Here is a 57,671-nt window from a genome sequence, read left to right as displayed (position 1 = left end):
ATTGGGAACAATTATTTTTCGGACGGTTTTTCTCGCTTGGCAAGGATTTTTAGTTCAAAAAGTTGGTCAAGAAATAACCGCTTTTATCCGTCAAGATTTATTTAACCATGTCACCTCCCTATCTTCTAATTTTTTCCACAAAACTCCTGTAGGTAAATTAGTTACAAGATTAATCAATGATGTAGAAGCCCTCGGAGATGTATTTGCCACGGGCGCTATCGGCATTTTGAGTGATGTAATTTATATTTTAGCCATTATTATTACCATGTTTTCCCTTCAGTGGCAGTTAGCCCTACTGTTGGTATTGATGTTGATTCCTGTCTCTGCCCTAATTATTTATTTTCAAAAGCAGTATCGCAAGGCTAACTATGTGGCGAGGGAAGAATTATCTGTGTTAAATGCCATGTTGCAAGAAAATGTGGTGGGTCTTAACATTGTGCAATTATTCCGCCGTGAAAGACATAATAGCGAACTATTTCGCACCGTCAATGAGCGTTATCGCACTGCCGTAGATAAAACTATTTTTCATGATTCGGCGGTATCGGCTACCCTTGAATGGATTTCCCTAGTGGCGATCGCCGTTGTGCTATGGATCGGAGGAGTGCTAATCTTAGGAGATAACCTCAACTATGGTACATTGTCCGCCTTTATTCTCTATTCCCAGAGATTATTTGATCCTCTCAGACAATTTGCCGATAAGTTTACCATGTTCCAAGCAGGATTTACGGCCATCGAACGTATTTCCGAACTGATGAACATTCCCCTCGAAATAGAAGACAGAGATAATGATATAAGTCTCCATAACAACCCCCAAAATAAAGATGCGGTGGGTGAAATTCGCTTTGAAAACGTTTGGTTTGGTTATAAACCCGATGAATACGTCCTCAAAAATCTTAACTTTACCATCCGCCCCGGGGAAAAAGTCGCCCTAGTAGGACCCACAGGAGCAGGTAAAAGCTCCATTATCCGCCTTTTATGCCGTTTATACGAGCCTACCCAAGGACGAATTTTAGTAGATGGTATCGACATCAGAGACATCACCCAAGCAGAATTGAGAAGCCACATCGGAGTAATCTTACAAGAGAGCTTTATTTTTGCGGGTGACGTAAAAAGAAATATCACCCTAGGGGAAACCTATGATTTTGATGAAATCGAAAACGCCGTCAAACTAACTAATATAAAACCCCTCATCGAAGAATTACCCCAAGGTTACAACACCCAACTACGGGAAAGAGGAGCAAACCTATCCGCAGGGCAAAAACAATTACTCGCCTTTGCAAGGGTAGCCATTCGTAACCCTAATATTTTGGTATTGGATGAAGCCACTTCCAGCCTTGATGTTTCCACCGAAGCAGACACCCAAAAGGCTTTAGATGAATTATTAATTGATAAAACAGCTATCATCATCGCCCACCGACTTTCTACCATCCGTAATGTAGATAAAATTTTAGTCCTCAAACAAGGGGAATTAATTGAGTCAGGTAGTCATGATGAATTGTTAACAGAAAACGGTTTATATGCCAGTTTATACAAACTACAAATGTTAGCCACTGTTTAAATACTGGGGCAGAGGTGAAATATTATTTAACTTCTTGCCCTATGCCTTTGGTGTTTTGGCAGAAATTAACTTATCCTAGATGCCTCTTGCTATAATAATTTCCATACCCCTTTACTGACTAAGATTAAGCCCATGAAAAAACTATTTTTGTTCTCTGCATTTTTGGTGGGACTGTGGTTAGCGGTTTTTACCTTCAAAATATTTAATATGGGGGGTGAATATCAGTCTATCATTGTCAACTTTAAAGATGATATTGCCATTAGCCAATTAGAAGAAGGTTTAGATAAAATTTCCTTCAAAGTTAACCAGACTCCTACCCTCAACAGTTCATTTTCCAAGGATAGAAATATCTATATCTTAGAAGGAGATAAAGAAACCCTACGAACATTAAGAAGATCTGAGCTACGGGAAAAAATAGAATATATTGAACCTAACTATCTCTATCACACCTTGGAAATTCCTAACGATCCTGATTATAGTAAACAATGGAATTTAAGAGCCATTAACGTTGAGAGGGCATGGGCAGACAGTAAAGGGGAAGGGATTACCGTGGCGGTTATCGATACAGGGGTAAGTCGTGTACCTGATTTAGAGCAAACGGAATTTGTGGAAGGATATGACTTTATTAACGATCGCCCCGAAGCCCTTGATGATGTGGGGCATGGCACCCATGTGGCTGGTACTATCGCTCAATCTACCAACAATAACTATGGGGTAGCAGGAATCGCCTACAAAGCCAAAATAATGCCCCTGAAGGTATTGGGTTTGGGGGGTGGTACCGTGGCAGACATTGCTGAAGCCATCCGTTTTGCCGCCGATAATGGAGCCGATGTTATTAACATGAGTTTGGGCGGTGGAGGAGATAGCCACTTGATGCGCGATGCCATTGACTATGCCCACAAAAAAGGAGTAGTAATCATTGCCGCCGCTGGTAACGAAAACGAAAATTCCGCTAGTTACCCCGCCCGTTACCCCAAAGTGATTAGTGTTTCTGCCCTAGATGCGATCGGTGAAAAAGCCCCCTATTCCAACTTTGGAGCAGGCATTGACATCAGCGCCCCCGGGGGAAGTGAAAAAGGCTTAATCATCCAAGAAACCATCACAGGAAACAATCAACAACCCTCCTTTGAAGGGTATCAGGGTACCAGCATGGCTGCCCCCCACGTGGCAGGAGTCGCCGCCCTCATCAAAGCCACAGGAATAAAAGATCCCGAAGAAGTGCGACAAATCTTGATTGAATCTGCCCGGGAAGTAGCCGAAGATCCTTTTAACCATTACGGTGCAGGACGTTTGGATGCGGGTGGAGCGGTACAACTTGCCCTCAAAGGAAAAATTACCGTCAAAGACTTTTTACGCTGGTTACGGGATAGCGGTTATCTAAACCCCGGTTTTTGGATTGATGGTGGCACTATCATGCTTTTACCAAAATTGGGTATGGTAATTGGTTCATATCTCCTTGCTTGGTTTATCCGTAATTACCTTGTGTTTAACATGAGTCTCGCCAGTGGTATGGTGTTTGGTAGTTCAGGATTATTTATTTTACAAGGGCTATACATTTTTGACTTACCCCAATGGCCTTTGCGTTTAATGGGAAGTTCCCTCCCTGAATTGGGTAACGTGGTAGTAGGAAGTAGTACCCTTAATCCTCTGTTTGCCAGTGTCTTAATTCCCTTTATTCTCATTGCCTTATTTTTAGGTCATAACACCCTCAAATGGGTTGCCATTGGCTCTTGTTTAGGGGTTGCCTCTTGTTTGGGTATTTCTGCCTTTTATAATCCTAATGTCTGGGGTTTGGGTACTGGTACCACAGCCCAAGGCTTTTTAATCATTAATGCCCTTCTTTGTTTTGGGTTGGCGTATCTGGCCAGTAAAAATGATCAGGTTTTGAGTAATTAACCTGATTAGTTAAGGTGAATGAAGTTGTCCTCCTATTGATTTTGGGGGGAGAGCTTCAAACACTTAAGACTTATTTATAGGTTCAGCGGAGTTGATTATAAGCGATTAATATCAGTATTAGAACCAATGACCACCATGGACAAACCCTTTTGTAATACAAATTGAGGAGGGGGATTAATGACAAACTTATCATCATTTCCCACTGCCAACACATTTAAACCAAAACGACTACGAATTTTGATCTCCGCCAAAGTTTTTCCATCAAACTCTTCAGGAATGGAAACCTCCACAATACTATTATCAGGGTCTAATTCAAAACGATCTAAAATACCGGGTTTTGTTAAAGTATAGGCTAACTCACATCCTGCCTCATGCTCAGGATACACCACCAAATCAGCACCAACTTTTTTTAATAATTTACCATGGGTACTAGAAGAAGCCTTTGCCACTACATATTTAACTCCCCCTTCCTTCACATTGAGGGTAGTAATAATACTTTCTTCTAAATAATTACCGATCGCCACTATAACTGTATCTAGCTCTAGGATACCAGCTTCACGCAACGCACTTACTTCTGTACAATCAAGCTGAAGGGCACTCGAGGTAATTCTATCCGTCAGCGCTTGAGCTACCAGTTTTTCGTCCACATCCGTCCCCAACACCTCATAACCCATATTATAGAGGGTTTCACACACCGCCCGACCAAATCTTCCCAAACCAATGACAGCAAACTGACGACTTTCTTTGCGTAAGTTAGTCAAAAATTTGAGAGAGCTAATGTCAAGATTAAAAATGCTTTTTGCTCTGTGATTTTTGTTATTCAGAGGGGGTTTATTGGCTGTCATAAACTACTAACCTACTAAAAGATTCTCTTCTGGATACTGGATACGACTGGGACGGGAATCGCCCACAATAGCTGACATAAACAATAATACTCCAACTCGACCAATATACATCGTTAAAATAATTACCAGTTGTGCTAACCCCGATAAATCCGCCGTAATGCCCGTGGAAACCCCCACCGTTGCAAAAGCTGATACTACCTCAAAAAAGATATTAATAAAATTAAAGTCGGGATGGATAAAGGAAATAATGAAAGTGATGGTTAGTACCGTTAAGGCTGAACCAAATACCACTGCCATGGCTTTAAGAATCAGGGATGATGGTACTTCTCTTTCAAACATGATAATTTCATTTTTACCCCGCAAAACGGTTTTGGTACTCTCGGCCAAAATTCTGACGGTGGTAGTTTTGATGCCTCCCCCTGTACCACTGGGGCTTGCCCCCACAAACATAAAACCAATGGTTAAAAATAAACTAGCGGTTGTCATAGCTCCTAAATCAATGGTATTAAATCCAGCGGTGCGGGTGGTGACAGATTGAAACCAAGCTAGTAGTAGTTTTTCGTTAAAGGAGTATTCTGCTAATAAATTGCTGTATTCGGTGATGAGAAAGAAAATAGTCCCGAAAACCAATAAAAAAATCGTGGTGCTAGTGACAACTTTAAAGTTAAGGGAAAATTTATATTGACGACGGCTATGGATATTCATTTTTTCTAGGCACCAGAGATAAAATTCAATGATGACTTGATAACCGATGCCTCCAAAAATAATTAGGAAGGAGATAATAAAGTTTAAGGGAATTGATGTTTGATACTGGGTTAGGCTATCTGAAAATAAACTAAATCCTGCATTATTCCAAGCACTGATACTATGAAAAATGGCCAGCCACAGACTTCTTTGGTTACTGTAGTCTTTTTGAAAAATTAAAAATAAAAAAATTGCCCCCAAAATTTCGAGGGTGATGGTGGTGGCAAAGACGGATTTAAGTAGATTTTTACTACCCTGTAAAAAAGGACGGTCAAAAGATTCCTGAATGGCTAGTTTTTGGTTAAAGTCAAATTTTTTGCCAATGAGTAGAATTAAAAATGTGGTTGTTGTCATGTAGCCTAAACCACCTACCTGAATTAGAGCAAGAATAGATAGTTGTCCCCAAAAAGTGTAATAGCTTCCTGTATCTACCACAATTAATCCTGTGACGCATACCGCTGAAGTTGAGGTAAATAAAGCGGTGGTAAAACTACCCCACCCCGGCTCAACGGTGGAGAAGGGAAGTAATAATAATAGGGTACCGACAGAAATTACGGTGATAAAGCCAAGGCAGATACTACGGGGAATCGTCATCGGTTTTCTATGCTTCCATTAGGAGATTACGGGATTTATTAATGAAACTTTAATTATCCATTATCTATTCTCAATTATCAATTAATTCTTCTGGGTATGTCGTAGCTAAGGAAATCATGGGCAAGGATGGTGTCTGGGAAAATTGCCTGAGCTTCTTTGAGTAAATCGTTCAACTGGAGGGCATTCCCCGGGGCATAGCGGGGGCTAAAGTGGGTCATGATCAGTTTTTTGACCTGAGCGGCTAGGGCTACTTGGGCGGCCATGGTGGTGGTGGAGTGCATTCTTTCAAAGGCCATTTGTGCGTCTTGGTGGGCAAAGGTGGCTTCGTGGATTAGTACGTCTGCATCTTCACTAAGGGCGATCGCACTTTCACAAAAAACCGTATCGGTACAATAGACAAATTTACGCCCGATTTCTGTGGGGCCACATAGTTGAGTACCATTAACGGTGCGCCCATCTTCTAGGGTAATGGTTTCTCCATTTTTCAATTTTCCATAGATAGGACCACTGGGAATACCCATTTTTTTTGCTTTTTCCACATCAAATTTCCCTGCCTTATCTTTTTCCCTGACACGATAACCAAAGGCGGTGACACGATGTTTTAACATCTCGGTACTAACGATATATTCATCATCTTCATAAATTACCCCAGGGGCAACGGTTTTAAAATGGACACCATAGGGAAAATAAGTCTGAGAATATTTCATACAGGCTTTGAGATAGGCATCTAATCCGGGAGGGCCATAAACTTCTACGTTTTCTGCGTGGGCGCCTAGTCCACAACTAGCGAGTAAGCCCATCAAACCAAAAATATGATCCCCGTGCATATGGGTAACAAAGATTTTTTTGAGTTGGGAGGTTTTTAAGTCACTGCGCAAAATTTGATGTTGGGTACCTTCTCCACAGTCAAATAGCCATATTTCTCCCCGTTGAGTTAATCTGAGTGCCACACTAGATACGTTTCTTGATCGGGTGGGTACTCCTGAGCTAGTACCTAAAAAAGTTACTTCCACTACTTTTATACTATTGATACTTTTATTATTAATCCTAGTTTATCACTCCACCATGGACAATTTCTCTGAGAAAAATAGACAAGAAAGGATTAAGCACCGATAATGAATTTATTTTCCATCAGTATCTACTATGCAAACTAATTCTAAATTTACTAATTCCCTCCCCAATCCCACTGGTGTTACTTTACTTATTTTACTCGGTGTGGGTTTAAGTGCGATCGCCCTTAGCTTTTTAACCATTAATCAAATTACCCCTTTTTTCTTTGGGTTTGTTATTACAGGGGCATTGGGTTACGTCGTCGTACCACAACTGCAAAGACTTAAGGCAAGTCAAATTATCCAGGAGGATGGCCCTTCTACCCACCTCAAAAAAGCTGGAACTCCTACCATGGGAGGGATATTTTTCATTCCTACCGCCATTATTATCGGCTTAATTTTTGCTAATTTTTCTAGTGATGCCATCGCCGTTGCCCTGGTTACCTTTGCCTATGCTTTCATCGGTTGGATAGATGATTGGCAAATTTTACGAAAAAAAACCAACCTCGGCTTAACGGCTAAACAAAAGTTGGGGCTACAAATTCTCTTTGCTGTTTTGTTCTGTATTTGGATGGCCACAACTCAACCCTCGGAAATTACTAGGGTAATTCTTCCTTTTAATATTATTCTGCCCCTGGGCTTTTTATTCTGGTTTCTGGCTACTTTTGTCATTGTTGCTGAAAGTAATGCCACTAATTTAACCGATGGGGTTGATGGTTTGGCTGGGGGAACCAGTGCGATCGCCTTTCTCGGTATTGGTATATTAGTAAGTAACACCCACCCCGATTTACTTATTTTCTCCCTTGCCATCAGTGGTGCTTGTCTTGGATTTGTTCTCCACAACCGTAACAAAGCCTCTGTTTTCATGGGTGATACAGGCTCTCTGGCCCTCGGTGCTAGTCTAAGTGCGATCGGTATATTAAGCCAAAATCTGTGGGCATTATTTATAATTAGTCTCCTTTTCTTCCTCGAATCCATCTCCGTTATCGCCCAAGTAACCTATTACAAAGCCACCAAAGACGAAAACGGCAAAGGAAAAAGACTCCTAAAAATGGCTCCCATTCACCATCACCTCGAACTCACTGGCTGGACAGAAACTCAAATTGTTGGTATTTTCTACCTAATCAATACCATTCTTATATTGATTATTCTTTAATTTTGATATGCCCATGGCTGAAGTTAGGCTGTGGGACTGTGGAACATTTCAACGTCCTAATTAATAGTAAAATATAATACGCACCTCACCCCTATGAGCATCTGTGAAATTACCTGATTTTAACGATATTTGGCAAAAAACTACTAATTGGCAACCAAATCCCCATCAACAGTTATTATTTGACCAGTTATATAGCAAAATTATTGAAACAAACAAGTATCTTAATTTAACTCGTATTACTACCCCTGAAGAGTTTTGGGAAAAAAATTTATGGGATTCTTTAGCTCCTTTAATGGCTTACGATTTAAATAATAAAAAAATTATTGATATTGGCACAGGGGGTGGTTTTCCCGGTATTCCCAGTGCGATCGCCTTTCCCCTTGGTCAATTTACGTTAATGGATTCCACCACCAAAAAAATTAATTTTATTACTCAAGTATCCCAAGATTTAAACCTAACAAATATTACTACTTTAGTGGATAGAGCCGAAAGAATAGGGCAAGAAAAAAGCTATCGTAACCAGTTCGACTTTGCCTTAATCAGAGCCGTTGCGGAAACATCAGTATGTTTAGAATATACTTTACCTTTATTAAAAAAAGATGGTATCGCAATTTTATATCGAGGAAACTGGACAATGGAAGAAGAAGAAAAAACAAAAAAAGTAGCCAAAATATTAGGAGGAAATATTGAAAAAATCATTAATCAAAATACTCCCCTTAACGATAATATTCGCCATTGTATTTACATCAAAAAAATAGATAAAACCCCTAAACAATATCCCCGTGAAGTGGGAAAACCCGTTAAACAACCCTTATAATAAAATAAAATTTTAAGGCAACCAATCTTCGTCAAGGATTTGCTCTATAGTGTCTAATAGCCATAAATTATAATCATTTTCATATAAATTTTCCTTGTGGCGAATTAATTCTTTAACCATTTTTATCTTTCGGTGCTTTAAAGGACATAAATCGATTATAACTACAGAAAAATAATCATCGCAAAGGATTAAATAAACACAAAAAAACCCCCAAAAAGGGGGCTTAAAAACTTGAAAGCTAACTAATTAACCTAGGGCATTAGCACCAGATACAACCTCAAGAATTTGTTGAGTAATAGAAGCCTGACGAGCTTTGTTGTAAGAAAGAGTTAAAGATTTCATCAAATCACTAGCATTTTGACTAGCATTATTCATCGCCGTCATCCGAGCAGCCAATTCACTAGCAGCAGACTCTTGTAATGCTTTGAGCAACTGATTATTGATATATAAAGGTAAAAGAGAATCTAAAATTTGAACGGGATCTTGTTCAAAAATCATATCCTGAGGAAAATCAACTTTAGGAGAACTAACCGCTTCTCTTTCTACTTGGAATGAACCATCACGGACAATGAGACGGAAAATTTCATCATCCTGAACTTCTAACCCTTGGGGAGTAAGAGGTAATAAGGTTTGAATAACAGGTTTAGAGGTGATTAAAGAAACAAATTTGGTATAAATCAATTCCACCCTATCAACGGTATCCGAGAAAAATAGAGATAGTAACTCATCGGCAATTTTACCAGATTCTTCAGCGGTAGGAATTTGCTCTAAACCAGTATATTTGGCGGAGATAGGTTCATTACGACGTTGAAAATATTGAATTGCTTTTCTACCGACAATTACAAAGGTATATTTTAAACCTTGTTCTTTTAGTTCGGCGGCTCTTTGTTCCGCTTTTTTGATAATACTAGAATTATAGCTTCCGCACAGACCCCGATCGCCCGTAATCACTAACAAAGCAACGGTGTTAACATCCCTTTGTTTGAGTAAAGGTAAATCAGTTTCTTCCATGCGTAAACGGCTTTGTAAACCGTATAAAACTTGAGCGAGGGCATCAGCAAAAGGACGAGTGGCAGTTACTTGCTCTTGCGCCCGTCTTACCTTAGCCGCCGCTACTAGACGCATTGCTTCAGTAATTTTTTTGGTATTTTTTACCGAATCGATGCGATCTCTAATGGCTTTTAAATTAGACATGGTGTTAATTGATAATGGATAATGGATAATTGATAATACAAAATTACCAATAAACAATGGATAAAAAAATATACTACTTAGGATGTAGTAGGGTGGGCAATGCCCACCGCCATTATTTCAATTAAGCAGAGAAAGCCTGTTTTGCTTCAGTGATAGCTTCTTTTAAGAGAGCTTCGGCTTCATCAGTTAATTTTTTATCATTATTGATAATTTCGATGAATTTAGGCTTGTTATTTTTGATGTACTGTCTGAGGGTAAGAACAAACTCGGTTACTTTGTCCACAGCAATGTCATCTAACAAACCGTTAATACCGCTATAAACCTGAGCAACTTGTTCCCATACAGCCAAAGGAGAGTTTTCAGATTGTTTGAGCAATTGACGTAATCTTTGACCTTTTGCGAGTTGAGCTTGGGTAGCAGCGTCTAAGTCAGAGGCAAACTGAGAAAATGCTTCTAGTTCGGCAAACTGAGCTAGTTCTAATTTTAGTTTACCCGCAACCTGCTTCATGGCTTTGGTTTGAGCGGCTGAACCTACACGGGATACGGAAATACCTGCGTTGATTGCGGGGCGGAAACCAGAGTTAAACAAGTCGGAAGATAGAAAAATTTGACCGTCGGTAATGGAGATTACGTTGGTGGGAATGTAAGCGGATACGTCCCCTGCTTGGGTTTCGATGATGGGTAAAGCAGTCATGCTTCCGCCACCTAATTCGTCGCTTAATTTAGCGGCTCTTTCTAATAAACGGGAGTGGAGATAGAATACGTCTCCGGGGTAAGCCTCACGGCCGGGGGGACGACGTAATAACAAGGACATTTGACGGTAGGCCTGAGCCTGTTTGGTCAAGTCATCGTAGATAATTAGGGTAGCTTTACCTTTATACATGAAGTATTCAGCAATGGCCGCTCCAGTGTAGGGAGCAAGATACTGTAGGGTTGCAGGATCGTTGGCGTTAGCCGCTACGACTACGGTATAGTCTAATGCACCTTTTCTTTTGAGGGTTTCCACTACGTTAGCAACGGTAGAGGCTTTTTGTCCTACTGCCACATAGACACAGATTACATCTTCTTCTTTTTGGTTAATGATGGTGTCAACGGCGATCGCAGTTTTACCCGTTTGACGGTCACCAATGATAAGTTCACGCTGTCCACGACCCACAGGAATCATCGCATCGATAGCAGTAATCCCAGTTTGCATAGGCTCACATACGGACTTACGATCTACAATCCCAGGGGCAGCAGATTCAATCAAGCGAGTTTCGGTACTTTCAGGATCTCCCTTACCATCAATAGGACGAGCCAAAGCATCTAAAACCCGGCCCACTAAAGCATCACCCACAGGGATTTGAGCGATTTTACCAGTAGCTTTTACATTACTACCTTCTTGGATGTCTAAACCATCCCCCATCAATACCACCCCAACGTTATCCTGTTCAAGGTTAAGGGCGATACCCACGGTACCATCTTCAAACTCTACCAATTCCCCCGCCATGACTTTATCCAAGCCATAAACACGAGCAATACCGTCTCCTACCTGTAATACAGTACCAACATTGGAAACTTGAACCTGTTCATCATAGGATTCAATCTGTTGGCGAATAATATTAGCAATTTCGTCTGGTCTAATGTTAATCATATCTTTTTCTTAGAGCTACTTATATGTAACAAATTGATTGTCAGTTATTAATTTTATTTTGATTATGGCTAGGGCATACCTTAAATATGCTCATCAACAATTGTTACCATGGAGATAACCTAGTTTGAACCAAGCATTCCCAATGTGATACGGCGTAATTGTCCCCTTAAACTAGCATCATAAACCTGAGAGCCAACTTTGATAATCACACCACCAATGATGTCAGGATCAACTTTCGTTTCCAACTCCACAGCACTAGCACCCGTAAGAGTTTTAACCTTTTCGATCAATTTTTCTGATTCCCCATCATATAACTTCACAGCGGAAGTAATTTCAGCGAGGACGACATTGTTAAGTTTGCGTAGAATTTCTAAATATTTGGCTAAAACACCTTCAATGAAGCTAATTCTACCTTTGTCCACTAACAATAATAAAAAATTGAGCAAAAAAGGATTAATCTGCTCACCAGCAATATTTTTAATAACGGATTTTTTCTGGTCTGCCTTAATCATAGGACTGGCAAAGACCGCTTTTAACTCTGCGGACTCCCTCAGCAATGTTGCTAAAGAGCGCACATCGTCACCGATAGTATCGGCAATATTTTTTTCTTTGGCTAAGGACATTAAGGCCTCGGCATAGGGTTCTACTACTTCTGCGGTAATAGCACTTTGCATTTTTAACCTCCTAATTGCTCAACGGCACGACTAATGATTTTTCCTTGAACTTCATCAGTCAGGGTTTCTTTTAATTGCTGCTCTGCTTTCTCAAGGGCTAAGACAGCAATAGTTCTTCTTAACTCATTTACTACTTTAGCTCTTTCAGAGTCTAGCTCTTGCACCGCAGTAGCGTTCATTCTTTCTATATCTTTTTGTCCTTGAGCCAAAATTTCTTCTCTAACTTTACCAGCGGTGGTTTGGGCATCAGAGAGAATGTTTTTCGCTCTTTCTTGAGCTTCGTTTAAGTTTTTCTGTCCTTCGGCTAGAGCTTTGGCGGCATCAGCAGCTTGTTGTTCTGCTTCTTGAATTTCTTGGGCAATTTTATTACGTCTTTGTTCGAGTAAGTTGCCGATGAATTTACCACCATATACTACTAATAAACCAATTACAATAATTAAGTTAATTAGGTTAGAGCCTAGAATGTCTGAACTTAAACCAAATCCGCCCTCTGCTGATTCAGTGGCTAGATAGAATAAAGTCAACATAATTATTTTTTGTTTAAACTAGGCGTGTTTATTTTATGTTTTTTTGAGGGGGAGAGAACGAGAAAAATCCCTTCTCCATGCCCTGATTATGGAGCTACTTAAGCAAACTCAGGTCCTAACACTTTCTCTACGATTTGCTTGGTGAGGGCTTGAACTTCTTGCTCTAAAGCTGTCATGGCTTCTTTTCTTTCCACTTCAATTTGCTCTGATGCTTTTTGACGCTCGGCAATAACTTCTTGCTGAGCTTGTTGGCTTTTTTCAGAGACTATTTTTTGAGCTTCAGCTTCGGCACTCGCAATAATTTCTTGAGATTGTTTGCGGACTTCCTTTAATTCCTGTTCATACTGTTGAACGAGGGCTAAGGATTTTTGTTTTTGCTCTTTGGCACTGTTTAATTGACCTTGAACATATCCTGCTCTTTCGTCAATTGCTTTTCCTAAAGGTTTATAAAATAGGGCATTTAATATCGTTGCTAATAGTAAAAACTGTACTGCCATAAGGGGCAGGGTAGCGTCAATATCAAATAAACCCCCTTCTGCGGTTTCCGCCGCAAATAAAATCCATTGTGTCATCATCATTTGACTTTGGGGCAGAATTTACTGGTTCTTTTGTTCAATATGCAATTATCCTTAAAAGTATTACTGCAATTGATATTTTTTGGTTCTTAGGTGTTTAGGCATTCGCTCACACTGAGAGATACCTAAAACCTAAAACCTATTTTGTCCTTTGGTTTATTTTAGATTTAGATGTAATCTAAAGGATTTAAGCGAAAGGATTGGCGAATAATAATACTAATGCTACAACTAGACCGTAGATGGTTAGTGCTTCCATGAATGCTAAACTGAGAAGTAAAGTTCCACGGATTTTGCCTTCTGCTTCAGGCTGACGAGCAATACCTTCTACGGCTTGTCCTGCGGCGTTACCTTGACCAAGTCCAGGTCCAATGGCTGCTAAACCTACGGCTAAGGCTGCTGCGATTACTGATGCTGCTTCTACGCTCATAATTTTTCCTTTTTTTCTTTAATTAAATTAGTACAACAAGAATTTTTAGTTTTTCGTGTGGGGATTGGATTATATAAATCTGTTCCCTATGTTAGTTAATCACACTATGGCAATTTATTTAAGCCCAAAATGTATTTAACTATATTTTGGTTTTTTATGCTAGTGACTAGGAGGTTTATTTTTTGCTCTTAGTCATGTTCTTCGCCGTGAACTTCTAGGGCTTCTCCGATGTAGGAACCTGCTAGGGTGGCGAAAATTAGTGCTTGGATGGCGCTGGTAAATAGTCCTAGGGCCATTAGGGGTAAGGGTACAATTAGGGGTACGAGTAGGACTAATACACCTACGGCTAATTCATCGGCTAGGATGTTTCCGAATAGACGGAAACTTAGGGATAAGGGCCGGGTGAAGTCTTCGATCGCCCTAAAGGGTACCATAATGGGAGAAGGTTGGGCATAGTCAGCGAAATAACGTAAACCTTTTTTACTAATCCCTGCATAGAAGTAGGCGAGGGAGGTTAGGAGGGCAAAGGCTACGGTGGTGTTAATATCCACGGTGGGCGCTGATAATTCTCCTTCGGGGATTTCGATTAATTTCCAAGGAATCAAAGCCCCAGACCAGTTGGAAACGAAGATGAATAAAAATAGAGTACCGATGAAGGGAACCCATGGACGATATTCTTTTTCGCCAATTTGATCTTTGGTGAGATTGCGTAAAAAATCGAGAACGTATTCCATAAAGTTTTGGAATCCGCTGGGTATTCTTTGAACGTTTCTGGTAGCGGCGATGGAGGCGATGAGTAGAACACCGATGACGAACCAGGATACGATAAATACTTGTCCGTGGACTTTATATTTACCAATTTCCCAGTAAAAGTGTTCTCCTACTTCGATGGCCGCTAGTAAGCGATTATTTAGATTGATTATATTTGTTAGTTCCATTAAGCAAGATTTTCCCTGATTGTAGGAATCTCAGACAATTTACCATAAAATTAACCCTTTACTCTGATTTATTTTTGCCACTGAGTAAACTACTGGGCAAAACCGTAAGCAGAATAGAGGCTTTATATGTCATGAAACCTAAAAAAATAGGTATCACTTCTAGTTGCGGTCGTTGGATGGCAATGATCATTAATCCAGCGAAGAGTGCTAGACGGGTTGAGCCGATGCTTCTTTTGCCGTTGCCTACCTTTTCCACTTCTCTGGCTAACAGGTTGATATAGACTAGACCTACACAGGCTCCTAGGAGATAGTTTAGTCCTGTATTTAGGGAGTAAAATACCCACACGAGGGCGAAGCAGGATAGCCCGATGGCGAGGGTGGCGAGGAAAATATTATATTTCAGTTGATAATATTCTGCCATGTACTCGTCTTTTTTATTTTCTGGTTCTGGTTCTGGTTCTGTTGGAGGAATAAGAGTTTCCAGATTTTCTTTGTTAGTGGAGGTTTCTGAGGTAGTCACTAGGGGCGATCGCACTTGCTTATATTTACCATGATTTTAGCCACACAACAGCAACTAAAACTAGCTTTTATCTTACCATGGCACGAGGGCAGAAATGAATAAATGGGTAAAAAGCAAAAGTGTAATAATTAATTATCCATTGTTAAACTAAGCCAATCAAAAAATCTATTCCATGCCCACCAAATATCCTCATCCCCATTAATTTTTTGTCCTTGTTTCGAGTTAACATACCCTACATGACCACCATAGTTAGTTAATATTAAATTCAAGTGAGGATTACTACTAACTTCCCTCTGCAAATCAGGAATGATGGTGGGGCAAAACATGGGGTCATCTTCTGCATAGATAATCAAAGTAGGTTTTTTAATCTTCGACAAAATCCGAAAAGGACTACTGGCGTAGTAATAGTCAAGGACAGTCTTAAAGCCTAGGGAGGGAATAACTAAATATTCATCCACGGTGCGAATGCTATGAATTGATGACAAAATTCCTAAATCAATATGTTGGGGATGGTACTGATGGAGGTTAGTTATTAATTCTTTGAGATTTTCAGTGATGGCTTTATCCAAATGTTTTTTAATCGGATGATTTTCTAAATAGGTAAGGGATTTTTCCGCATTAATACTAGGACAAATTACCCCACAACCGCCAATATCGTCCTCCGTTAAACCCGAATTTTTCAACTTATCGGATAAAGATGAGCCATAAAATATTGCCCAGAGGGCTAGTTGCCCCCCTAAAGAATATCCCGTAAACCAAAATTTGCTAGGGAAACCTTCTTTTTTAGCTTGGGACGCAATGTGCAAAAAATCTTGTCCTTCAAAAATGCCATCGGAGGGCAGGGCAGGGGATAGAGGTAAACTTTTGCCATGGGCTCTCCAGTCAAAGATGATAATGGCGTAGCCTTGATAATAGGCTTTTCTAGCAAGTATTTCTAAATACCATTGATTTTCTAGGCTTCCTGTAATACCGTAGGTGGCAATGATAGTTCCTTTGGCTTGAGGAGGAATGGCGGTGAGGGCATAAAGGGGAGTGTCATCCATGCCATGATATATCTTTTCTTGGTACGGTAAGGGTGCTAAATTTAGATATTTTTGCCATTTTTTATTCATTATTTTGGCAATGTATAGGGTTTGAATTATCCCATTTCTAAGATATAAAGGAGGTTTATAGTCATAGTTTTGTTTGATCATTTATTTCGTGAAAAGATTATTGATTTTGTATGTTGAAATACATTTAAAATTTTATTTATTAATTACCAACGGTGGTTAATAGTTTATTTTTTTTATTGAGATATTAATGATCAGTTCAATGGTTTATCCTATGCTACTATTTCTCTTTCTTTTCTATGGTTCAAGGATTGGGTGATAGTTCAATGATTCTTGGTGATTTTATGTTAAATCAGGTTACTAAATATTAATTATAAGGGCGATCGCCCCTAGATAAAAAAAGAGCCTAATTTGAAAAAATAAGATAATATAAAGTAGTATATTTAGGTCTCTCCGATAATTCTTAAATGCCATGATAGATTCTCGAACACTTAGTGAATTATACCTAAGAGAAAATACGCAAAAGAATCAAATATTATCAGATTACCAAAAACTAATCCTAGATAACATAATTGATGGAGTGGTGATATTTAAAGATAATCACTACATATACGTTAATCAAGCCTATACAGAAATTTCAGGCTATAAAGAAGAAGAATTATTAGGCAAAAAATGGCAAGATTTTTATCCCCTAGAGGATGGACAAAGGATAGAAAAAGAAATCCTATCGATTTGTAAAGAGAATAAATATTGGAGAGGAGAAGAAGTTTCCTATCACAAAAATGGTAGTAAAATTTGGAAACAAATGTCTTTATCCTTCATTGAAAATGGCATTTTAATCGGAATTTGTCGAGACATTACCGAAAACAAAAAAACTCAAACCATGCTCAAAGCCCAAGAGTATGCTATGCGGAGTTTGTATCAAGTAACCGCCTCATCTGACCTAACTTTTGACGAGAAACTAGAGGGGATTTTTAATCTAGGAAGAAAATTCTTTGATCTCGAAATGGCTGTCTTAACCCGTGGAGAAGAGCAATGTATTCAAATCATCAAATTTCAGAGGGAAAAAAGAAATGGTGAAGTGGTGCAATTACCCTTGTACATGGACAAAGAGCAATCATTATGCTTTATTTGTTTACAACAACAAGAACCTTTAGTCATTGAATCCTTAGCTAATTCAAGCTATAAAAATCATCCGGGGCATACCTTTTGGAATATTCAAAGCTACATTGGTTCAAGAATAGAAGTATCAGGTAAAACCTACGGTACTTTGTGCTTTTTCTCCTTCGATGAAAAGTCTGACCATGAAATAACGGAGAATTCCCAACAACTGTTAAAGTTAATGGCTCAATGGATAGGCTATGAAGTCGAGCGCCAAGAGTCTCAAAAATTGTTAGAGCAAAAGTTTCAACAGGAAACACTACTAAACAAGATAGTCAAGTCCATTCGACAAACCATTGATTATCATGAGCTATTTCAAAGGGCTGCCCAAACCATAGGAGAAGCCTTTAATGTAGATCGTTGTCATATCCTAACCTATGATGGTGATTATTTTCCCCCCGTTACCCCCGTGGCTGAATATTTAGCCTCTGGCATCGAGTCTATGAGTAAATATAATATTATCCCAGAAAAGCAAAATTCCCGTAATCCCCATGTAGAAAAAGTATTAAGTCAGGATAAAGTGGTGGTGAGTAACGATGTATTTCAAGATGAATTACTTCAACCCATGCAGACTATGTGTGCTGCCATTAAATTAAAATCGATGATGGCGGTGCGTACTTCTTACTTTGGTCAAGCTAATGGTATCATTGGTTTACATCAGTGTGGTTGCCATCGTCAATGGACTGATACAGAACAACAGTTATTGGAAAATATTGCTTCTCAGTTAGGCATTGCGATCGCCCAGGCTAAACTATTACAACAAGAAAAACAACAAAAAGAACAATTAGAGCTAAAAAATAAAGCCCTAGAAGAAGCCCGAAAAGAAGCAGAAACCGCCAACCGAGCCAAAAGTGCTTTTCTAGCCACCATGAGCCATGAAATTCGTACCCCCATGAATGGAATTATGGGCATGGCAGACTTACTGGCTAAGACTTCCCTTAATGTAGCACAAAAAGACTACGTAAGTACCATTAATCAAAGTAGCAACTTACTGCTGACAATTATCAACGATATTTTAGACTTATCAAAAATAGAAGCCGATAAAATTGAACTAGAAAATAATCCCTTCAACCTCCATCAATGTATCGACGAGGTATTAAAACTAATGAGGGGTAATGCCCTTAGTAAACAAATCAAACTTACCTACATTAAAAATGACTCCATTCCCTCCCACTTTATGGGGGATGCCAACAGAATAAAGCAAATAATACTCAACCTCGTTAGTAACGGTATAAAATTCACCCCAGAAGGAGAAGTTCAAATAACCACAGAAGCCCGTCTTTGCCCCGATGGTTTCCATGTAATTCAAATTGCCATCAAAGATACAGGCATCGGCATTGCCCCAGAAAATCGTGAGATGCTTTTCAAACCTTTTTCCCAGATAGACGGCACCAATACCCGCAAATATGGTGGCACAGGATTAGGTTTAGTCATCAGCCAAAAATTAGCCCACTTAATGGGGGGAAAAATAACCTTTCAAACACAATTTAACATTGGTTCAACCTTTTATCTTACCCTCAAATTACTTGCCCTATCTTCGGAGGAAATAAGTTCATCAAATCTCATAAATCAAGATAAAAATAGAGAGCCACAAAACTCAAAAATATCCTCCCTACCTATCAAAATTTTATTAGTAGAAGACACCCCCGTAAATTATAAAGTAGCCCGTTTGATGTTCCAAAAATTAGGTTACTTAGGGGATAAATTAGATATTGTCTATGACGGTTTACAAGCCCTAACGGCGGTGAGAGAAAATTCCTATGACATCGTATTCATGGACTTACAGATGCCTAACCTTGACGGTTTAAATGCCACCACCAAAATAAGAGCCTTGGGTAACCAAATAAAACAGCCATGGATAGTTGCCATGACGGCATCCGCCCTAGCAGAAGATCGAGAAAAATGTTTTAATGTAGGAATGAATGATTTTGTAAGTAAGCCCATTCGCTCTGGGGATGTGCAACAAGCCCTGACTAGATTTGCCAATAGTTTGATATTTTAAAAGCCCTATGAACATTATTATCTTATCCATGATTGCCGCCCTCATAATTCCCATGTATCAGTCATGGCGAGATGAAAACGTATGGCAAAAAATGTTAGCGGTTGCCAGTATTTCTACTAAAACGGCTCTCCTCATTTTGGTAATTGCTGTTTTTCGGGATGATTGGATGATGGGGGTTGTGGGTGTCATTATCTTAACGGTAGGTAATGCGGGGTTAATGTTACTTGCCCATCTACTCAAAAGAATGGGTGAAATTTAGCCATTTTTTTTTCCATTGGCTGGTAGGTTTCAAATCCGATGATAATTGCTCTTTTTCTCTACGTTCAATGATAGCGGTGGCTGTATCCGTTAAACTAGGATCTCGGTAGGGGGTAGAGGCACGGGTTTCGAGATGCTCTAATTCCATATTTGATAAGGGTTCTAAGGGTATTACATTATTTTTTGTGGCTAGGGTACCGGGCGATCGCCTTCCCACGGTATAATTTCTACCTATGTTTAAACCCACTAACATCATCGCTTTTCGCACACTTGCCGAGCAAGAATAGGTGGCTAAAATACCATCATCGGCTAAACATTGAGATATTAGTTCAAAAAAATCCACCGTCCATAATTGAGGACATTTAGGAGGAGAAAAGGGATCGAAAAAAATTGCATCGGCTTTAAAGTTTTCTTTTAATAGTTTTCTTACTGTTTCCCTTGCATCACCGATAATTAATTCTATACTTAAGTTATTTTTAGCTAGTTTTTTAGTATTTGCTACGGTAGCTAAATTTTCCCTGACACTCGGAGGATAAAAACATAGTAAATTTTGTTTAATGGCCTCTTGAGGAACGTTTATATCTAACTCTAGGGCAACAATATCGAGGAAACAATCATAGGTATTTTCTCCGTAAACTTCTAATAATGAAGCGCTATTATAACCCAAACCATAACAAAGATCGATCACTTTTAGATGATTTTTTTTAGCGATTTTTTCTTTAATATTACAACCCTTAATGTAGGTTATTTCTGATTCTTGTTTAGCTCCATATTTACTATGAAATGTTTCGTTAAATTCTTGAGAATAAAAGGTATGGGAGCCATCTTCTGTTATTCTTTTTTCTAAATATTCCATGACTCATTTGGGATCGCTAAATTGTAATAAATAGAATAATTTGTGAATATTTTAACTTGCTTAAAAAATCAAAATAATACCAAGTCCAATATATAAACTATACTTTTTTTTATTATTTTTGGCAATGGGTATAAGGCTATTATTGGTTTTATTAATATACCTTTCTATAAGAATCCATACCTCAAATCAGCAACCCCTATTTTATAATATTATTCTAGTTAAACTGTATTTTCATAATGGATAAATCATCAGAAAAGTAATTACTATTATTATGTATTTTTGCGTGGTCTAAAATTTTATCTAAATCTGATTCTTTCTCTAAAATATCACTAAAATTATCGATTCCCCACATCTGTTGATCTGGTCCAATAATTTCATAAATTCCATCACTAAAAATATATAAAGTTGAGGGCGACTCTATTTCATAACTACTATTATCATAGTTTACGTTAGGAAACATTCCGATGGGTAATCCGGGGGTTTTTAACTTTAAAATTTGAGATTTACTTGAATTATCTCGATAAACATAAATACCGGGGGGATGTCCTGCACTTGAAAAGGTTAATTTTTTAGTATTAAGATTATATATACCATACCAAATAGTTAAATATTTATCATTTTTATTACTCATTTGAAAAAAATTATTAAGACTAAATAAAACTTGATTCGGTTCTTTATAATTAACTTTTCCTAGATTGCCGTAACGCAGTAAATTAAAGGTTGAAATGGAGGGAAGTGCTGCCCCTAAACCATGACCAGAAACATCTAATAAATAAAAAACTAAGTTTTCTTCATCTAAAAAGAAATAGTCAAAAATATCTCCCCCTAGTTGACGGGAAGGAATAAAACGAAAATCTATATCTATTTTTTCATGGTGCAAGGATTCGGGTAATACTACGCTGACATAGTCGGCTGCTTCTGATAATTCGGTTTCTAATTGATGCTTTTGCTTTTCTAGTAGTTTTTTCTGTTTTTCTAAAAGTTGTTTTTGTTTCTGTAAGTCTTGACTTAGTTGATGTAGTCTTAACCCTGCCCTGACTCTGGCTTTTAACTCTTGTAAGTCGATGGGTTTGCAAATAAAGTCGTCTGCCCCTGCGTCTAATCCTTGAACTCTATCATCTACGGATATTTTTGAGGTGATGAGGATAAAGAAGGTGGTGGCAAGGGCTGGGTTTTGTTTTACTTGCCGACAAACATCCAAACCTCCTAATTTTGGCATTAGCCAATCGGAGATGATGAGGGCGGGTTTAATTTTTTCGGCTAATTCTAATCCTGTTATGCCGTCGGAAGCGATACTGACTTCATAACCACTTTTTTTTAAGGTTCTGGTGAGAAGGATTTGAATTGTTCGATCATCGTCTATGATGAGAATGTGAGCCATTGTGGGATGTTTTACATGATTTTTGTGTAATGCTGATCTTTAGTTGCTAAGTCTAAAAACCAATTTTTCTGGTCAATAATTAATAGGATAACCAATTGTTACTTATTAAGAGTAGCGTATATAGTTGTTGATGGATTATGGTTAGTTTTGGTTTATCTAATATTTTTTTATGAGAAAGTTTAAGTTATATTTTTTATTTGCTGGTGTTTTTTTCCTGTCTGCGGGTATCATCATTAGTTTTTTGTCGGAAACTGATTCGGTGGTGGGTTTTATTTTTTCTTTGGTGGGGGTTTTGGTATTAGGGGGAGTATTAGTTTTTTCTCTTTATCAAAATCAAGGTTTTTGGGGAATGCGCTCGACGGAGGCGGGTACTAATGCTTTAATTTCTACGGGGTCTGTTATTCTTATTTTAGCGGTAATTACTTACCTTGGAATTAATTACTCTTGGCGGGTTGATTTGACTGAAAATCAGCTTTTTACCCTTTCTCCTCAGTCTCGGGAGTTGGTGAGTAATTTGGATGAGCCTTTGAAGGTATATGTCTTTGATAGTCCTGCTAATCCTAACGATCGCACTTTATTGGAAGATTATCAACGTAATAATAGTTTATTTGAATTTGAGTTTGTAGATCCACAGGTAAGATTTAGTTTAGCCCAAGAGTTTGGGGTGCAAAGAAGGGGAGATGTTTATATCGAAAAAGGAGGGCAACGGCAGTTGGTACAAACGGTTTCTCCCAATGCTCGGTTAACGGAAATTGCTCTTACAAATGCGATCGCCACTATCCAACGCACGGAGCAACCTATGGTATATATCTTACAAGGTCATGGAGAACCGACCCTAGAGGAGGGGGAAAATAGTTTTTCTCAGGCAGCCAATAGTCTTAATGAGAGGGGTTATGTCGTGCAAGGTTTAAACCTTACCACCACGCCCCTAGTGCCTCCTAACGCCGATGTATTGATTGTTAGTAGTGGTACAAGGGAACTATTAGAAGGGGAAGTAAGGGCGATCGAAAGATTTGTTAATAATGGTGGTAGTCTATTGGTAATGTATGATGCCCAAGCCCCATCAAGTTTAAATCGCCTATTTGCCCAATGGGGGGTAGTCCTCCACGATGGCTTAATCGTAGATGGCTCAGGCACTGGAGATGTATTTGGTTTAGGCCCTTCTGTTACCTTTGTGGTCGATTATGGCAACCACCCCATAACCCGTAATTTTGATAATGGTATTAGTATTTTTCCCTTTGCTAGGGCTATCTTAACCACAGAAGAAGAAAATATTACCCCTACCCCTCTCCTACTCACCAATCCTCAAACATGGGCAGAAAGTGACTTAACCCAAGATACCATCGAGTTTAACCCAGAAGAAGACCTCCCCGGTCCTTTAAATGTGGGAGTTGCTTTATTAAGGGAAAATCCTGAAGCCCCATCGGAGGAAATAGAAACCCCCCAAGAAATAGAAGAAACCCCCGAAGAAATCGAAGAAAGCCCCATACCCCCAGAGGATGATTTCTCCCAAGGAGATTTACCCCAACCCCCTTCCATTAATGAGCCAACCCCTGTACCAATTCAAGAAAATAATATGCCTGAGTTGCCCCCAGAAACAAGAATGGTAGTGATGGGTAATTCCACCTTTGCCACCAATGGCTGGTTTTCTCAACAACTTAACAGTGATGTTTGGTTTAACTCCATCGCTTGGTTATCTGGTGCGGATGAATCAAGCCTTTCCATTAGCCCCAGACTACCTAGTAATCGACGATTAAATATTGAAAGTTTCCATGTCAACTTAATCGGTTGGTTAGCCCTCCTGATTATTCCGGGGCTTGGGTTTGGCACGGCTATTTTTATCTGGTGGAAAAGAAGCCGTTAAATTTAATTAGGCAATGGTGCTGTTGGGCGATTTATTTGCGTCTAGCAGCATTTTTAGGTTTTCCTGAATCGCCTGTTGTAATTTATCGCAGTAAATTTCTTTGCTTTGACGATAGTCTTGGGGGGTGTCAAGGAAAATGATACTATCTACCTCTCGTAGGGTAAACATTTGAAAAAGAATCTCACCAATGCTAATTTCTTGGGCGACTATCTCTAGTTTATCTATTTCACTATCGGCAAACTGTACCGCATCTTCTACGGTGGGGAAAGCATACACCACTTTTTTTTCTACTTCTGGATTGTCTTGTTTTCCTAATACGGTAAGGACTAAATTATTTTCGAGGGTTTGTCTAAGGTAATACTTTTGATGGCTTAATTGTTGAGCATATACTTTTAAAACGGGTACAACACCATATTGCATAATGGGGGCTGGTACACCAAATTTTGGAGCTTGATTAATTAAATTGTCAAATTGTTGGTCTAAATTCATGATTTTGATTGGTTTTTCTTTCCCACTCTCATTATACTGACATCCTCTTAGCAATCAATGGATTAAGGAATTTAATCATCAATTCACCTTAGCTATTAATTAATTGGGCTGTATAGGAATGTTGAGGGTTAGTAAAAATTTTTTCGGTGATGTTTTGCTCCACAATTTGTCCCTGATTCATTACTGCGATACGATCGCACATATACCGAGCTACACTCAAATCATGGGTAATGAAAAGATAGGTGAGTTTAAATTCTTCTTTCAAATCTAACATTAGTTGCAATACTTGAGCTTGTACCGTGGCATCAAGCATACTCACAGGCTCATCACATATCACTAATTTTGGATTGGTAATTAATGCCCGTGCGATCGCCACTCGCTGTTGTTGACCCCCTGATAGTTCTTTGGGATAACGCTTCAAATAGTCTTCTGGGGGGCATAGACCTACTTTATTTAACATTTGGGTCACTTTTGACCTGATTTCAGTTTTACTGCCTAATTTGTGGATAAACAAAGGCTCTGCGATGGCATCTCCCACGGTCATGAGGGGGTTTAAACAGGCATGGGGATCTTGAAAAATCATCTGGATTTCCCGACGCACATTAATCATTGATTGGGGAGATAATATACTGATGTCTTTTTCTTTAAAAAATACCTGCCCTGAAGTGGGTTTAATTAGTTGTAAAATTGTCCGAGAAAGGGTACTTTTACCACATCCAGATTCCCCCACTAAACCAAAAATTTCTCCTTCATATAGTTGTAAATTTATGTTATCAACGGCTTTAATGGTTTCTGTTTTTTTGCCTAACAATTGTTCAAGGAAATTTGCTTCTAAGCTATAGTATTTGTCTAAATTTTTTAATTCTAAAATAGTTATTTTTTTCTCTTTTTCTTTATCTAAATAATACTCTTTTTTTTCTTGATTATGTAGAGTAGAATTCAGCAAAATCTTACTATAGTCATGGCTAGGTTGATTCATAACATCTTGTACCATGCCAGTTTCCACCATCTTTCCTTGATACATTACCCCAAGGCGATCGCCATATTTTCCTACCATATTTAAGTCATGGGAAATCAAAATCAAACCCATTTCTTGCTCTTTACAAAGGGTCGTTAATTCTCTCAAAATTTGGTTAGCAATGGTAACATCAAGGCTAGTGGTAGGTTCATCCGCTATAATTAATTTCGGTTGTAGTACAAGGGTAAGGGCGATCGCCACTCGCTGACGCATACCACCGCTAAACTCATGGGGATATTGACTAAAACGCTTTTTTGGTATTTTTACCAACTCCAAAGTATTAAAAACCCTCTCCTGTATTTCCCGAGAAGATAAATCAGGGCGATGGGCTTTAAGAGTTTCCCGACAATGTTCCCCAATAGTCATCAAAGGGTTTAATCTAGTCATAGGATCTTGAAACACTAACCCTACCGCCTCCCCTCGAAATCTGCGCATCTCTAAAGGATTATAAGAAGTAATAGATTTCCCTTGAAAAATAATATCCCCTTCAATCCTTGTCCCAGACGGTAACAATCCCATGATAGCCCTGCCAATGGTGGATTTCCCACAACCCGACTCCCCCACCAAAGCCAAAACTTCCCCCTTACCTACCCAAAAAGAAACATCATCCACCGCCCAATTGATTTCACCATCAACATTCTGATAATTAGTTTCATAGGCAATTTTTAAATTATTAATGGACAAAAGAGAGTCATTCATAACACAGAGAAGCCATATTTTTATTAATAAACTGTCTTAAACAAAAAAAGATACTGGAGATAAAGATACCACCATCCAGAATAGTACCACTAACATTAAAATCATTACCCCTATAATTTGTTCTAACTCCTCAAAATATCTGGATAGGGTGAAAACCATTTTCTTAAACATAACAAGATGAAGGGCAAAACCGATCGCATTTAGCCCCAAGGCTTTTAAAATACTGAGGGGAGTATAAGCCCCTAGATATAAAAAATTAGCCCCAAAAATAGCCACCATCAACGGTATAACCCCCCACCACACATTTGACTTAACCCTATCTATGCCATCACTAGGTAAAAAGATAAACTTAGCGTAAATCATAGCCGTACCCACCGCACTAATATTCATCAACAACTCCTCCGTCGAAGAAAGACTTTTGAGAGCAAGGGTTTTAGCGGCAAAACCATAAAACAGAGGAAATCCACAAATAGATAAACTACCCACCACTAAAGTTAACCATAACCTCGTACTCATTGCCCTATCTTGTAACTCTTGAATACTGCGACTAGGTAACACCCCACTTACCATAAATAAATTAGCCTTCGCCAATCCGTGGGCAAGGGCATAATATCCCCCCACTTCTGGGGCAACTAAAATCCACCCCAATTGCGAAACCGTACTAGAAGCCAATATTCTTTTGGTATCTTGGGAAAAGAAAGCATAAATAATACCGAAAAATGCCGTGGCAATACCCACCCCATGGAGAAGATTATTAAACTCATCCATTATCATGGCACACTGCAACAGCGGAAAAATTCCCGCCTTTACCACTACCCCCGATAAAATAGCCGACACAGGGCTTTCAGACTCCGCATGGGTAAGGGGTAACCACAAACCTGAGATAAAAATTCCTCCCTTAGTTAGTAAACCCAAAAAAATGAGGGCAATAGCTTCTGGGGGGCTATTTATCAAACCTTCAAAGGCAAAAGATTGATTACTTTTATATACCAATATAGTTCCCATGAGATAAAACAACATGGCTATATTGCTAGTAAAAAGATAACGCAACCCAACCCAAATACTACGATCTGTACGGGGATATGCTACCAATAAAAAAGCAGCAATACCTACAACTTCTAGGGCAACATAAACACTTAGAAAATCTGCACTGATAAATAAAGCATTCATACTACCGTGCAGGATAATAAGTTGGGTATAAAAAAAAGTGGTTTTCTCTGTTTGCCAACAATATAAAATTACTGCTCCCGTCACAAGGGCATTAGTTAAAATAAAATAGCCACTTAAGTTATTTATTAATAGTTCTACTCCAAAATTATCCAATAATTTTATCGAAAAATTAATATCATTTACTAAAATAAAAACAGCATAAAATGCCGAGAATAAAGTTGTCAATAAGCAAAATATTCTATCTATTTTTTTAATTAAATAAATAAGAAATCCAGCAAATAAAGGGAGTAGAATTACAACAATGGTTAAATTGGTCATCGAGTATTATTTTTGATATTTCGCTACTTTCTAAGGTGAGATTAGAAAAATGAGATAAAGATAAATATAGCAGTTTTTATGATTTATCAATTATCCATTACCTTATCAAGAGCTTTCCTTCTTACATAATGAACCTCATACCACCCTCTATGGTTGTATTTCACCACTACCGCTTTAGGAGTAAAAGTAATTACATAAGTATCAAGAAAAATAAGTAACTTTGAACGATTAGGCTCCACCGCTTCCCTCACAATTTCCTCATGACGATGGGGATGTAGAATCAAATCAATGGACTCTATATAGGCTTGAGGAACAGCAATAATAATATGTTTAAAAATTGTTAATAACTCTTTTATTTTTTCCTTAGAAGTAGTTACTTTTGTGTTACTAAAAATATTATACGGAGGCAAAAGCATTGCCACTAATATACCAATGATGACATTAGCAATACCAAAATCAGCGGTTAATAAAAACCAAAGCACTAAGCGAAAAAGGATACTGGGGACCATGATATTACCATCCAAAATAATACAACTAACATTAAAATCATTATCCCTATAATCTGTTCTAATTCTTCAAAATATCGGGATAAAGTGAAAACCATTTTTTTGAAAACTAAAAGATGCAGTGCAAAACCGATCGCACTTAAACCCAAAGCCTTTAAAATATTGAGGAGACTATAGGCAGGAAGATATAAAAAATTAGCCCCAAAAATAGCCACCATTAAAGGTATTACCCCCCACCATAAATTTGATTTAACCCTATCTATGCCATCACTAGGTAGAAAGATAAACTTAGCATAAATCATAGCCGTACCCACCGCACTAATGTTCATCCATAATTGTTCAGTGGAAGAAAGACTATTGATAACAAGGGTTTTAGCCGCAAAACCATAAAACAAAGGAAACCCACAAATAGATAAACTACCCACCACTAAAGTTAACCATAACCTCGTACTCATGGCCCTCTGTTGTAATACTTGAATACTGCGACTGGGTAATGCACCAACCACCATAAATAAATTAGCCTTCGCCAACCCGTGGGCAAGGGCATAATATCCTCCCACTTCTGGGGCAACTAAAATCCATCCAAATTGGGAAATGGTACTAGATGCTAATATTCTTTTAGTATCTTGGGAAAATAGAGCGTAGATAATACCAAAAAAAGCTGTGGCAATTCCTACGATATGAATAAGAGTCTCAAACTCCCCCATAATCATGGTACAACGCAACAAAGGAAAAATACCTGCTTTTTCCACTACCCCCGCCAGCATAGCAGACACAGAGCTTTCTGACTCTGACTGAGTTAAGGGCAACCATAATCCTGAGACAAAAACTCCCCCTTTGGTAAATAAACCGAGGAAAATTAGGGCAACGGCTTCGGGGGGGCTATGGATTAACCCTTCAAAGGCAAAGGATTGATTACTTTTATAAACTAATATAGTTCCCATGAGATAAAATAACATGGCTATATTGCTGATGAATAGATAACGAATTCCTACCCAAAGGGTGTTGTCGGTGCGGGGATATGCCATCAGTAAGAAAGCAGATATGGCTACTACCTCAAGGGCGACATAAACACTGAGAAAGTCTGCACTGATAAACAGGGCATTCATACTGCCATGCAGGATAATAAGTTGGGTATAAAAAAAGGTTTTTTTCTCGGTTTGCCAAGAGTATAAAATTACTGCCCCCGTTACAAAGGCATTGGTTAAAATAAAGTAGCCACTGAGGTTATTTATTAATAGTTGTACCCCAAAATTATCTAATAACTGTATGGGTGTATCTATTTCGTTAAGAAGAATATAACTTGCATAAAAAGCAGAAAAAGAAACTGTTAGAAAACAAAATACTCTATCTATTTTATTGATTAAATAGACCAAAAATCCAGCAAATAAAGGAAGAAGTATGGCGATAATCGTTAAATTTGTCATGGGGTATTATTTTTTTCGATTTCACTACTTTCTAGGGTGGGGTTATTTTTTCCAAGTTTCATTACCCCCACTAACATTAAGGCTTGGATAGAAAAACCGATGACAATGGCGGTTAAAATTACGGCTTGAGGTACAGGGTCGGCATATTGGATGGTATCATTATCTATCTGCCCCACCAGAATAGGGGTAAAAACTCCCGTCCGTGATGCTACCCACACATAATAGGCAACTACCCCCGTACTCATAACATCCATGGATACGATTTTCATGACCAAATTCTTCTTGAAAATTGTGCCAAAGAAACCGCAGAGAATCGTTATTAAAATAAATGCTTCTAACACAGTTTAATTTATTATTAATGACTATAGTTTATAGTATATCGTTTAATGGTTTTCGATAGTGTTTTATGTATGAATTGTTCTATTATTCATTATTTGCATTGCTTGATTATGGTATAGAGTACGACTGAATTATGTGAATAAATCAGTATTTGAGATGTTATTACCATTGCCCACCGAAACGAGAAATCATATCTAACGTCAGCAATGCCTAGTTATTCAATGCTTTGAGGAAATTTTTCATAGTGGCAAACAATCCAAGGGAAGCTGATTTTACGCTAGTCTCTTCCTCTTCTTGATTTCCCATCAAAATTCGATCTAATACTTCTCCTAGGGGCTTTTGGGGTACTTCGGTGATTAGTTCAAATTTATTACCTTCTAATTCCCTCCATACTTGCCATAATCCAGGAAAAGTTCTGATTACCACGGCTTCATCAAGGGGGCGATAATAGTAACTTGATTCTAGGGTGCTTAAAAATCTTTCCCTTAGTTGTCGGGCAGCGTAGCCAATGCCGACGATAGAAACATCTTCTAACTGAGGTATGATAAGGATTACAGGGCGATCGCCCGCTAGGTTACATAATTTTTCTACCTGTGCTACTTCCACCGCACTAGGGGAAATGACTAAATAAAATTCATCGGTATCACTAACTTTATTTTCCACGGGGTTTCTACTACTACCCAAATCCGACACCACGAAGGTAGTTTCCCCCCATTCCCTTTTAGCCAAGGCAGCAGCCCCTGTATCGGGGAAAAAGACTTTTAACCCTGCCCCATATTCACTAAATAACTGGGCAAAAGCAAAGGCTAATTCTTGGGATTTGAGGGCAATTTCGGGGATGATTAATTCTACCTGAAGACGATTAAAACCGTTTTCTAATGCCGTGAGGGTGGCTGTGTGTGCCTGGGCGATCGCACTTTCGAGAGATTGAGGAATTTGAGTCATATTAAATAATATTTAGAGTTATAATAAATACTGACAAGTTTCTGTTTATCTATTCTCATCTTAAACTGATAACTGCCATACAGAAAATGACCTCCACCACAAATTCCACCACCGAAGATATAAGCACCGATAAAACCGTAGTGGTTGAAACCTACGAACTCTCAAAAATTTACCTTACAGGATTTTGGCTCAATAAAAAAGTACCCTCCCTCAAAAACTGCACCCTCCAAGTTTATCAGGGGGAAACATTCGGCTTACTAGGGCCCAATGGGGCAGGAAAAACTACCCTCCTCAAAACCCTTTTAGGCATCATCAAGCCCACTTCCGGGAGGGCAAAGTTACTCGGTAAACCCCTAGGGGATAATAGTGTAAAACAAAGATTGGGTTATCTTCCCGAAAATGCTTATTACTATGATTTTTTAACCGCATGGGAATTTTTACACTTCATCGCTTCCCTATTCCAAATTCCTAAACACGAGCAAAATAAGCGTATTTTAGAGTTATTAGACTTGGTGGGTTTAGCCAAACAAACCGCCCAAAAGAAACAACTAAGGCAGTATTCCAAAGGGATGATGCAAAGGGTAGGTATGGCACAAGCCCTCATAAATGATCCTGAAATTGTCTTTTTTGATGAACCCATGTCAGGATTAGATCCTATGGGGCGTTATCAGGTACGACAAATTATATTATCCCTCAAAGAGCAAGGAAAAACCATCTTTTTTAACTCCCATGTATTAGCCGATGTAGAGAAAATTTGCGATCGCATTGCCATCCTTGCCCGAGGCGAATTGTTAAATATTGGCTCATTAGACGATATTTTAGGCACCCAAGAAACCTACCACGCCACCGTCAAAAACTGTGACATAGAAGAAATGGAGGGATGGTTAACCAATATCACCCAAGAAAATCATATCTTCCGAGGAGAATTAAAAGCCAATCCCCAAGAGTTTATCAATCACCTTGCCACCACCCAAGGGGAGTTAGTTAGTATAAATCTTGTCCGTGATTCCCTCGAAGATTATTTTATCCGTCAATTAGAAGAAAGGGGCATTACTTCCAGTCAGTAGGCGGGAGAGGAATTGATAATTGAGAATTGAGAATGGATAATAAATCCCCATGATCTAAATTATGCAAGTTGAATTTGGGATACAATTTTCTGGTCAAGATGAGGAGCAATTGACTTATCCACTATCCATCGTCAATTATCCTTGATGTACTAATCGTATATCCCAAATACTAAAAATACATAGATTTTGAAAAAAAGTATCAGAAAATACCTTTAATCCCAAGCAGAAATGACAGGATGAGAGTGATATAAAATGGGTATCCCTTTGTCATTGTCAGATTATGAGTGAGAAAGTAAAGACAGTTTGTCCTTATTGCGGTGTCGGTTGTGGTTTAGAAATAATTAATCCCCCCGAATCGGTTTCTGAGCAAAAATCCATGGTGGTAGGGAAGGTTATGGGCGATCGCACTCACCCCTCCAGTTTAGGGAAAGTATGTGTCAAAGGGGCTACGGTGGGGGAAGCCATCAAAGAAAGTCGTTTAGAATATCCCCTCTGGCGAGAAACCCTAGACCAAGAATTTCAGCGTATATCGTGGGAAGAAGCCTTCGAGAAAATAGTTAATCAAATCAACAAAGTAAAAGATACCATAGGGGTTGACGGTATCTGTATGTACGGCTCAGGGCAATTTCAAACCGAAGATTATTATATCGCCCAAAAACTCTTTAAAGGATGCCTAGGCACAAACAACTTTGACGCTAACTCTAGGCTCTGTATGTCTTCCGCCGTTTCAGGATATGTGGGCAGTTTTGGGGCAGATGGCCCCCCTTGTACCTATGGTGACTTAGAAAATACCGACTGTGCCTTTTTAGTGGGAACTAATACCGCCGACTGTCATCCCATCGTATTTAACCGTTTAAGGGCATATCACAAGAAAAATGACCATGTAAAGATGGTAGTCATAGATCCTCGCACTACAGCCACCGCCCAAGCTGCCGATCTCCATTTAGCTATTCAACCCGGCACTGACATTGATTTATTTAACGGTATTGCCCACCTACTGCAAAAATGGGGCAAAATTGACCTAGATTTTATCCACCAATACACGGATAACTTTGCCGATTACCAAGAAATTATTAAAGATTATCCCCCCGAAAAAGTAGCCCCTACCTGTGGCATTACTGAAGCCGACTTAGTCACCGCCGCCACCTATTGGGCGCAGTCAAATCGGGTTATTTCCATGTGGTCCATGGGTTTAAATCAATCCTCCGAAGGTACTGCCAAAATTCGCACCCTCATTAACCTCCACCTCATGACAGGCACCCTAGGTAAAGAAGGATGTGGCCCTTTTTCCCTCACGGGGCAACCCAACGCCATGGGCGGCAGAGAAGCGGGGGGTTTAGCCCATATTCTCCCGGGTTATCGTTTTGTGAGTAATCCTGAGCATCGAAAAGAAGTAGAACAATTATGGCATCTCCCAGAAAACTCCATTGCCCCCGAAGTGGGTAAAACCGCATGGGAAGCTATCATGGGCTTAGAAACTGGGGAAGTTCAATTTTATTGGGTGGCCGCCACTAACCCCGTGGTGAGTATGCCAGACTTGGAGAGGACAAAAAAAGCCCTGCTTAATTCCCCTTTTACGGTATATCAAGATGCCTATTTTCCTACGGAAACCGCTTACTATGCCCATTTAGTGCTTCCTGCTGCCCAATGGAGCGAAAAAACGGGAACTATGACCAATTCTGAACGAGTGGTGACTTATTGCCCTGCTTTTACTAAAACCGTGGGGGAAGCGAAAGCTGACTGGGAAATTTTTGCGGAGGTGGGAAAAAGACTAGGTTTTGGGGAGTATTTTACTTTTGAAAATTCGGCTCAGGTATATGATGAGTTTGTGTCTTTAACTAAAAATCGCCCCTGTGATATGTCGGGGTTGAGCCATGATTTGTTAGCCCAAGCCCCCATCCAATGGCCTTTTCCTGAAGGTAAGAATCCTGAGGATAAATATGGCAGAAGGCTTTACACTGATCTAAAGTTCCATACCCCCAACCAAAAAGCACAGTTTATTGCGGTGCATAGTAGGGGATTAGCCGAACCTCCTAACCCTGATTATCCTTTTATTTTAACCATCGGGAGGCTTTATGGTCATTGGCACACCATGACGCGCACGGGTAGAATTGCCAAAATTAATAAGATGCACCCTGAGCCTTTGTTGGAAATTCATCCCAAGGATGCAAACAAATATGGCATTGAGTCGGGGGATATGGTGGCGATTAATTCTTTACGGGGTAAGGCTATTTTTAAGGCTTTGGTGACAAGGGCGATCGCCCCTCGTACTCTTTTTGTACCAATGCACTGGGGTTTTTTGTGGGGAGAAAATACCGAAGCCAATAGCCTTAGTCATCCCGTAGCCTGTCCTATTTCAAAGCAACCTGAGTTAAAAGCCTGTGCGGTGAATATAGTTAAAGTTTAATACTGAATCTGTACATGAAAGTAAACTAATCGCACTAACAATTGGCTTAAGCCCATTACCAAAATTTATCGTAATTAAAACAAAAAAATAAGCCCCCCGTAGGGGACTTACTTGAATTTAGACGATTATCAATCTATCCTTAGAGAGCGTTACCACGAGGTAATACTTCTTCAGGGAATTCAAATCTTTGGTGAGGTTGGTCTTGAGGAGCCATCCATGCACGTAAACCTTCATTCAAAAGAATGTTTTTGGTGTAGAAGGTTTCAAATTCAGGGTCTTCTGCCGCTCTCAACTCTTGAGATACGAAGTCATAGGCACGAAGGTTGAATGCTAAACCAACGATACCAATGGAACTCATCCATAAACCAGTTACGGGTACAAACAACATGAAGAAGTGTAACCAACGTTTGTTGGAGAAAGCAATACCGAAGATTTGAGACCAGTAACGGTTAGCAGTAACCATGGAGTAGGTTTCTTCTGCTTGGGTAGGTTCAAATGCACGGAAGGTGTTTGCTTGCTCACCATCTTGGAATAGGGTATTTTCTACGGTTGCACCGTGAATGGCACAAAGTAACGCACCACCGAGAATACCAGCTACACCCATCATGTGGAAGGGGTTAAGAGTCCAGTTGTGGAATCCTTGTAGGAACAAGATAAAGCGGAAGATTCCAGCTACTCCGAAGGAAGGAGCAAAGAACCAGCTAGACTGTCCTAGGGGATACATTAAGAAGACACTAACGAATACGGCGATAGGACCAGAAAATGCGATCGCATTGTAAGGACGGATTCCGACCAGACGAGCGATCTCAAACTGACGTAACATAAAGCCGATTAAACCGAAAGCTCCGTGTAATGCCACAAAAGACCATAAACCACCTATTTGACACCAGCGGGTGAAGTCTCCTTGGGCTTCAGGTCCCCATAAGAATAGGATGGAGTGACCAAAAGCGTCTGCAGGACTAGATACGGCTACGGTCAAGAAGTTAGCACCTTCTAAGTAGGAACTAGCTAAACAGTGGGTGTACCAAGAGGTTACGAAGGTAGTACCAGTTAACCAACCACCTAATGCCATATAAGCACAAGGGAATAGGAGGATACCAGACCAACCTACGAATACAAATCTATCTCTTTTGAGCCAGTCGTCGAGGGCTTCAAACCACCCTCTTTGCGCCGGCGCGCGTCCAACTGCAATTGTCATAAAGTGATCTCCGAATGTTTATAATTTCTAAAACGAAGTATATATGCTTTCTTTATTTAGGGCTTTTTTAACTACCCTCTCAGAAAACTTTACTTTTCTTAACGTTTCTTTGTATAACCATCATACATGAAAACCCACGCCTTTGACAAGTTTATTATTAAGAAATTATAAAAATATGAGAGGGTTCGTAATAAAAATTTAACCCTAGGTGCGATCGCCCCGAAGACATAAAAAAAGACCCATGTGCGTTAAAATAAGTTAAAAATAAGGATTAAATAGTTATCATCTATGTTTACCATTGATTTACTCGTGAGATACATTCCCATGCCCATATCGGTGCAAAAAAAGGAAGAAAGTGAAGCTCAAGCTCTTTATCAAGAAATTTTGACAAAAATTAAAAGCTCTACTCCCGAAATTATCGAGCTAACCTGTGATAAGCAAGAAGATAAAAAAATGGCTATTTTAAGTGATCAAATCACTGGGGTAATTATCTCCCAAAAAGATGGATCTAATGCAGGGGCAAAAGTACCTGGATTTTTTGCGGCGTTACAGGAAAAATAAATTAGGGTGGATGGTGTTAGGTTTCATAGTCATTGTTTCTCGTATTAATTTTGAATAGTCCTTCTTTTGGTATTAGCGTTAAACAGCTTCACTTTGGCTGGAATTCTCAAACCCCCGTATTAAATGGCTGTGATTTGTCCGTGCCAGAAGGGGAATTTTGGATGTTATTAGGGGATAACGGTTGTGGTAAATCCACCCTCCTCAGACTCATTGGCAGTATCCTATCCCCCGATGAAGGAAACATTGATATTGATAGCCCATTGGGGTTCGTATTTCAAAATCCAGATCATCAATTAGTAATGCCCACGGTAGCCGCAGATATTGCCTTTGGATTGGTGCAAGAAAAATTAACCTTGCCAGAGGTGAAGATAAGGGTAAAGGAAGCCTTGAGTGCCGTTAACCTCCTCGATTTAGAAAGACGGCCCATTTATGCCCTATCTGGGGGACAAAAACAGAGAATTGCCATTGCAGGGGCGATCGCCCGTCACTGTAAAGTATTATTATTAGATGAACCTACCGCATTATTAGATCCCGATACCCAAATAGAATTGGTTGCCCTCGTGCAAAAAATAGTTAAACAAAGAGGAATTACCGCCCTATGGGTGACTCACCGCCTTGAGGAGTTAGAATACGCCGACGGTTACTTTTTGCTAGAAAAAGGACGAGTAGTAAAAAAAGGGAAACCCCAAGACTTATTACCCTCCATCAAAAATGAAAACAACCATTAAAGATAGAATAATAATAAAGATAATCAGCCCATTATTTAACTAAAAATTAGTCTTTACTATGGTATCTAAAATAATAAAACTAGCCTTTTCCCTACTCATTGTATTTATAACCCTAGTCAATCCAGCCCATGCCGCCCTAGACTACACCAAAGCCCACATGGTAGAATCAGACTTCTCAGGACAAGATTTGAGCGGTTCAACTTTTAATAAAACTAACCTCCGCAGTAGTGATTTTACCAACGCAGACTTATCCAACGTCAGCTTTTTTGGTGCTAACCTCGACTCTGCCAACCTAGAAGGGGCAAACCTTACCAATGCCGTCCTCGACTCTGCAAGGGTTACAAGGGCTAACTTACACAATGCCGTATTAGAAGGCGCATTTGCCACCAATACCAAATTTGAAAAAGCCAATATTGAAGGGGCAGACTTTACCGATGTACTTTTGCGCCCTGATGTGGAAGAAATGTTGTGTGAAGTGGCATCAGGTACAAATCCCGTTACTGGTAGAAATACCCGTGATACATTATATTGTCCTTAATTATTAAAAGTTGAAAAGAAGTTGGGTTAAAAAACGAAACCCAACCCAAAAAATTAAGTAAAATGAAATTTACATTATGTATTGTTCTTAATTTGCTTCTCCATTACTTAAAATTTAGTTATTATGAATAGTCCTCAAAATTTACCCGAAAAACTCCGCAATCTGGATTGGTATGCTATCGCTTGTAAGGTAAGGGAAAAGTATGAGAAGTTAAAGGAAAGAGCGACTAATTTAGAAAAATCTTTATTGGGGTATCAGAAAGAAATCAAGGCAAAAGATACACTTATTAATGAACAAAATCGAGACTTAGATGGTCATAAAGATACTATTAACAAACTTTGTCGTAAGCTAGAAGACAATACAGATAAAATCAAAAGTCAACAATTATTAATTGAAAAGTTAGCTCAAGACTTAAAGGATTCTCAAACCCAAAGAGGAAGTTTAGAAAGGGATTGTTCTTTTTTACAAGAAAATTACAACCAATTACAATATCAAATTAAGGAAAAAGAGAAGGAAAATCAGGAGTTGAATGTTCGCTTACAAAGGCAACAGAGGTCAACTTTAGAGTACAAGGCAGCTTTGGATAAATATTTACAATCTTCTTCTACTACAGATAAGCCTCAAATAACTAATCCTGAAAAAAGTACCATCAAATCTTGGTCTGAGCTTCGTAATTCCAAAAGTAATGCAGATAATCTTAATATAACTCAATTGTCTAACTTTGCGATCGCCCCTGTACCTAATTTTGTCAACATCCCTTTAGTCGATAAAACTAAAAAGCCTACCCATCAACCATCGGATACTACGGATACCACCAAAAAACAGCACCATCAAGATGATAATAATGGTGAGCATAACCATATCAACAAGGAAAACATAGCTCAAGAAAAACCCGACAAAAAAACCATAGATGAAGAAAAACAATCCTCGAATAATCTTCCCCTTTCTACCCCAAAATCTGCGGAAGTAAAAGATAATTCAGAAACACAACCCCCACAAAAATCACAAGATACTCAGGATAAGACCATAAAAAAGAATATCGATTTATTATCAGAAATAAAACCCTCTAAACAGGACTACAATAACGATAATAATAAGAAAGGAGTGATTGATATACCTTACTTCTTAAAAAATAATCGTGATGATAACTAATTTGTTTTAGTTTATTACCCAAAATTAAGTTTTAACATCTGCCTATAAATCATCTATTTTTGACTAAATCTTACTTAAAGAAGTGAGATATTTTTTTACTGCAAAAGTAGCCCGACAATCATCCTCATTATACATTAATATATAATCCAAATAAGTGCGATCGCCCGTATCCAACCATTTATCATACCATGCCACACACTGATCACCCCCCACATTTTGAGCATCATGATTAGGGGGAATGCGCCATTGAAAATTTAACCATTTACCCAAAGACTTTAAAGAATAACTTTCCACTGGAAAAAGATAATTTTGGGTAACAAACTTATGAACATCAACCAATCTTTTTAATAAAGGTTGAATCAAACTATTAGGACTTTTATAAACATTCGCTAATCTTTTAATAGTTTCCACCTCATACTCAGAAAAATGATAGATAAAACTATGAGGATAACCATTAACAAAATCCAAAAAATTTAACCAAGCCTCCCTTTCCTCCTCCAAATTTTCAGCCAAAAAACTATAATATTTCTTGGTATTATGATCATTATCAACCAACAAAATCCCCAATAAATAGTCAACTTGTCGATCAGGTTCCGCTTCTATGTCAAAATAAAGCTCAATAGCACTACTAGGAATTAAATTAACAATATCTCTTTTTAACACAGGAGCATTTAACCTTAAAGATTGAACTTGCTTAAACAAAATTTCCGTTTTATCATGGGCTAATATTTGACTCAATTCTGGTAAAGATAAATCAACCAGCCCCTCAAAATCCTTTACCCCCTTCTGTTTCAAAAGCTCATATTTACGAGGAGTAATACCCGGTATCAAAGATAAATGATTATCCTGCACCGCTATGCCATGACAATCACCATACCACTCACATAAACCACACTTTTGACGAGAAATAAACACCTCTGGCGCATCCCCATCCAGAAATAATCGTTGACAATCAGCAATAATCTCCTGCACTTTGGGCAACCAAATTCCCAAATTAATAGTATATCTCCGAAAATTCCTCACAATAAAATCTGCCGAAGAAGGCATCAAACCCTGATTTTGAGCCAAGATAAACCCCTGAAACGCCGCAATTAACTTATATTCTGGTTTATGACTTTTACCCAAATGGGTATTAACCGTTAAATAACTCCAATCTCCCAAAGCCGAAGCAATATTTTGTTTTATCAATAAAGTGGGATTAGTTTCAAAAACAAGACTTCCATCTTCATTGGTATAATTCAATTGTCCATCATAAATACAATCAACCCCCCTCCTCATCAATTCTAAAGTTGACTCCACAAGAGAATCATCGGACAATGATGGATAATGCACCGTCCAATTATAATGCTCGATAACCTGCTTTGTGTGGATAATTCTTTCCTGTTTTAATTTATTAACAAAATCCTTTATCCGTGGTTTTTCACTATCTTTACAATGAAAATTTAGAAAAGCCTTACGTTTACACCTTTTATATTGAAGTAGAGTATCATCGGTTATGAGCATCAATTATGATTTATGAAATATGAGTTAGTTACCCATTATTTTAATACGTTATTTGGGGGCTGATGTTGTGTTTGTCATTGCAAACAGAAAAACTAAAATTTAGCTTTGAGAGGCAGTCTTTGAGGATTTTTGATAATATCTTTACTAAAATCCACCTTGTACGACAAAAATTTCCCCTTAACTTACTTAATAAAATTAAGAGGAAATTCGCTTATCTCTTCTTGTTAGTTATAAAAACTAAATTTCATCCCAGCCAGTCACCCCAGAAGACATCATATAACTGGTGACACTAGCCTCAAAAAAGTTGGCTTTAGTGCTACCTTCTTTTTTAGTATCAGAGAATTTTTCTAAATGGGTATAAGGACTCTTAGCATACTTAGCATCGGTATAAAGAGGCTCTAAACCGATCGCCCTTAATCGTATATTAGCAAGATATTTGGTATAACGTTCAGTGCTAGACTCAGTAATCCCTAAAATGTTATTACCCACAATGTGATTAGTCCAACGACATTCATGTTTTACCGCTGTATCAAACATTTCATAAATTTGATCATAGGAATAATCAAAACTTTTCATCGCTTCAGGGATCAGTCTTTGGTATAATCGAACATGGCTCAACTCATCACGGTTGATCATCTTGAAAATATCCGCAGAACCGGGCATTAACATTCTAGCGGCTAAATTATAAAAGAAAATAAAACCGTTATAGAAATATAAACCCTCTAATAAATAATCACTTAAAAGAGCAATAAAATAATTCTCTTTAGTAGGATTATCAATGTACTTTTGATAATAACCAGCGATAAATTCACAACGGGCAGAAAGCACTTTATCCGTGCGCCAAAAATCATAAACCTGATCCCTTTTGTCGCTAGGAATAATAGTTTCAATCATGTATTGATAGGCGTGATTGTGCATGCCTTCTTGGGAAATTTGTTCCGCCATACAGAGGCTAATTTCTGGGGCTGTAATGGAACTTTTTAGGTGGGGAATATTACAAGTTTGAACAGAATCAAGAAATGTTAAATAAGATAAAATACCTTCAAAAGCGCGTCTTTCTTCTGGGGTTAAATTCCAATAATCGGTAACGTCTTGGGTAATGTCAAGTTTTTGGGGAATCCAAAAGTTTTCCCTCATCTGTTGATACAAGCCAATAGCCCAAGAATAACGTACATCGTTGAGTTGCATTAGGTTGGTGGTGTTACCAAACCAGACACTACGATTCTCAATTCTGTCGTCACCCCCCGGATTAAAGATTGGTGTGAGGGGCATTCTCTGATTATTAGTATTTGGTGCGGTTGCTACCATAGATTGAAAATTTATATTTTGATAATGACGTATATGGATCTGAATTATAACAAAATATTAAGGTAGTTTAAAATTTTTTTTCTTAGTTAGTTTTATGGTTGTCTGTTCTTAAAATATAATTTACTAGGAATTATTCTATTTTAATTTTAGTTCTTAAATGACTTTATTTATTTAATAAGATATAAAATTATTTATTGCTCATTTTTAATCTTATGAAGTTGGTAAATATTCCTTGGGAGGGACTAAATAAAAAGGATAAAAAGAAGAAAAAAGTCGCCACTAAAACGATGGCAGGACCAGAAGGCAAATTATAATAAAAACTAATGTACATTCCGCTGATACTGGAAATTACCCCGAAAAATACTCCGACTAACATTACTTCATGGAGTCGTTTTACTAATAAATAAGCGGTAGCAGAAGGGGTGATAAGTAAAGATAAAACTAGAATAACTCCCACAGCCTTTAAACTAGCGACGATAGTTAACCCTATTAGTATCATAAGGCTAAAATCAAGCCAATAGACAGGTAAACCAACGGATTGCGCCCCTAGCTTGTCGAAGGTATAAAACAACAATTCTTTATAGAACAAAATTACTATAAAAAGGATAAAAAGGGCGATCGCAACGGTATCCCTAACCTCGGTAAAACTAACACTTAAAATGTTGCCAAAAAGAAAATGATTAAGGTCAATTTTATTATCCTTTTGCACGATGGTAATGAGGGTAATTCCCAGAGCAAAAAAGGCAGAAAAAACAATACCCATGGCGGCATCTTCTTTGATTTGAGAGTTATTTCTGATTACATTTATTAATACCGTGCTTAATAAACCAGCAATAAAAGCCCCTGTAAAAATATTCCAATCAAAAATAAAGGCGATCGCCAATCCAGGTAAAACAGAATGACTAATGGCATCCCCCAACATCGCCAACCTTTGCACCATCAAGTATGTACCCACCACGGCACAAATTATTCCAATAACAATCGCCACGATTAACGACCGTTGCATAAAACCGTATTGTAAAGGCTCAATTAAAAAATCCATTTTAAACTAAGGTTAGGGAATAGGCAATGGGAAATAGTTTTTTATTTGTTTACTGTCAATAATGGGCATAATATCCAGTTCGAGGAATCAGTTTTCGCCCCCTAAATCCCCCGAACCCCAACAATAATTAATTATCCATTCTCAATTATCAATTATCAATTATTTAAGCGACATTACGACCATAAAAAGACACCCTGCCACCGTAGGCAAAAGAAAGATTTTCCTCCCGTAACACCTGTTCCCTTGCCCCAAAAGCGATTAAACTTTTATTAAGCAAAATGAGGTCATCAAAATTATTAATCGACTCCCCCAAATCATGGTTAACCACCATCACAATTTTATTATTATCTGCCAACTCACGGAAAATATCAAAAATAATTGCCTCTGTTTTTTGATCAACCCCCACAAAAGGCTCATCAAAGAAAAATATATCAGCTTCCTGCGCCAAAGAACGGGCTAAAAATACCCTTTGCTGTTGTCCCCCTGATAATTGTCCGATGGGGCGATCGCCAAAATTCCCCATTCCTACCCGCTCCAAACAACTTTGAGCCTTTACTTTACTAATGCGAGAAAAAGGACGAAACCAGCCCGTTTTCTTCACCCTACCCATCATCACCACATCCCACACCGTAGCAGGATAAGTCCAATCAATTTGGCTTCTCTGAGGCACATAAGCCACCCTATCCCGCTGTTGTGCCAAGGGTTTATCCCCCCACCATACCCGACCAAATTGAGCCGAAATTAAGCCCAACATTCCCTTCATAAGGGTACTTTTACCTGCCCCATTGGGCCCTATTATTCCTGTTACCCTCCCCGGTGCGATCGTCAAATTAATATTCCGTAGAGCCTCCACTTGACGATAACTAATGGTGAGATTTTCCACCGAAACAGGATTTAGGTTACTCATTATCTACATTACTTTAATTTATCTTTGACCCTATTATAGCCAATAATGAAAAGATTATGAAAGATTTATGGTAAAAAAATGAAAAATATTAGCAAAAATTAAAATAGGGCAAAATTAACCTCAATTGTCAATGATCCCCATCGGAGTATAATAAACGTACTCGTTGAAAATACAATTTTCAGACCCAAATCAATTAAATCAAAGCCTAAAACTCAGGCATAGTAGAAAAATTTTTAAAAAAGGAGCATAAGCCATGAGCGATAATTGGGAAAACCAAGACCACAATCAAGAAGAACATCAAGAAACTTCTGCCCTAGAAGTAGCCAATAAGGCTGCCACCCTATTTCACTACAATAGACCTATTAAACCCAGTAGCCTAGAAGTGGTAAGCACCTATAAATCTGTTGGTTCCATACGTCCTATTACCAAATCCCATTTAAATGTTAGAAATACTCTAGTATTATCAGGTTCAAGACCAATTACCGCAGGAACTTTACAAATTAGTGAGCAGTATAACGTCATGGGTAATCGTCCTGTTGCATCCAACGAAATCGATGATGTGTTACTTTTAATGGGCTACTTAGACTAGGGAAAAACAAAAAAAGTCCCTCTCCCACGAGAGAGGGCAACAAAATTGACAATTAAAGTTGAGAAAAAATTAATATAGCGTGTTTTATGATTATGAAATACATTTATTACTCTCAAGTCCCCTTATCAAGAAGGATTTAGGGAGATAATTTGGTACTCTGTAACCATGATAATTGCTATATCTTCTTTCTGTTAACTACTAGCTACCAAAGAAGCAGTAGGTTGGGGAATAGATTCGGAAGGCGCTTCAAATTCTCCCGAAAGTACGTACTCTAAACGTAATTTAAGAAAAGTAATCCATTCTTTGTCTAATGACACCACCGCTGCGGAGGGTTGAGGACATTTTGCTTTAACCTCTGCTAATTCTGGGGCTTCTAAAAAGGCGGGTTGTTTGATAAACCAGAAGTCAATCTCTTTGTTTTTTTCTTTATAAAATCTGTGCTTTTCGTCTAGCACTTCATGGAGGTTTTCGTTTTCGCTGGTTAAAAATTTTTCGCTGGCGGCAATGTAATAATAAGTTGTCATAAATTTCGTTTCGTTTAAATAAATTGCTTTACTAATATTGTCGAGTAATAGACTAATTTTCGTCAACAGTTAAATTTAGCTGAAGATTACTTTTTTTCAAGTTTTTATCTCTATACCGATTCTAGGATAGCTTGTTTTTGCTCATCATCATAACCCCAGCGTAAAAGAAATTCTTGATATTCTCCTGCATTATTAACTATGGTATTTTGTAGTTGAATGACCTTCTTTTTCACTTCTTCAAGTTGACAAAGTTTTACTATTTTTTTTGTTCTTTGGGTCACTTTCTGAGAACTTTCTGCCATTTCTGGATCATTATTCCGCATATGGGTAATTTTCATGGCACTTGACATGGCGATGTTTTTGACTAACAATTCACTAACTATTTCAGGGGCAGATTTTAAACCTTGAATAATACCGTTGGATGGATTATCGACGACCGCACTTTCGTGGGTAAGATAGGTAACAAAAAAGCCCCTACTACCATTGGCGGACTTTACCAAAGAAGTAACAATTTCTTCCTGTTTTTCCTCATCTAGGGTAGGCAGTTGACGGATAAATTCTTGGGTAAGGGCGATCGCACTTTCAAAACTAATATTTTCTTGAGCAATAAGATTCATAAATCATCAATTATATATTATTGATTACCTATATCGATTAAGCAATACAGGCTTGAAAACCACTTCTCAACCTTTCCTCATCCAGATTACGACCAATGAATACCAACTCACTGCGACGCTTTTCTTCTGGTTTCCAAGGGCGATCGGTTGTACCATCAAAAATCATATGTACCCCCTGAAATACTAAACGCTCATCCATACCCAGAGCATTAATAATACCCTTCATACGGAATATATCCACCCCTTGGGTGCGTAAAACCTCCCCAATCCACCCCTGTAACTTATTAGGATCAATGGGCTTATCCTCTACAATGGCAACAGAATAAACCGAATCATCATGTTCGTGGGCTTCCTCTTCCAAAAATTCAGGATCAATAGCAAAAGCATTTTTCAAATCAAAAGCCTTCACCCCTAAAATATCGTCCATGGCGATCGCACTGTTTTGAGTTCGATAAATTTTAGCAATGCGATTCATACCCTTGATTTTAGCCTCCAACTGCTCCAACTCCTCAGGGGATACCAAATCAGTTTTATTGAGCAAAATTATATCCGCAAAAGCAATTTGCTCCTCCGCCTCATGGGCATCCCAATGTTGTTGGATATGTTTAGCATCAATCACCGTCACCACCGCATCAAGCAACAGTTTATCCTGCATATCCTCATCCACAAAGAACGTTTGTATCACAGGAGCAGGATCGGCCAACCCCGTAGTCTCAATGACAATATGATCAAACTTGTGACGACGCTTCATCAAATTACCAATAATACGAATTAAATCTCCCCGCACCGTGCAACAAATGCAACCATTATTCATCTCAAAGATTTCCTCATCAGCATCAATCACCAGCTGATTATCAATGCCCACCTCTCCATATTCATTGACAATTACCGCCACCTTCTTGCCATGTTCATGGGTTAAAATGCGGTTGAGTAAAGTAGTCTTGCCTGCCCCCAGATAACCTGTTAATACCGTCACAGGAATACTGGCATTATTTGCACTCACAACCATAATTAAAAAAATCTCTCATTAAACTAAACTCTATTATAATCATTATATTTTTCCTTCACGGTCATAGGAGCAAACGGGCAAAAGCAATAATTCTTAACGGTCAATTGTTTCTGTTTCATTACTAACACCGGACACCCATATGCTATGATTATTAATAAATAAACATAAGATAATCTACAAAATATCTTAGTCGCCCTCAAAATATTAACTGGGGACGATAAATCGTCGGAAAATATTTTTTTAACCAATTAAAATAAAAAGAAAAAATTGGTTCACAATATAATGAATATGTAAACTTTTTAAAATAACTATATTACCCATGAACAACGAAACATTATCTAGCTCCCGTAGCTCCGAAAAAATTGAACTTTCCCTTCATATTGACTCAGAATTAGTAGAAAAAATCAAACATTTAAGTAATGATCCCAGTAAAATAGTAGAAACCGCCCTCAAAGAGTGGTTGAAAGGAGAAAGAAGACAAGATGATGATCTAACCCGCAGTCTTAGACGTAATCCCCCCGTACCTCCCAGGGGCGAATGGAATGATTAATGTGTTTCAATAACATAAAAAAATAAATGGAGATAATCCCATGATTTCTCTGATATGATAAAATCAATCTCTCTTACAGTAAGTATATATATTGATTAAATTAATTTTAAACTCAATAAAGCTAAACTATTGATAATCAAAAGATATTTAGTTTTGCCCCCATTATTTACTAGGGAGAGAATTAATCATTTTTTATGTAAAATTGATGACATCACCGACGATGATAGTAGAGAAAATAGAATACAATTGTCAAGACTTATCGACATTGGGGGCCGAATTAGTCTTTATTCAAGATAGGGAAGGTAAATATATATCTTTTTTTTGGCAACCAGAGAAACAGCCATTACTCACCTCTGAAAAACTAGAAAATAATCAGACCCTCGATTTTTTGTCTCCGATACCTCTTCATCCTTACCTAGAGAGGGTAAACAGAGTCATGACAAGACGCATTCCTGAACATTGTCAGCATATATTGAGTTATAAAGGTCATATTTTTCCTTTTGATCTGATCATTAGTCCTATCATTAAGCCAAATCAAGAAGTAGAGCAAGTATTAGTCATGGGGCATCATTTAGAGTCTGAAGCACTCCCCCTTACCTCTCCATCTTCTTTACCCCCAAATCCCGACCCTTTTCAGCGGGTTTTAACCCACATTGCCCGAAATATTCGTAGTACCCTTGACCTAGAAACCATTTGGAAACAAACCGTTGATAGTATAGGGGAATCCCTGCAAGTTTCCCGCTGTTTATTGCTTTTGCCTTCCCATGAAAAGGATAATGTAGTGGTAAAAGCGGAGTATTGCCTTCCCCCCTTTACTAGCTTACTTGGTTATACCTTCTCCATCGAGCAATATACCTGTTTACAAGATGCCTTAATAAGCCAAAAACCCTGTGTTTATCATGATGTTAGCTATAATTATTTTCAGTGTCAATCTACCCTCGTGGTGGGTACTTTTTATCAAAAAGAATTAAACAGTATTCTTGTACTTCATCAGTGCGATCGCCCCAGGCATTGGAGTAAAGGAGAATTAGAACTAATCCAAGAATTAGCAGATCAAATAGGAACGGCGATCGCCCATGCTACCATATACAAAAAATTAGAACAAGCCAGCCAACAAGCCAAAGAAGCATCAAGACTAAAAAGTGAATTCCTCGCCAGTACCAGCCACGAACTAAGAACCCCCCTCAACGGTATGTTAGGATTTTTACAACTCGTCCTCGATGACATGGCCGACGACAAACAAGAAGAAAGAGAATTTATCACCCAAGCCTACGACTCAGCCCGTCACCTACTCAACCTAATTAACGACATCCTCGACATCGCCAAAATAGAAGCCAATAAAATAGAATTTAAATTTGAACCCATATCCCTCAACAAAATATGCCAAGAAATAACCAAATTTGCCCAACCCCAAGCCCTCAAAAAAGCCCTAGACTTCAACATTAACCTACCGCCAACCTACGACCCCATTCTTCTGTACACCGACTACCAAAGACTACTACAAATCATGTTTAACCTCGTGGGAAATGCCCTCAAATTCACCCACCAAGGACAAATCTCCATCAATACCGAAATAATCTCCAAATCCATCCAATTCCGAGATCAAAAACTACCCGGATTCGTTAAAATTACCGTAGAAGATACAGGCATCGGAGTATCCCTCGACAAACAAGATAACCTATTCGATAAATTTTACCAAGTAGATGGATCACGGACAAAAGCATACGGAGGTACAGGATTAGGACTAGCCATCTCAAAAAAACTCATCGAAACCATGGGCGGCAAAATATCATTTTATAGCATGGGAGAAGATCTCGGCTCTACCATCACCCTCACCGTACCACTAACCCAACTACCCATCATCAAAGAATAACCTTTATACATTTGTATGGAAATAAACGAATTTATTGACCGCTTCGCATCAGGAGAAATAAACTTTTCCAACTCCCTCCTCGCAGGAATCGACCTCACAGGCGCCGACTTAATCGGCATCATCCTTGAAAATTCCAACCTACAAAAATCAAACTTCACCTTCAGTTATTTAAGTCGTGCCAACTTTCACCGTGCCAACCTCGTAGAAACCAACTTTAGCGGGGCAAACCTCAACCAAGCCAACTTTTCAGGGGCAAACCTTCACCGAGCCGAATTCCATGGGGCAATCCTACAAAAAGCCGACTTCAGAGAAAGCCAACTCACCCTTGCCAACCTCCTTGATGCCAACCTCATCGAAGCCGACTTCAGAAACGCAGACTTAAATAACGCCAACCTCAAAGGGGCTTGTTTACGGGGGGCCAACATGCGACAGGAAAAACGAAGCAACGGTGTAAATCTCATCGGGGCAAACCTAGATAAAGCCGACTTAAGAGGTTCAGACTTAAAAGGAGCAAACCTAAAAGGGGCTAGTTTAGTCGGTGCAAACTTACGAGATGCCAACCTAAGGGGGGCAGACTTAAGCGGGGCAAACCTCACCGAAGCCAACCTTAATGGTGTCTTTCTCACAGACGCTCAATGTAACGGCACAAAATTTATCGGGGCAAACTTATCTAACGCCAAAATGGAAAGGGTAAATATGACCGATGCCGAGTTAACCATGGTAAATATGGATAGTGCCTCCATGCCAGAAGCTAAATTTATCCGCACTAACTTAGTTCAGGCTAACATGACCTTTGCCAGAATGAATCGAGCTGATTTTAGTCGCTCAAACCTTTACGGGGCTATTTTACGCAACGCTTCCCTGATGGAAGTATTTTTTGCCCGTACCAATTTAAGTTCATCGGACATGACAAACGCCAATCTTATCGGTGCCGACTTAAGTAGTGCCAACATCCTCAACGTGAATTTTGAAGGGGCTATTATGCCCGATGGTCAGGTTTACCACTAACCATGGAACAAATCCCACTCACTATGTCGTCATAGGATATAGTTTGTTACAGTAAAGATGATTTTTATTATTAATGAGATTAGAGAGATATAACATATATGAAACCTTTTAAATTAATTACCAAGCGTTTGATGACCACCCTAGCAATATCTAGCACCCTTTTGCTGGGCATACCCTACATGGTAATGGCTCAAGGGCAAGGTTTAGTGTTGTTTAGTGGGGTTGAAAGAGAAAATCTTCTACGCCGTAACTTCGATTTTGGTAATAGGGCAGGAAATTGGGAAAGGTATCGTCTAACGGTGCCGGGGAATAGAATCAGTGATGGCGTTTCAAGTTTATATGTTACCTATCCCGACTCTTTTACTGGAACATTCGATACTAATAGCATTGAGGTTCGTTTAAATAACAGGGCGCTTCCCCTACAGGAGGTAATTTGGGATCAAGAAAGTAATTTTATCGAGATTGTCTTAGAAGAGCCTTTTATGGAAACTAGAGATTTGGAAATTGTCATGTCTAATGTTCGTAATCCCCGTTTTGGTGGTACTTTTTACTTCCACGGACAAACCATGTCAGCGGGGCAAGTGCCTATTCGCTTATATGTTGGTACTTGGATTGTGACGGTTAATTAATTGTTTTAGCCATGGCTAAATGATTTATGGGGGCGGACATATTGCCCCTATTTTTTATGTTGATCGCCCTATACTATACTTATTAATAACTGTAGCTATTTAAAATAAATTCATGACAGAAGAAAATAAGGCAAATCCTACCCCACAAGAGTCCGATACCACCGCCAAAAAAGCCCCTGCCAAGAAAAAGGAAAAACCCCCCGCCATCGAGGATAAACCTTTTACTGAGTTTATGGAGCAACATTTTACCCCTTCCCTCAAGGATGCCTTTGCCCAAAAGGGTATTGAGGAAATTGAGTTGGCCCTTAAAAAGGAAAAAATTCCTGTATTGGGGTTAGAAAATAATCCCGATTGTTGGCAGTTACAAGGAAAGTGGTCTAATCGTACCTTTGCTATTTATTTTATTGATGAGGATATAAAAGGACAAAAGGCTTTTAGTTGTACCATTGATAGTGAAGAACCTAGTACCCTAGAATCTTTTATGATTGATGAGCGTAGGGTAAATTTAGATCTTTTAGTTTTATACACTTTACAGCGTTTAAATGGTCAAAAGTGGCTCACCAGAAATTAACTAAATTTCGGTCAAGGGGTTGCTACCCCTTGTTAATAAATATTTTTCCTACTAATCTATGGGTTTAAAAACTAATACTTGATAACTTATTAGATTAAATAAGCTGAAAATTTCTAAACCTTTTGCTGTTAGGAAATCGTTAAAATTGTCAATAATAATTTTGTTGATCGCTGGATAGGTTGGTTGTACATTTTTGTTAATATCAACTACTTTATCTAGTTTAAATCCTGTTTTTTCACCTATTTCCTTGTAAGTTTTAATATCAATAAATGCTACTTCGCTAGTTGCTTTTGAGCCGTAGGTATCAGTGATTAAACGACTTAATATATTTTTTTCAAACCAAATCCACGTTTTAATAATGGTGGGATTAATGATAAAGTCAACGATAATTAATTGACCGTCTTTTTTTAGGTTTCTTTTTACCCCTTCAAAGAATTTTTCTCGACTCGGAAATGCAAAAATACATTCAAGGGCGATCGCCACGTCAAACAAAGAACTAAAATTAGGTAAATCACAGGCATTAGCTTCAATAAACTGAATATCATTATTACCCCTAGCCCTAATCACCTCAGAAGCCCTTTTTACCTGTACCCCGTCAATATTTACCCCTCGCAACTGCAAATTATCAAAAGTATCATTCAAAAGACTAATAGTGCCTCCAAAACCGCACCCAGCATCTAAAACCTTATCCCCATCCTTGATATTAGTAATATCCATTACTAGCTTCGATAAATTATTGGCCGCCACCGCAAAATCTTCCAAGCTACCATCAGCCAAAGAAGGATTTTCCCAATAACCCCAGTGGATATGTTTCCCGAAAGCCTTTTCTAGCTCCTTATCTTCCGCAAAACGCTCAACCAAAGCATCAAAATAACCCATAGATATTCTTTTTTTGTCCAATAAAATTCACTATATTATAGACAAGATTGAAGAACCCTCAACAACAAGTCCATTACAGACAAGCCAAAGATTTCATACTTTCTAACTGCTCTTGAAGATTTAAAATTTCCCTCTGTTGCTTTCTAATGGTAATTTGAGTTTTTACCCGACGCAATAGCTCAGGTTTGCGAAAAGGTTTAGTAACATAGTCATCCGCCCCCAACTCAAAAGCCTCTATCAAATGATGTTCTTCCTGACTAGCGGTTAAAAATATGATGGGAATATCCCGATAATCAGGATTAGATTTTATCTTCTCACAAACCTCCAAACCATTCATCTCAGGCATCATCAAATCTAATAAAATCAGATCAGGAGTTAAAACCGTTAGTTTTTCTAAGGCATCTTTACCATTAAGGGCTGAATTACTTTGATAACCCTTCGCTTCTAAAATGTAGCTTAATAATTTTAAATTTACTTTCAAATCATCAACAATCAAGATCAGACTTTTTTCATTGTCTAAATTATCCATTCCCGTTACATCTCCAACATCACTATATCCATGATGAATGAATTTTAGCGATAAAAAAGCAAAATGTTGTAATAATTAATCGAATGTGTTAGAAGTTGGCGTTGGTGAATTAAGGTCTGATTTTTAGTTTAGTTCGGCAATAGGCAATGGTAATAATGGTTCTAGTATCATATATTTGCTGTAGTTTAATTATGTTTTATACCCAAAATAAGCAACTCCTAAAAATCAAATTTATCCAAATACCCTTTACCGATACCTTTTACTCCCAAATTATACTTAATTTCTGCCTTATGTAATATCCATGCCACATAAGTATTGCTATTAGGTCCAGGGAAATAGCGATAAACATAACAGTAAGGATAACTCTCTTTACTCCCCTCTATTACCTTAATTAATATTTCTGCCTTTTCTCCTTGCCAAATATATGCTTGATAACTATCACCATTACCAACTCCATTATATGCCCCCATCAAATTTTGATGTAGATGTCCCCAACTGATGCCACCCCTGTTTCTATTTTGCCATATCTCCCAACGATCGCACCTATCATTATTATGGATAACAAACCAATAATGCACCGCCATAAAACCAATATAGGTAATTTTGGCAAATCTTAACTCAACCTGTTTTGTTTTGATGCTCACCTGCTCTATCACTTTTAGACTAGATCCTATTATCAGGATAAGATAAAAGAAAACTTAAAAAAAAGAATAATGGCGATCGCACCTTTACCTTGGCAAGAATTAGAAAAATTAACAGACTATCAAATAGATAGAGTAAATGGACAAACCAACTCCCAAGCCACCCTCCGACTCTTTAACCACTCCGAAGAAGAAGTAAGAGTAACCCTCTATAGAGATAATCATGCTTGGTGTCCCTATTGTCAAAAAATTTGGCTATGGTTAGAAGAAAAACAAATCCCTTACCGCATCAAAAAAGTAACCATGTTTTGCTATGGTCAAAAAGAATCATGGTATAAACAAAAAGTACCATCAGGAATGCTTCCAGCCCTCGAATTAGATGGAAAAATAATCACCGAAAGCGATGATATATTAATCGCCCTAGAACAAACCTTCGGAGTATTAAAATTTGGTATGGAAGATAAAAACGTACTTCCCCTCCGTAAACTCGAACGACTATTATTTAGGGCATGGTGTACATGGCTATGTTACCCAACCATCCTCCCCCAACAAGAAGCCAATAATCGTAAACAATTTATTCAAGTTGTCAAAAAAGTTGAAAACGCCCTTACCCAAACCCCCAGCCCCTACTTTCTCCAAGAATTCAGCACCGCAGACGTTATCTTTACCCCCTATGTAGAAAGGATGAATGCCAGTCTTTACTACTACAAAGGCTACTCATTAAGAGAAGAAAATCCAGCCCTTTCCCGTTGGTTTGATGCCATGGAAACCCGCCCCACCTATCGAGGGACCCAAAGCGACTTCCACACCCACGCCCACGACTTACCACCCCAAATGGGAGGATGTTATGGTAACGGTGAATCCCAAACCCTTAAAAATCAGCAAAAAGTAGATCGAGGTGATTGGTTTTTATTACCCGATGTAGCTTATCCCGAGCCAGAAAACTCCCGTCAAGAAGCCCTCCATCGAGTTTTGAAGCATCGTCAAAATATTGTTGAAGTTAACCCCGCAGATAGTCAATTATTTGACCAAGCCCTACGCTGTGCCTTAACCAACATGATGACAGGGGAAGATTGCCCACCTCCCCAAAAATCTGCCCTCGGCTTAAGATATTTACTCGATAGGGTGAATGTGCCTAGGGATATGTCCATTTATGCAGGTAAAAGACTACGACAAGCCCTAGAATATACTGCCAGTTTAGATAGTGATATACAACCAGAACCCTTACCTATCCGCCATCGTCGGGATCAAAATCCCCTTAATTTTCGAGCAGGAGTAGCTAGTAGTGGTTAATTAATTTTTTCCACGATTCTAAATCCTGCGTGTTGATAGAAATAGGGGCGAAACCAATTGCGATAATAGCGTGTAGCTTCTGCACCATTGGTAATCCATGCACCGCCGACAAGAAGAAAATGACGATTATCAAAAAAGGGTTGGGAATAGTCTTCATAGAGAAAATGGGGTTTAAATCCAGCAAGGGGCGTAAATTTATCCCCTAACCACTCCCATACATTGCCCCTAATATCATAAATTCCTGCTTTACTTTGAGCGGTGTTGATGCTTCCCACGGGGGTAGGGGATTGATAATTAAGATTAAGGTTATAGTTATCTATATCATTACTACCCTTCGATGCCAGATGCCATTGGGCTTCGCTCATTAATCCATAGTTTTTACTCCTTTTTTTGCTTAAATAACGGCAAAATGCGATCGCCTCATAGTGGTTAACCTCCACAGGATAATCTAAAGGTAAATCCATATAATCAAACATTGCTCGATATTGATAACCCTTTTTCGTCTTCAACCAAAACTTAGGATGGGTGCGATTTTCCCCCTGTAACCATGCCCAACTTTCCCCATGCCAAAATTCTTTATTTTCATAACCCCCTTCCCTGACAAAATCTAAAAATTCATAGTTAGTAACCATATATTTACTAACCAAAAAATCATCAACAATTTCCTCCCTGCTACCAAAATCCACATCCCAACCATAGAGAAAATCATCATCCTTTTTACCTAAAATTACCCTATCCCCATCTACCATAACCATTTCATTGTGAGGGGGTTTGCCTAAAGAAGGGGCATAATTCCAACCATCGGGCTTTTGTAATAAATCAGGATGTAACTGCCGAATCAACATAGAAGAAGTTTCAATGTGAATCCTTTGATGTTCCATACCCATAATAATCGCCCACCATGGACTATCCATCGTTATCGGTAAAGATAAGGGAGTATTATTAATTACCTTAATTAAAACTTGATAAACTTGATTGCGATATACCCACACATCTTCAAGGGACTGTTGACGAATATTATCGAGGATTTTTTGCAACTCATCGGGAAATTCTGGATCAACTCCCATCTCAAAAAGTTGTTCATAATCAGGGTTTATTCTTTCGGTTAATAAGCCCACCATAACTAATTTATTGATATAAAATACAGCGGAATGTCCGAGATAAAAAATCAGGGGATTACGCAGGGGATCAGGATTAAGATAATAAGTATCACGGCTCAAAATACTCTTAAATAAAATATCTTCCCTTTCCCATCCCCACTCCAGATAATTGATCATGTCTTCTTTGGTGCAACCGTTAAGGGGTAGTAGAGGATTATGTATCTCGGTATTGATCATTGCTCTAATTTATACGTCATTTTCTTATTCTATATCTCCTTCAAACAAAATAAAATCGAAAAACACAAGGTCAAGATCAACTTAAATTTCTAATTCCTAAAGATGCCAGTACAATAAGAAAAAATAGATCTATCAAAAATTGTGCAGTTACAACAGGTAATTATTGCTTATAAGGCAGGGGATAAAGATAGTAAAAAATGGGCAGAAAGATGCTCTCAAGAATTAGAATCTCGTGGCTGTAAAGTATTACTTGGGCCCAGTGGTGTAAAGGATAATCCCTATCCTGTATTTTTAGCTTCCGCTACGGGAAAAATTGATTTAGGGATTGTTTTGGGGGGAGATGGCACGATTTTAGCCGCCGCCAGACACCTAGCCCCCGAAGGAATTCCGATGTTAGCAGTCAATGTAGGAGGACATCTAGGCTTTTTGACAGAGCCTTTTTCTTTGTTTAAGGATACCGAACATCTTTGGGATAGGTTATCAAAAGATTTGTATGCGGTGGAAAGAAGGATGATGCTCAAAGCTCAGGTTTTTGAGTTGAATGGGGGGCAACCAGAGGCGGTGAGTGATGATTTTTATTGTCTTAATGAGATGTGCATTAAACCTGCTTGTTTGGATAGGATGCCCACTTCGTTATTAGAAATGGAAATTGATGGGGAAGTAGTAGATCAGTACCATGGAGATGGTTTAATTATTTCTACTCCTACGGGTTCTACTTGTTACACGGTTTCAGCTATGGGCCCTATTATTCATCCTGCCATGAGTGCGATCGCTGTTACCCCTATTTGTCCTCTGAGTTTATCCAGTCGCCCCCTTGTATTACCCGCAGGTTCAGTGGTAAATGTATGGACTTTAGGAGACTACGAATTAAATAATAAGCTATGGATGGATGGCGCCCTCAGTACCGCTATCTGGCCAGGGCAATGGGTATCGGTTACCATGGCAGAGTGTTTCGCTAACTTTATTATCTTGCGAGAATCTCACTCTTTTTATAAGACTATTCGGGAAAAATTACAATGGACAGGGGCAAGAATTTCCTCAGACAATAACCACCGTAATAATTAACAAAAAAAATAAGGAGCATCTCTCAAGCTCCTCATATTCTCATTAATGTAGTGTTTAAATATTGTGTATAATTGCGACTCCGTAAAAAGCTATGCTACAGAGTAATTATTTCTATAGATTGGTTAACCAACCAATTAAGCCTTGACCAGTTAATAATTCAAAACCGATTAAGGAAATGAAACCAATCATCGCTAAACGACCATTTAATTTCTCAGCATATTTATTGAAACCAAATTGTTGACTAGAATCAACATACATTTTGGGCTCAACTGCATAGTTGTTTAAGCGACCTTGATCTTCTGTTACGTATGTATTAGTGCGGCTATCCATAAAAGTTATAATTTCTTGTTTTTTGCTTATATAACTACTATAACACAATATAAAGTTTTGTAACAACCAGTTGACATTCGGTTTTTAGTCGGTTAACCGTATTGATTAATAAAAACAGCTTTTTGGGGTCTATTCACTACAACAATCTGTACTTTTTTAAACTTTAACTTTTTTACGAACTAGAATTTCATTTCTTATTTTCCTTCTCCATTAAAACTTTATATTCAGTAAATATACGGTACAATCTAATAACACCATTGTTGGATAACCTTTTTATCTGTTCTCATTTATTAGAAATAAATAACAAAATCTTTTCTGTCGCTAACTATAATCACTATATAAAATGAGTGTTACTTGTCCGAAAATCTTAATTGTTGATGATGATATTAATATAGGTAATCTAGTTAGTCGTTTTTTACAGAAAAAAGACTACGTTGTTAAATATGCCAATGACGGTAAAACCGCAATAGAAATTTTTGGCGAATTTAAACCAGATTTAGTAATATTAGACATTAATTTACCTGATACTCTCGGATACAATTTATGCACCGAAATGCAGCATAGCAGTGATGTGTTTGTACTGATGTTGACTAGTCGTACCGACTTAGAAGACAAAAAAAAGGGTTTTATTACGGGCGCTGATGATTATATTACTAAGCCTTTTGATTTAGAAGAATTGGAATTTAGGGTACAAGCTATTTTAAAAAGACAAAGGGTAGTCCAGTCTTTTCCTCAAAGTATAATTGCGATCGACAATTTAATGATTAATCCTGATACAAGGGAAGTAAAACTTAACCAACAACCAATCAACCTGACTCCCCTTGAGTTTGACCTATTATATTTTCTTGCCAATAATCCAGGTAAAGTATGGCGTAGAGAAGATTTAGTCTGCCACGTATGGGATAACAACCCCATTGGAGACAACCGAGTTGTGGACGTTCACATCGGGCAAATTAGAAAAAAAATAGAAAAAGACTGTAATAATCCGAACTTAATTATCACAATTCGAGGAGTTGGATATAAATTTCAGAGAGAGAATTAAAGACAAAAAAAGCCGCCCGTAGAGAGAGCGGTTTTTTTAGAAGAATTAAGGCAGGCATAGAACTATTGTCCCAAGGGGCTACCCCCGTAGTATCGTCGCTGCTGTCATGTTTCACCCACGAGTTCGGGATGGAGTCGTAGTGGTT

57 protein-coding genes (1 of these 57 running past the window's edge) are annotated in these 57,671 nt (G+C 38.4%); 22 read left to right on the top strand and 35 right to left on the bottom strand.

Features of this window, described 5'->3' with window-relative positions; genetic code table 11:
• Together ACXITR_RS12860 and ACXITR_RS12855 are read left to right on the top strand one after the other, a co-directional pair.
• On the top strand, window positions 1-1,558 hold the 3' portion of the coding sequence (locus ACXITR_RS12860; RefSeq protein WP_457997620.1) for an ABC transporter ATP-binding protein. 239 nt of this gene lie to the left of the window's left edge; 1,558 of the gene's 1,797 nt are visible here — the last part of the coding sequence; the start codon falls outside the window, past its left edge; the stop codon is at window positions 1,556-1,558.
• Between the two features lie 132 nt (window positions 1,559-1,690).
• Entirely contained in the window at window positions 1,691-3,454 is a 1,764-nt protein-coding gene (locus tag ACXITR_RS12855; protein ID WP_457997619.1) for a S8 family peptidase, read from the top strand.
• Window positions 3,455-3,549: 95 nt separating this feature from the next.
• Here ACXITR_RS12855 and ACXITR_RS12850 read toward each other — a convergent pair whose 3' ends face one another.
• From ACXITR_RS12850 to ACXITR_RS12840, 3 genes are all read right to left on the bottom strand, one after another.
• Window positions 3,550-4,233 carry a potassium channel family protein gene (locus tag ACXITR_RS12850; protein ID WP_457997642.1) on the bottom strand — a complete coding sequence of 228 codons (684 nt, stop codon included), beginning with the start codon at window positions 4,231-4,233 and terminating at the stop codon, window positions 3,550-3,552.
• 72 nt (window positions 4,234-4,305) lie between these two features.
• A complete protein-coding gene (locus tag ACXITR_RS12845) occupies window positions 4,306-5,637 on the bottom strand; it encodes a TrkH family potassium uptake protein (RefSeq protein ID WP_457997618.1) in 1,332 nt (443 codons plus the stop codon).
• Window positions 5,638-5,714: 77 nt separating this feature from the next.
• Entirely contained in the window at window positions 5,715-6,650 is a 936-nt protein-coding gene (locus ACXITR_RS12840; protein ID WP_457997617.1) for a ribonuclease Z, read from the bottom strand.
• 130 nt (window positions 6,651-6,780) lie between these two features.
• On the opposite strand from ACXITR_RS12840, the gene mraY reads away from it, so the two are divergent.
• Entirely contained in the window at window positions 6,781-7,842 is a 1,062-nt protein-coding gene (gene mraY / locus ACXITR_RS12835; protein ID WP_457997616.1) for a phospho-N-acetylmuramoyl-pentapeptide-transferase, read from the top strand.
• A 103-nt stretch (window positions 7,843-7,945) separates the two neighbouring features.
• A complete protein-coding gene (rsmG, locus tag ACXITR_RS12830) occupies window positions 7,946-8,659 on the top strand; it encodes a 16S rRNA (guanine(527)-N(7))-methyltransferase RsmG (protein ID WP_457997615.1) in 714 nt (237 codons plus the stop codon).
• 246 nt (window positions 8,660-8,905) lie between these two features.
• Here the strand turns inward: rsmG and ACXITR_RS12825 are convergent, their stop codons facing one another.
• The 9 genes from ACXITR_RS12825 to ACXITR_RS12785 all read right to left on the bottom strand — a co-directional run bounded on the left by ACXITR_RS12825 (window position 8,906) and on the right by ACXITR_RS12785 (window position 16,340).
• Window positions 8,906-9,853 (bottom strand): F0F1 ATP synthase subunit gamma, encoded by a 948-nt coding sequence (locus tag ACXITR_RS12825; RefSeq protein ID WP_457997614.1) that lies wholly within the window; start codon window positions 9,851-9,853, stop codon window positions 8,906-8,908.
• A 121-nt stretch (window positions 9,854-9,974) separates the two neighbouring features.
• Window positions 9,975-11,486, bottom strand: a complete 1,512-nt coding sequence (gene atpA, locus ACXITR_RS12820) for a F0F1 ATP synthase subunit alpha (protein WP_457997613.1) — start codon at window positions 11,484-11,486, stop codon at window positions 9,975-9,977.
• Between the two features lie 119 nt (window positions 11,487-11,605).
• A complete protein-coding gene (gene atpH / locus ACXITR_RS12815) occupies window positions 11,606-12,160 on the bottom strand; it encodes an ATP synthase F1 subunit delta (RefSeq protein ID WP_457997612.1) in 555 nt (184 codons plus the stop codon).
• Between the two features lie 2 nt (window positions 12,161-12,162).
• Window positions 12,163-12,687, bottom strand: a complete 525-nt coding sequence (locus tag ACXITR_RS12810; protein WP_457997611.1) for a F0F1 ATP synthase subunit B — start codon at window positions 12,685-12,687, stop codon at window positions 12,163-12,165.
• Window positions 12,688-12,785: 98 nt separating this feature from the next.
• Window positions 12,786-13,259: a F0F1 ATP synthase subunit B' gene (locus ACXITR_RS12805; protein WP_457997641.1), complete on the bottom strand. Its 474-nt coding sequence runs from the start codon at window positions 13,257-13,259 to the stop codon at window positions 12,786-12,788.
• Between the two features lie 190 nt (window positions 13,260-13,449).
• Window positions 13,450-13,689, bottom strand: coding sequence for an ATP synthase F0 subunit C (atpE, locus tag ACXITR_RS12800; RefSeq protein WP_069789574.1), 240 nt, complete (start codon window positions 13,687-13,689; stop codon window positions 13,450-13,452).
• Between the two features lie 188 nt (window positions 13,690-13,877).
• Window positions 13,878-14,627, bottom strand: coding sequence for a F0F1 ATP synthase subunit A (atpB, locus tag ACXITR_RS12795; RefSeq protein ID WP_457997610.1), 750 nt, complete (start codon window positions 14,625-14,627; stop codon window positions 13,878-13,880).
• Window positions 14,628-14,685: 58 nt separating this feature from the next.
• The gene (locus tag ACXITR_RS12790; protein ID WP_457997609.1) at window positions 14,686-15,162 is read right to left on the bottom strand and encodes an ATP synthase subunit I; all 477 of its coding nucleotides are present in this window, start codon (window positions 15,160-15,162) and stop codon (window positions 14,686-14,688) included.
• Window positions 15,163-15,275: 113 nt separating this feature from the next.
• Window positions 15,276-16,340, bottom strand: a complete 1,065-nt coding sequence (locus ACXITR_RS12785) for a YheT family hydrolase (RefSeq protein ID WP_457997608.1) — start codon at window positions 16,338-16,340, stop codon at window positions 15,276-15,278.
• Window positions 16,341-16,668: 328 nt separating this feature from the next.
• Between ACXITR_RS12785 and ACXITR_RS12780 the strand changes: the two genes are divergently transcribed.
• The gene (locus tag ACXITR_RS12780; RefSeq protein WP_457997607.1) at window positions 16,669-19,359 is read left to right on the top strand and encodes an ATP-binding protein; all 2,691 of its coding nucleotides are present in this window, start codon (window positions 16,669-16,671) and stop codon (window positions 19,357-19,359) included.
• A 7-nt stretch (window positions 19,360-19,366) separates the two neighbouring features.
• On the top strand, window positions 19,367-19,618 hold the full coding sequence (locus ACXITR_RS12775) for a hypothetical protein (protein ID WP_015221391.1): 252 nt from the start codon (window positions 19,367-19,369) through the stop codon (window positions 19,616-19,618).
• Here the strand turns inward: ACXITR_RS12775 and ACXITR_RS12770 are convergent.
• Together ACXITR_RS12770 and ACXITR_RS12765 are read right to left on the bottom strand one after the other, a co-directional pair.
• Window positions 19,592-20,473, bottom strand: a complete 882-nt coding sequence (locus ACXITR_RS12770) for a tRNA (5-methylaminomethyl-2-thiouridine)(34)-methyltransferase MnmD (protein WP_457997606.1) — start codon at window positions 20,471-20,473, stop codon at window positions 19,592-19,594. The genes ACXITR_RS12775 and ACXITR_RS12770 overlap by 27 nt on opposite strands.
• 214 nt (window positions 20,474-20,687) lie before the next feature.
• Window positions 20,688-21,854: a PP2C family protein-serine/threonine phosphatase gene (locus tag ACXITR_RS12765; protein WP_457997605.1), complete on the bottom strand. Its 1,167-nt coding sequence runs from the start codon at window positions 21,852-21,854 to the stop codon at window positions 20,688-20,690.
• Window positions 21,855-22,023: 169 nt separating this feature from the next.
• Between ACXITR_RS12765 and ACXITR_RS12760 the strand changes: the two genes are divergently transcribed.
• On the top strand, window positions 22,024-23,718 hold the full coding sequence (locus ACXITR_RS12760; RefSeq protein ID WP_457997604.1) for a GldG family protein: 1,695 nt from the start codon (window positions 22,024-22,026) through the stop codon (window positions 23,716-23,718).
• A gap of 6 nt (window positions 23,719-23,724) precedes the next feature.
• Here the strand turns inward: ACXITR_RS12760 and ACXITR_RS12755 are convergent, their stop codons facing one another.
• The 7 genes from ACXITR_RS12755 to ACXITR_RS12725 all read right to left on the bottom strand — a co-directional run bounded on the left by ACXITR_RS12755 (window position 23,725) and on the right by ACXITR_RS12725 (window position 30,629).
• Entirely contained in the window at window positions 23,725-24,207 is a 483-nt protein-coding gene (locus tag ACXITR_RS12755) for a hypothetical protein (RefSeq protein ID WP_457997603.1), read from the bottom strand.
• A gap of 88 nt (window positions 24,208-24,295) precedes the next feature.
• Window positions 24,296-25,924 (bottom strand): dipeptide ABC transporter ATP-binding protein, encoded by a 1,629-nt coding sequence (locus ACXITR_RS12750; protein ID WP_457997602.1) that lies wholly within the window; start codon window positions 25,922-25,924, stop codon window positions 24,296-24,298.
• A gap of 36 nt (window positions 25,925-25,960) precedes the next feature.
• Window positions 25,961-27,412: a cation:proton antiporter gene (locus ACXITR_RS12745; RefSeq protein WP_457997601.1), complete on the bottom strand. Its 1,452-nt coding sequence runs from the start codon at window positions 27,410-27,412 to the stop codon at window positions 25,961-25,963.
• Window positions 27,413-27,498: 86 nt separating this feature from the next.
• Window positions 27,499-27,921 carry a cation:proton antiporter gene (locus tag ACXITR_RS12740; RefSeq protein WP_457997600.1) on the bottom strand — a complete coding sequence of 141 codons (423 nt, stop codon included), beginning with the start codon at window positions 27,919-27,921 and terminating at the stop codon, window positions 27,499-27,501.
• Window positions 27,894-29,345 carry a cation:proton antiporter gene (locus ACXITR_RS12735; RefSeq protein WP_457997599.1) on the bottom strand — a complete coding sequence of 484 codons (1,452 nt, stop codon included), beginning with the start codon at window positions 29,343-29,345 and terminating at the stop codon, window positions 27,894-27,896. The genes ACXITR_RS12740 and ACXITR_RS12735 overlap by 28 nt, the downstream gene beginning before the upstream one ends.
• Window positions 29,342-29,686, bottom strand: coding sequence for a cation:proton antiporter subunit C (locus ACXITR_RS12730; protein ID WP_457997598.1), 345 nt, complete (start codon window positions 29,684-29,686; stop codon window positions 29,342-29,344). The genes ACXITR_RS12735 and ACXITR_RS12730 overlap by 4 nt, the downstream gene beginning before the upstream one ends.
• Window positions 29,687-29,894: 208 nt before the next feature.
• Window positions 29,895-30,629 carry a DUF1995 family protein gene (locus ACXITR_RS12725; protein WP_457997597.1) on the bottom strand — a complete coding sequence of 245 codons (735 nt, stop codon included), beginning with the start codon at window positions 30,627-30,629 and terminating at the stop codon, window positions 29,895-29,897.
• An 86-nt stretch (window positions 30,630-30,715) separates the two neighbouring features.
• On the opposite strand from ACXITR_RS12725, the gene ACXITR_RS12720 reads away from it, so the two are divergent.
• Together ACXITR_RS12720 and ACXITR_RS12715 are read left to right on the top strand one after the other, a co-directional pair.
• On the top strand, window positions 30,716-31,696 hold the full coding sequence (locus ACXITR_RS12720; protein WP_457997596.1) for an ABC transporter ATP-binding protein: 981 nt from the start codon (window positions 30,716-30,718) through the stop codon (window positions 31,694-31,696).
• Between the two features lie 280 nt (window positions 31,697-31,976).
• The gene (locus ACXITR_RS12715; RefSeq protein WP_457997595.1) at window positions 31,977-34,103 is read left to right on the top strand and encodes a molybdopterin oxidoreductase family protein; all 2,127 of its coding nucleotides are present in this window, start codon (window positions 31,977-31,979) and stop codon (window positions 34,101-34,103) included.
• Window positions 34,104-34,242: 139 nt separating this feature from the next.
• Here ACXITR_RS12715 and psbD read toward each other — a convergent pair whose 3' ends face one another.
• Window positions 34,243-35,301: a photosystem II D2 protein (photosystem q(a) protein) gene (gene psbD, locus ACXITR_RS12710; RefSeq protein WP_457997594.1), complete on the bottom strand. Its 1,059-nt coding sequence runs from the start codon at window positions 35,299-35,301 to the stop codon at window positions 34,243-34,245.
• Between the two features lie 288 nt (window positions 35,302-35,589).
• Here psbD and ACXITR_RS12705 point away from each other — a divergent pair, with 288 nt between their 5' ends.
• From ACXITR_RS12705 to ACXITR_RS12690, 4 genes are all read left to right on the top strand, one after another.
• Complete coding sequence (locus tag ACXITR_RS12705; protein WP_457997593.1) at window positions 35,590-35,862, top strand: hypothetical protein; 273 nt, start codon at window positions 35,590-35,592, stop codon at window positions 35,860-35,862.
• Window positions 35,863-35,912: 50 nt separating this feature from the next.
• Window positions 35,913-36,590, top strand: a complete 678-nt coding sequence (locus ACXITR_RS12700) for an energy-coupling factor ABC transporter ATP-binding protein (protein WP_457997592.1) — start codon at window positions 35,913-35,915, stop codon at window positions 36,588-36,590.
• Window positions 36,591-36,648: 58 nt separating this feature from the next.
• A complete protein-coding gene (locus tag ACXITR_RS12695; protein ID WP_457997591.1) occupies window positions 36,649-37,128 on the top strand; it encodes a pentapeptide repeat-containing protein in 480 nt (159 codons plus the stop codon).
• 123 nt (window positions 37,129-37,251) lie between these two features.
• Window positions 37,252-38,280, top strand: coding sequence for a hypothetical protein (locus ACXITR_RS12690; RefSeq protein WP_457997590.1), 1,029 nt, complete (start codon window positions 37,252-37,254; stop codon window positions 38,278-38,280).
• Between the two features lie 63 nt (window positions 38,281-38,343).
• Here the strand turns inward: ACXITR_RS12690 and ACXITR_RS12685 are convergent, their stop codons facing one another.
• The 4 genes from ACXITR_RS12685 to ACXITR_RS12670 form a co-directional block, all read right to left on the bottom strand.
• Window positions 38,344-39,783: a TM0106 family RecB-like putative nuclease gene (locus tag ACXITR_RS12685; RefSeq protein ID WP_457997589.1), complete on the bottom strand. Its 1,440-nt coding sequence runs from the start codon at window positions 39,781-39,783 to the stop codon at window positions 38,344-38,346.
• 237 nt (window positions 39,784-40,020) lie between these two features.
• Window positions 40,021-41,091, bottom strand: a complete 1,071-nt coding sequence (locus ACXITR_RS12680) for a ribonucleotide-diphosphate reductase subunit beta (RefSeq protein ID WP_457997588.1) — start codon at window positions 41,089-41,091, stop codon at window positions 40,021-40,023.
• A 187-nt stretch (window positions 41,092-41,278) separates the two neighbouring features.
• Window positions 41,279-42,133, bottom strand: a complete 855-nt coding sequence (locus tag ACXITR_RS12675; RefSeq protein WP_457997587.1) for a metal ABC transporter permease — start codon at window positions 42,131-42,133, stop codon at window positions 41,279-41,281.
• A 163-nt stretch (window positions 42,134-42,296) separates the two neighbouring features.
• Complete coding sequence (locus ACXITR_RS12670) at window positions 42,297-43,040, bottom strand: metal ABC transporter ATP-binding protein (protein WP_457997586.1); 744 nt, start codon at window positions 43,038-43,040, stop codon at window positions 42,297-42,299.
• A 253-nt stretch (window positions 43,041-43,293) separates the two neighbouring features.
• Here ACXITR_RS12670 and ACXITR_RS12665 point away from each other — a divergent pair, with 253 nt between their 5' ends.
• Complete coding sequence (locus ACXITR_RS12665; RefSeq protein WP_457997585.1) at window positions 43,294-43,629, top strand: hypothetical protein; 336 nt, start codon at window positions 43,294-43,296, stop codon at window positions 43,627-43,629.
• Window positions 43,630-43,820: 191 nt separating this feature from the next.
• Here ACXITR_RS12665 and ACXITR_RS12660 read toward each other — a convergent pair whose 3' ends face one another.
• The 3 genes from ACXITR_RS12660 to ACXITR_RS12650 form a co-directional block, all read right to left on the bottom strand.
• On the bottom strand, window positions 43,821-44,153 hold the full coding sequence (locus ACXITR_RS12660) for an MgPME-cyclase complex family protein (RefSeq protein WP_457997584.1): 333 nt from the start codon (window positions 44,151-44,153) through the stop codon (window positions 43,821-43,823).
• Window positions 44,154-44,263: 110 nt separating this feature from the next.
• Window positions 44,264-44,770: a hypothetical protein gene (locus tag ACXITR_RS12655; RefSeq protein WP_457997583.1), complete on the bottom strand. Its 507-nt coding sequence runs from the start codon at window positions 44,768-44,770 to the stop codon at window positions 44,264-44,266.
• A 37-nt stretch (window positions 44,771-44,807) separates the two neighbouring features.
• A complete protein-coding gene (locus ACXITR_RS12650) occupies window positions 44,808-45,779 on the bottom strand; it encodes a CobW family GTP-binding protein (protein WP_457997582.1) in 972 nt (323 codons plus the stop codon).
• A gap of 319 nt (window positions 45,780-46,098) precedes the next feature.
• Between ACXITR_RS12650 and ACXITR_RS12645 the strand changes: the two genes are divergently transcribed.
• The 5 genes from ACXITR_RS12645 (at window position 46,099) to ACXITR_RS12625 (ending at window position 50,410) form a co-directional block, all read left to right on the top strand.
• Window positions 46,099-46,329, top strand: a complete 231-nt coding sequence (locus tag ACXITR_RS12645; protein WP_457997581.1) for a hypothetical protein — start codon at window positions 46,099-46,101, stop codon at window positions 46,327-46,329.
• Window positions 46,330-46,534: 205 nt separating this feature from the next.
• On the top strand, window positions 46,535-48,202 hold the full coding sequence (locus ACXITR_RS12640; protein ID WP_457997580.1) for a GAF domain-containing sensor histidine kinase: 1,668 nt from the start codon (window positions 46,535-46,537) through the stop codon (window positions 48,200-48,202).
• A gap of 15 nt (window positions 48,203-48,217) precedes the next feature.
• The gene (locus tag ACXITR_RS12635; RefSeq protein WP_457997579.1) at window positions 48,218-49,210 is read left to right on the top strand and encodes a pentapeptide repeat-containing protein; all 993 of its coding nucleotides are present in this window, start codon (window positions 48,218-48,220) and stop codon (window positions 49,208-49,210) included.
• Window positions 49,211-49,308: 98 nt separating this feature from the next.
• Window positions 49,309-49,839, top strand: coding sequence for a DUF2808 domain-containing protein (locus ACXITR_RS12630; RefSeq protein WP_457997578.1), 531 nt, complete (start codon window positions 49,309-49,311; stop codon window positions 49,837-49,839).
• A gap of 112 nt (window positions 49,840-49,951) precedes the next feature.
• Window positions 49,952-50,410, top strand: coding sequence for a DUF2996 domain-containing protein (locus ACXITR_RS12625; protein ID WP_457997577.1), 459 nt, complete (start codon window positions 49,952-49,954; stop codon window positions 50,408-50,410).
• A 51-nt stretch (window positions 50,411-50,461) separates the two neighbouring features.
• On the opposite strand, the gene ACXITR_RS12620 is transcribed toward ACXITR_RS12625, so the two are convergent.
• The 3 genes from ACXITR_RS12620 to ACXITR_RS12610 form a co-directional block, all read right to left on the bottom strand.
• A complete protein-coding gene (locus tag ACXITR_RS12620; protein WP_457997576.1) occupies window positions 50,462-51,289 on the bottom strand; it encodes an SAM-dependent methyltransferase in 828 nt (275 codons plus the stop codon).
• Between the two features lie 73 nt (window positions 51,290-51,362).
• Window positions 51,363-51,818, bottom strand: coding sequence for a response regulator (locus tag ACXITR_RS12615; protein WP_457997575.1), 456 nt, complete (start codon window positions 51,816-51,818; stop codon window positions 51,363-51,365).
• Window positions 51,819-52,036: 218 nt separating this feature from the next.
• Window positions 52,037-52,462: a DUF3750 domain-containing protein gene (locus tag ACXITR_RS12610; RefSeq protein ID WP_457997574.1), complete on the bottom strand. Its 426-nt coding sequence runs from the start codon at window positions 52,460-52,462 to the stop codon at window positions 52,037-52,039.
• Between the two features lie 69 nt (window positions 52,463-52,531).
• On the opposite strand from ACXITR_RS12610, the gene ACXITR_RS12605 reads away from it, so the two are divergent.
• A complete protein-coding gene (locus ACXITR_RS12605) occupies window positions 52,532-53,752 on the top strand; it encodes a glutathione S-transferase family protein (RefSeq protein ID WP_457997573.1) in 1,221 nt (406 codons plus the stop codon).
• Here the strand turns inward: ACXITR_RS12605 and ovoA are convergent.
• On the bottom strand, window positions 53,749-55,089 hold the full coding sequence (gene ovoA, locus ACXITR_RS12600) for a 5-histidylcysteine sulfoxide synthase (RefSeq protein ID WP_457997572.1): 1,341 nt from the start codon (window positions 55,087-55,089) through the stop codon (window positions 53,749-53,751). The two genes, ACXITR_RS12605 and ovoA, sit on opposite strands and share 4 nt — an antisense overlap.
• A 141-nt stretch (window positions 55,090-55,230) precedes the next feature.
• On the opposite strand from ovoA, the gene ACXITR_RS12595 reads away from it, so the two are divergent.
• Complete coding sequence (locus ACXITR_RS12595) at window positions 55,231-56,154, top strand: NAD(+) kinase (RefSeq protein WP_457997571.1); 924 nt, start codon at window positions 55,231-55,233, stop codon at window positions 56,152-56,154.
• Window positions 56,155-56,265: 111 nt separating this feature from the next.
• Here the strand turns inward: ACXITR_RS12595 and ACXITR_RS12590 are convergent, their stop codons facing one another.
• On the bottom strand, window positions 56,266-56,484 hold the full coding sequence (locus tag ACXITR_RS12590; RefSeq protein WP_069790582.1) for a chlorophyll a/b-binding protein: 219 nt from the start codon (window positions 56,482-56,484) through the stop codon (window positions 56,266-56,268).
• 343 nt (window positions 56,485-56,827) lie between these two features.
• Between ACXITR_RS12590 and ACXITR_RS12585 the strand changes: the two genes are divergently transcribed.
• Window positions 56,828-57,526, top strand: a complete 699-nt coding sequence (locus ACXITR_RS12585) for a response regulator transcription factor (RefSeq protein ID WP_457997570.1) — start codon at window positions 56,828-56,830, stop codon at window positions 57,524-57,526.
• On the opposite strand, the gene ACXITR_RS12580 is transcribed toward ACXITR_RS12585, so the two are convergent.
• Window positions 57,483-57,671, bottom strand: a 189-nt coding sequence (locus ACXITR_RS12580; RefSeq protein WP_457997569.1) for a hypothetical protein, incomplete at its 5' end; no start/stop codon positions are given. The two genes, ACXITR_RS12585 and ACXITR_RS12580, sit on opposite strands and share 44 nt — an antisense overlap.

The sequence above is a fragment of the Cyanobacterium sp. genome, from assembly GCF_054166785.1.
This window is presented reverse-complemented; position numbering and strand designations above follow the sequence as displayed.

Coding starts and splice junctions, on each gene's coding strand:
- ACXITR_RS12690 (WP_457997590.1), top strand. CDS start 37,252: ATGAATAGTCCTCAAAATTTACCCGAAAAACTCCGCAATCTGGATTGG.
- ACXITR_RS12770 (WP_457997606.1), bottom strand. CDS start 20,473: ATGGAATATTTAGAAAAAAGAATAACAGAAGATGGCTCCCATACCTTT.
- mraY (WP_457997616.1), top strand. CDS start 6,781: ATGCAAACTAATTCTAAATTTACTAATTCCCTCCCCAATCCCACTGGT.
- ACXITR_RS12650 (WP_457997582.1), bottom strand. CDS start 45,779: ATGGTTGTGAGTGCAAATAATGCCAGTATTCCTGTGACGGTATTAACA.
- ACXITR_RS12630 (WP_457997578.1), top strand. CDS start 49,309: ATGAAACCTTTTAAATTAATTACCAAGCGTTTGATGACCACCCTAGCA.
- ACXITR_RS12680 (WP_457997588.1), bottom strand. CDS start 41,091: ATGGTAGCAACCGCACCAAATACTAATAATCAGAGAATGCCCCTCACA.
- ACXITR_RS12750 (WP_457997602.1), bottom strand. CDS start 25,924: ATGAATGACTCTCTTTTGTCCATTAATAATTTAAAAATTGCCTATGAA.
- ACXITR_RS12735 (WP_457997599.1), bottom strand. CDS start 29,345: ATGACAAATTTAACGATTATCGCCATACTTCTTCCTTTATTTGCTGGA.
- ACXITR_RS12665 (WP_457997585.1), top strand. CDS start 43,294: ATGAGCGATAATTGGGAAAACCAAGACCACAATCAAGAAGAACATCAA.
- ACXITR_RS12605 (WP_457997573.1), top strand. CDS start 52,532: ATGGCGATCGCACCTTTACCTTGGCAAGAATTAGAAAAATTAACAGAC.
- ACXITR_RS12740 (WP_457997600.1), bottom strand. CDS start 27,921: ATGGTCCCCAGTATCCTTTTTCGCTTAGTGCTTTGGTTTTTATTAACC.
- ACXITR_RS12635 (WP_457997579.1), top strand. CDS start 48,218: ATGGAAATAAACGAATTTATTGACCGCTTCGCATCAGGAGAAATAAAC.
- ACXITR_RS12780 (WP_457997607.1), top strand. CDS start 16,669: ATGATAGATTCTCGAACACTTAGTGAATTATACCTAAGAGAAAATACG.
- ACXITR_RS12715 (WP_457997595.1), top strand. CDS start 31,977: ATGAGTGAGAAAGTAAAGACAGTTTGTCCTTATTGCGGTGTCGGTTGT.
- ACXITR_RS12805 (WP_457997641.1), bottom strand. CDS start 13,259: ATGACACAATGGATTTTATTTGCGGCGGAAACCGCAGAAGGGGGTTTA.
- ovoA (WP_457997572.1), bottom strand. CDS start 55,089: ATGATCAATACCGAGATACATAATCCTCTACTACCCCTTAACGGTTGC.
- ACXITR_RS12845 (WP_457997618.1), bottom strand. CDS start 5,637: ATGACGATTCCCCGTAGTATCTGCCTTGGCTTTATCACCGTAATTTCT.
- atpH (WP_457997612.1), bottom strand. CDS start 12,160: ATGCAAAGTGCTATTACCGCAGAAGTAGTAGAACCCTATGCCGAGGCC.
- ACXITR_RS12695 (WP_457997591.1), top strand. CDS start 36,649: ATGGTATCTAAAATAATAAAACTAGCCTTTTCCCTACTCATTGTATTT.
- ACXITR_RS12745 (WP_457997601.1), bottom strand. CDS start 27,412: ATGACCAATTTAACCATTGTTGTAATTCTACTCCCTTTATTTGCTGGA.
- ACXITR_RS12810 (WP_457997611.1), bottom strand. CDS start 12,687: ATGTTGACTTTATTCTATCTAGCCACTGAATCAGCAGAGGGCGGATTT.
- atpB (WP_457997610.1), bottom strand. CDS start 14,627: ATGGAACTAACAAATATAATCAATCTAAATAATCGCTTACTAGCGGCC.
- ACXITR_RS12855 (WP_457997619.1), top strand. CDS start 1,691: ATGAAAAAACTATTTTTGTTCTCTGCATTTTTGGTGGGACTGTGGTTA.
- ACXITR_RS12670 (WP_457997586.1), bottom strand. CDS start 43,040: ATGAGTAACCTAAATCCTGTTTCGGTGGAAAATCTCACCATTAGTTAT.
- ACXITR_RS12725 (WP_457997597.1), bottom strand. CDS start 30,629: ATGACTCAAATTCCTCAATCTCTCGAAAGTGCGATCGCCCAGGCACAC.
- ACXITR_RS12765 (WP_457997605.1), bottom strand. CDS start 21,854: ATGGCTCACATTCTCATCATAGACGATGATCGAACAATTCAAATCCTT.
- ACXITR_RS12585 (WP_457997570.1), top strand. CDS start 56,828: ATGAGTGTTACTTGTCCGAAAATCTTAATTGTTGATGATGATATTAAT.
- ACXITR_RS12625 (WP_457997577.1), top strand. CDS start 49,952: ATGACAGAAGAAAATAAGGCAAATCCTACCCCACAAGAGTCCGATACC.
- atpA (WP_457997613.1), bottom strand. CDS start 11,486: ATGATTAACATTAGACCAGACGAAATTGCTAATATTATTCGCCAACAG.
- ACXITR_RS12705 (WP_457997593.1), top strand. CDS start 35,590: ATGTTTACCATTGATTTACTCGTGAGATACATTCCCATGCCCATATCG.
- ACXITR_RS12660 (WP_457997584.1), bottom strand. CDS start 44,153: ATGACAACTTATTATTACATTGCCGCCAGCGAAAAATTTTTAACCAGC.
- ACXITR_RS12775 (WP_015221391.1), top strand. CDS start 19,367: ATGAACATTATTATCTTATCCATGATTGCCGCCCTCATAATTCCCATG.
- ACXITR_RS12655 (WP_457997583.1), bottom strand. CDS start 44,770: ATGAATCTTATTGCTCAAGAAAATATTAGTTTTGAAAGTGCGATCGCC.
- ACXITR_RS12760 (WP_457997604.1), top strand. CDS start 22,024: ATGAGAAAGTTTAAGTTATATTTTTTATTTGCTGGTGTTTTTTTCCTG.
- ACXITR_RS12825 (WP_457997614.1), bottom strand. CDS start 9,853: ATGTCTAATTTAAAAGCCATTAGAGATCGCATCGATTCGGTAAAAAAT.
- ACXITR_RS12755 (WP_457997603.1), bottom strand. CDS start 24,207: ATGAATTTAGACCAACAATTTGACAATTTAATTAATCAAGCTCCAAAA.
- ACXITR_RS12640 (WP_457997580.1), top strand. CDS start 46,535: ATGACATCACCGACGATGATAGTAGAGAAAATAGAATACAATTGTCAA.
- atpE (WP_069789574.1), bottom strand. CDS start 13,689: ATGAGCGTAGAAGCAGCATCAGTAATCGCAGCAGCCTTAGCCGTAGGT.
- ACXITR_RS12675 (WP_457997587.1), bottom strand. CDS start 42,133: ATGGATTTTTTAATTGAGCCTTTACAATACGGTTTTATGCAACGGTCG.
- ACXITR_RS12685 (WP_457997589.1), bottom strand. CDS start 39,783: ATGCTCATAACCGATGATACTCTACTTCAATATAAAAGGTGTAAACGT.
- ACXITR_RS12645 (WP_457997581.1), top strand. CDS start 46,099: ATGAACAACGAAACATTATCTAGCTCCCGTAGCTCCGAAAAAATTGAA.
- ACXITR_RS12720 (WP_457997596.1), top strand. CDS start 30,716: ATGACCTCCACCACAAATTCCACCACCGAAGATATAAGCACCGATAAA.
- psbD (WP_457997594.1), bottom strand. CDS start 35,301: ATGACAATTGCAGTTGGACGCGCGCCGGCGCAAAGAGGGTGGTTTGAA.
- ACXITR_RS12590 (WP_069790582.1), bottom strand. CDS start 56,484: ATGGATAGCCGCACTAATACATACGTAACAGAAGATCAAGGTCGCTTA.
- ACXITR_RS12785 (WP_457997608.1), bottom strand. CDS start 16,340: ATGATCAAACAAAACTATGACTATAAACCTCCTTTATATCTTAGAAAT.
- ACXITR_RS12620 (WP_457997576.1), bottom strand. CDS start 51,289: ATGGGTTATTTTGATGCTTTGGTTGAGCGTTTTGCGGAAGATAAGGAG.
- ACXITR_RS12615 (WP_457997575.1), bottom strand. CDS start 51,818: ATGGATAATTTAGACAATGAAAAAAGTCTGATCTTGATTGTTGATGAT.